63 protein-coding genes, 1 tRNA gene and 1 riboswitch (1 of these 65 cut by a window edge) are annotated in these 53,473 nt (G+C 66.3%); of the genes, 33 read left to right on the forward strand and 31 right to left on the reverse strand.

The genetic code is table 11. The features are described 5' to 3' along the window. Nucleotides 1-88 precede the first annotated feature (88 nt). The 4 genes from EV656_RS14505 to EV656_RS14520 form a co-directional block, all read right to left on the reverse strand. Complete coding sequence (locus tag EV656_RS14505) at nt 89-376, reverse strand: hypothetical protein (protein WP_132605376.1); 288 nt, start codon at nt 374-376, stop codon at nt 89-91. A gap of 10 nt (nt 377-386) precedes the next feature. Then, entirely contained in the window at nt 387-1,313 is a 927-nt protein-coding gene (locus tag EV656_RS14510; RefSeq protein WP_132605378.1) for a hypothetical protein, read from the reverse strand. 419 nt (nt 1,314-1,732) lie between these two features. After that, nucleotides 1,733-2,047, reverse strand: a complete 315-nt coding sequence (locus tag EV656_RS14515; RefSeq protein ID WP_132605380.1) for a hypothetical protein — start codon at nt 2,045-2,047, stop codon at nt 1,733-1,735. 428 nt (nt 2,048-2,475) lie between these two features. Continuing rightward, nucleotides 2,476-3,042 carry a recombinase family protein gene (locus EV656_RS14520; RefSeq protein ID WP_132605382.1) on the reverse strand — a complete coding sequence of 189 codons (567 nt, stop codon included), beginning with the start codon at nt 3,040-3,042 and terminating at the stop codon, nt 2,476-2,478. Nucleotides 3,043-3,459: 417 nt separating this feature from the next. Here EV656_RS14520 and EV656_RS14525 point away from each other — a divergent pair, with 417 nt between their 5' ends. The 3 genes from EV656_RS14525 (at nt 3,460) to EV656_RS14535 (ending at nt 4,728) form a co-directional block, all read left to right on the forward strand. Next, on the forward strand, nt 3,460-3,714 hold the full coding sequence (locus EV656_RS14525; protein ID WP_132605384.1) for a hypothetical protein: 255 nt from the start codon (nt 3,460-3,462) through the stop codon (nt 3,712-3,714). Between the two features lie 75 nt (nt 3,715-3,789). Continuing rightward, a complete protein-coding gene (locus tag EV656_RS14530) occupies nt 3,790-4,077 on the forward strand; it encodes a hypothetical protein (RefSeq protein ID WP_132605386.1) in 288 nt (95 codons plus the stop codon). Nucleotides 4,078-4,452: 375 nt separating this feature from the next. Beyond that, nucleotides 4,453-4,728: a hypothetical protein gene (locus tag EV656_RS14535; RefSeq protein WP_132605388.1), complete on the forward strand. Its 276-nt coding sequence runs from the start codon at nt 4,453-4,455 to the stop codon at nt 4,726-4,728. Nucleotides 4,729-4,996: 268 nt separating this feature from the next. Here the strand turns inward: EV656_RS14535 and EV656_RS14540 are convergent. From EV656_RS14540 to fabA, 5 genes are all read right to left on the reverse strand, one after another. Then, a tRNA-Arg gene (locus EV656_RS14540) sits at nt 4,997-5,073 on the reverse strand. 42 nt (nt 5,074-5,115) lie between these two features. Further along, complete coding sequence (locus EV656_RS14545) at nt 5,116-5,427, reverse strand: ETC complex I subunit (RefSeq protein ID WP_132605390.1); 312 nt, start codon at nt 5,425-5,427, stop codon at nt 5,116-5,118. 80 nt (nt 5,428-5,507) lie between these two features. Next, nucleotides 5,508-6,296: an enoyl-ACP reductase FabI gene (locus EV656_RS14550; RefSeq protein ID WP_132605392.1), complete on the reverse strand. Its 789-nt coding sequence runs from the start codon at nt 6,294-6,296 to the stop codon at nt 5,508-5,510. A 6-nt stretch (nt 6,297-6,302) separates the two neighbouring features. Continuing rightward, nucleotides 6,303-7,532: a beta-ketoacyl-ACP synthase I gene (fabB, locus tag EV656_RS14555; RefSeq protein WP_132605394.1), complete on the reverse strand. Its 1,230-nt coding sequence runs from the start codon at nt 7,530-7,532 to the stop codon at nt 6,303-6,305. Between the two features lie 20 nt (nt 7,533-7,552). Then, nucleotides 7,553-8,062, reverse strand: coding sequence for a bifunctional 3-hydroxydecanoyl-ACP dehydratase/trans-2-decenoyl-ACP isomerase (fabA, locus tag EV656_RS14560; protein ID WP_132605395.1), 510 nt, complete (start codon nt 8,060-8,062; stop codon nt 7,553-7,555). A 175-nt stretch (nt 8,063-8,237) separates the two neighbouring features. Between fabA and irrA the strand changes: the two genes are divergently transcribed. Next, nucleotides 8,238-8,681: an iron response transcriptional regulator IrrA gene (gene irrA, locus EV656_RS14565; RefSeq protein WP_132605397.1), complete on the forward strand. Its 444-nt coding sequence runs from the start codon at nt 8,238-8,240 to the stop codon at nt 8,679-8,681. Between the two features lie 11 nt (nt 8,682-8,692). On the opposite strand, the gene EV656_RS14570 is transcribed toward irrA, so the two are convergent. Next, nucleotides 8,693-9,286: a DUF2238 domain-containing protein gene (locus tag EV656_RS14570; protein WP_132605399.1), complete on the reverse strand. Its 594-nt coding sequence runs from the start codon at nt 9,284-9,286 to the stop codon at nt 8,693-8,695. Between the two features lie 10 nt (nt 9,287-9,296). After that, nucleotides 9,297-10,172, reverse strand: coding sequence for a hypothetical protein (locus EV656_RS14575; protein WP_132605401.1), 876 nt, complete (start codon nt 10,170-10,172; stop codon nt 9,297-9,299). Between the two features lie 130 nt (nt 10,173-10,302). Between EV656_RS14575 and miaB the strand changes: the two genes are divergently transcribed. The 20 genes from miaB (at nt 10,303) to trpB (ending at nt 28,012) form a co-directional block, all read left to right on the forward strand. Next, nucleotides 10,303-11,625: a tRNA (N6-isopentenyl adenosine(37)-C2)-methylthiotransferase MiaB gene (gene miaB, locus EV656_RS14580; RefSeq protein WP_132605403.1), complete on the forward strand. Its 1,323-nt coding sequence runs from the start codon at nt 10,303-10,305 to the stop codon at nt 11,623-11,625. 290 nt (nt 11,626-11,915) lie between these two features. Then, a complete protein-coding gene (locus tag EV656_RS14585; protein ID WP_425057190.1) occupies nt 11,916-12,440 on the forward strand; it encodes an OmpA family protein in 525 nt (174 codons plus the stop codon). Nucleotides 12,441-12,453: 13 nt separating this feature from the next. Continuing rightward, nucleotides 12,454-12,753: a hypothetical protein gene (locus EV656_RS14590; RefSeq protein WP_132605405.1), complete on the forward strand. Its 300-nt coding sequence runs from the start codon at nt 12,454-12,456 to the stop codon at nt 12,751-12,753. 153 nt (nt 12,754-12,906) lie between these two features. Continuing rightward, a complete protein-coding gene (locus EV656_RS14595) occupies nt 12,907-13,923 on the forward strand; it encodes a PhoH family protein (RefSeq protein WP_132605407.1) in 1,017 nt (338 codons plus the stop codon). Between the two features lie 18 nt (nt 13,924-13,941). Further along, nucleotides 13,942-14,457, forward strand: coding sequence for an rRNA maturation RNase YbeY (ybeY, locus tag EV656_RS14600; RefSeq protein WP_132605409.1), 516 nt, complete (start codon nt 13,942-13,944; stop codon nt 14,455-14,457). Between the two features lie 24 nt (nt 14,458-14,481). Further along, the gene (locus tag EV656_RS14605; protein ID WP_132605411.1) at nt 14,482-15,372 is read left to right on the forward strand and encodes a hemolysin family protein; all 891 of its coding nucleotides are present in this window, start codon (nt 14,482-14,484) and stop codon (nt 15,370-15,372) included. Further along, on the forward strand, nt 15,365-16,891 hold the full coding sequence (gene lnt, locus EV656_RS14610) for an apolipoprotein N-acyltransferase (RefSeq protein ID WP_243695713.1): 1,527 nt from the start codon (nt 15,365-15,367) through the stop codon (nt 16,889-16,891). Before EV656_RS14605 ends, lnt begins: the two co-directional genes overlap by 8 nt. Nucleotides 16,892-16,932: 41 nt before the next feature. Continuing rightward, a riboswitch (SAM-SAH riboswitch) is annotated at nt 16,933-16,982 on the forward strand. A 7-nt stretch (nt 16,983-16,989) separates the two neighbouring features. Further along, nucleotides 16,990-18,156, forward strand: coding sequence for a methionine adenosyltransferase (gene metK, locus EV656_RS14615; protein ID WP_132605413.1), 1,167 nt, complete (start codon nt 16,990-16,992; stop codon nt 18,154-18,156). A 162-nt stretch (nt 18,157-18,318) separates the two neighbouring features. Beyond that, entirely contained in the window at nt 18,319-18,768 is a 450-nt protein-coding gene (locus tag EV656_RS14620; protein ID WP_132605415.1) for a DMT family transporter, read from the forward strand. A gap of 40 nt (nt 18,769-18,808) precedes the next feature. Continuing rightward, nucleotides 18,809-19,525, forward strand: coding sequence for a tRNA (guanine(46)-N(7))-methyltransferase TrmB (trmB, locus tag EV656_RS14625; RefSeq protein WP_132605417.1), 717 nt, complete (start codon nt 18,809-18,811; stop codon nt 19,523-19,525). 142 nt (nt 19,526-19,667) lie between these two features. Beyond that, nucleotides 19,668-21,026 (forward strand): 3-phosphoshikimate 1-carboxyvinyltransferase, encoded by a 1,359-nt coding sequence (aroA, locus tag EV656_RS14630; RefSeq protein ID WP_132605418.1) that lies wholly within the window; start codon nt 19,668-19,670, stop codon nt 21,024-21,026. Next, nucleotides 21,017-21,421 (forward strand): GFA family protein, encoded by a 405-nt coding sequence (locus EV656_RS14635; RefSeq protein WP_132605420.1) that lies wholly within the window; start codon nt 21,017-21,019, stop codon nt 21,419-21,421. Before aroA ends, EV656_RS14635 begins: the two co-directional genes overlap by 10 nt. Beyond that, nucleotides 21,418-22,026, forward strand: coding sequence for a (d)CMP kinase (cmk, locus tag EV656_RS14640; RefSeq protein ID WP_132605422.1), 609 nt, complete (start codon nt 21,418-21,420; stop codon nt 22,024-22,026). Before EV656_RS14635 ends, cmk begins: the two co-directional genes overlap by 4 nt. Before the next feature lie 362 nt (nt 22,027-22,388). Then, the gene (locus tag EV656_RS14645) at nt 22,389-22,622 is read left to right on the forward strand and encodes a hypothetical protein (RefSeq protein ID WP_132605424.1); all 234 of its coding nucleotides are present in this window, start codon (nt 22,389-22,391) and stop codon (nt 22,620-22,622) included. 52 nt (nt 22,623-22,674) lie between these two features. Further along, nucleotides 22,675-24,540, forward strand: a complete 1,866-nt coding sequence (gene rpsA, locus EV656_RS14650; protein WP_279432471.1) for a 30S ribosomal protein S1 — start codon at nt 22,675-22,677, stop codon at nt 24,538-24,540. A 281-nt stretch (nt 24,541-24,821) separates the two neighbouring features. Beyond that, nucleotides 24,822-25,100: an integration host factor subunit beta gene (ihfB, locus tag EV656_RS14655; protein ID WP_132605428.1), complete on the forward strand. Its 279-nt coding sequence runs from the start codon at nt 24,822-24,824 to the stop codon at nt 25,098-25,100. A gap of 16 nt (nt 25,101-25,116) precedes the next feature. Next, on the forward strand, nt 25,117-25,482 hold the full coding sequence (locus tag EV656_RS14660) for a LapA family protein (protein ID WP_132605430.1): 366 nt from the start codon (nt 25,117-25,119) through the stop codon (nt 25,480-25,482). Nucleotides 25,483-25,491: 9 nt separating this feature from the next. After that, on the forward strand, nt 25,492-26,160 hold the full coding sequence (locus EV656_RS14665; protein WP_132605432.1) for a phosphoribosylanthranilate isomerase: 669 nt from the start codon (nt 25,492-25,494) through the stop codon (nt 26,158-26,160). Further along, nucleotides 26,145-26,483 (forward strand): hypothetical protein, encoded by a 339-nt coding sequence (locus EV656_RS14670; RefSeq protein WP_132605434.1) that lies wholly within the window; start codon nt 26,145-26,147, stop codon nt 26,481-26,483. Before EV656_RS14665 ends, EV656_RS14670 begins: the two co-directional genes overlap by 16 nt. A gap of 299 nt (nt 26,484-26,782) precedes the next feature. Next, on the forward strand, nt 26,783-28,012 hold the full coding sequence (gene trpB, locus EV656_RS14675) for a tryptophan synthase subunit beta (protein ID WP_132605436.1): 1,230 nt from the start codon (nt 26,783-26,785) through the stop codon (nt 28,010-28,012). A gap of 16 nt (nt 28,013-28,028) precedes the next feature. Here the strand turns inward: trpB and EV656_RS14680 are convergent, their stop codons facing one another. Together EV656_RS14680 and pth are read right to left on the reverse strand one after the other, a co-directional pair. Then, complete coding sequence (locus EV656_RS14680) at nt 28,029-28,394, reverse strand: DUF2237 family protein (protein WP_132605438.1); 366 nt, start codon at nt 28,392-28,394, stop codon at nt 28,029-28,031. 11 nt (nt 28,395-28,405) lie between these two features. Further along, nucleotides 28,406-29,089, reverse strand: a complete 684-nt coding sequence (gene pth, locus EV656_RS14685; protein ID WP_132605440.1) for an aminoacyl-tRNA hydrolase — start codon at nt 29,087-29,089, stop codon at nt 28,406-28,408. Between the two features lie 89 nt (nt 29,090-29,178). Between pth and hmuQ the strand changes: the two genes are divergently transcribed. Beyond that, complete coding sequence (gene hmuQ, locus EV656_RS14690; RefSeq protein WP_132605442.1) at nt 29,179-29,490, forward strand: heme-degrading protein HmuQ; 312 nt, start codon at nt 29,179-29,181, stop codon at nt 29,488-29,490. Between the two features lie 136 nt (nt 29,491-29,626). On the opposite strand, the gene EV656_RS14695 is transcribed toward hmuQ, so the two are convergent. From EV656_RS14695 to EV656_RS14740, 10 genes are all read right to left on the reverse strand, one after another. Then, the gene (locus EV656_RS14695; RefSeq protein WP_132605444.1) at nt 29,627-30,256 is read right to left on the reverse strand and encodes a 50S ribosomal protein L25/general stress protein Ctc; all 630 of its coding nucleotides are present in this window, start codon (nt 30,254-30,256) and stop codon (nt 29,627-29,629) included. A gap of 103 nt (nt 30,257-30,359) precedes the next feature. Beyond that, on the reverse strand, nt 30,360-31,523 hold the full coding sequence (locus EV656_RS14700) for an alpha-hydroxy acid oxidase (RefSeq protein ID WP_132605446.1): 1,164 nt from the start codon (nt 31,521-31,523) through the stop codon (nt 30,360-30,362). A gap of 81 nt (nt 31,524-31,604) precedes the next feature. Further along, entirely contained in the window at nt 31,605-31,838 is a 234-nt protein-coding gene (locus tag EV656_RS14705; RefSeq protein ID WP_132605448.1) for a FeoB-associated Cys-rich membrane protein, read from the reverse strand. Next, entirely contained in the window at nt 31,835-34,318 is a 2,484-nt protein-coding gene (gene feoB / locus EV656_RS14710; RefSeq protein WP_132605450.1) for a ferrous iron transport protein B, read from the reverse strand. The genes EV656_RS14705 and feoB overlap by 4 nt, the downstream gene beginning before the upstream one ends. After that, complete coding sequence (locus EV656_RS14715) at nt 34,311-34,697, reverse strand: FeoA family protein (RefSeq protein WP_200276809.1); 387 nt, start codon at nt 34,695-34,697, stop codon at nt 34,311-34,313. Before EV656_RS14715 ends, feoB begins: the two co-directional genes overlap by 8 nt. Before the next feature lie 85 nt (nt 34,698-34,782). After that, nucleotides 34,783-35,568: a DUF4198 domain-containing protein gene (locus EV656_RS14720; protein ID WP_132605452.1), complete on the reverse strand. Its 786-nt coding sequence runs from the start codon at nt 35,566-35,568 to the stop codon at nt 34,783-34,785. Nucleotides 35,569-35,588: 20 nt separating this feature from the next. Beyond that, nucleotides 35,589-35,909 (reverse strand): hypothetical protein, encoded by a 321-nt coding sequence (locus tag EV656_RS14725; protein ID WP_132605454.1) that lies wholly within the window; start codon nt 35,907-35,909, stop codon nt 35,589-35,591. 243 nt (nt 35,910-36,152) lie between these two features. After that, nucleotides 36,153-37,079, reverse strand: coding sequence for an ornithine carbamoyltransferase (argF, locus tag EV656_RS14730; protein ID WP_132605456.1), 927 nt, complete (start codon nt 37,077-37,079; stop codon nt 36,153-36,155). Next, on the reverse strand, nt 37,076-38,269 hold the full coding sequence (locus tag EV656_RS14735) for an aspartate aminotransferase family protein (protein ID WP_132605458.1): 1,194 nt from the start codon (nt 38,267-38,269) through the stop codon (nt 37,076-37,078). The genes argF and EV656_RS14735 overlap by 4 nt, the downstream gene beginning before the upstream one ends. A 204-nt stretch (nt 38,270-38,473) precedes the next feature. Further along, nucleotides 38,474-39,256, reverse strand: coding sequence for a ZIP family metal transporter (locus EV656_RS14740; RefSeq protein WP_132605502.1), 783 nt, complete (start codon nt 39,254-39,256; stop codon nt 38,474-38,476). Between the two features lie 186 nt (nt 39,257-39,442). Here EV656_RS14740 and fghA point away from each other — a divergent pair, with 186 nt between their 5' ends. From fghA to EV656_RS14760, 4 genes are read left to right on the forward strand one after another with little or no spacing between them, the layout of a single operon-like run. Continuing rightward, complete coding sequence (fghA, locus tag EV656_RS14745; RefSeq protein WP_132605460.1) at nt 39,443-40,273, forward strand: S-formylglutathione hydrolase; 831 nt, start codon at nt 39,443-39,445, stop codon at nt 40,271-40,273. Further along, nucleotides 40,270-40,737, forward strand: coding sequence for a YaiI/YqxD family protein (locus EV656_RS14750; RefSeq protein WP_132605462.1), 468 nt, complete (start codon nt 40,270-40,272; stop codon nt 40,735-40,737). The genes fghA and EV656_RS14750 overlap by 4 nt, the downstream gene beginning before the upstream one ends. A 1-nt stretch (nt 40,738) precedes the next feature. Next, complete coding sequence (locus EV656_RS14755; RefSeq protein ID WP_132605464.1) at nt 40,739-41,365, forward strand: HAD family hydrolase; 627 nt, start codon at nt 40,739-40,741, stop codon at nt 41,363-41,365. Continuing rightward, nucleotides 41,358-42,284 carry an ornithine cyclodeaminase family protein gene (locus EV656_RS14760; protein ID WP_132605466.1) on the forward strand — a complete coding sequence of 309 codons (927 nt, stop codon included), beginning with the start codon at nt 41,358-41,360 and terminating at the stop codon, nt 42,282-42,284. The genes EV656_RS14755 and EV656_RS14760 overlap by 8 nt, the downstream gene beginning before the upstream one ends. A gap of 18 nt (nt 42,285-42,302) precedes the next feature. Here EV656_RS14760 and EV656_RS14765 read toward each other — a convergent pair whose 3' ends face one another. Beyond that, nucleotides 42,303-42,920, reverse strand: a complete 618-nt coding sequence (locus tag EV656_RS14765; RefSeq protein WP_132605468.1) for a TetR/AcrR family transcriptional regulator — start codon at nt 42,918-42,920, stop codon at nt 42,303-42,305. A 166-nt stretch (nt 42,921-43,086) separates the two neighbouring features. On the opposite strand from EV656_RS14765, the gene mbfA reads away from it, so the two are divergent. Continuing rightward, nucleotides 43,087-44,064: an iron exporter MbfA gene (mbfA, locus tag EV656_RS14770; RefSeq protein WP_132605470.1), complete on the forward strand. Its 978-nt coding sequence runs from the start codon at nt 43,087-43,089 to the stop codon at nt 44,062-44,064. An 87-nt stretch (nt 44,065-44,151) separates the two neighbouring features. On the opposite strand, the gene zapE is transcribed toward mbfA, so the two are convergent. After that, nucleotides 44,152-45,231: a cell division protein ZapE gene (zapE, locus tag EV656_RS14775; protein ID WP_132605472.1), complete on the reverse strand. Its 1,080-nt coding sequence runs from the start codon at nt 45,229-45,231 to the stop codon at nt 44,152-44,154. Nucleotides 45,232-45,293: 62 nt separating this feature from the next. Then, nucleotides 45,294-46,016 carry an NYN domain-containing protein gene (locus EV656_RS14780; protein WP_132605474.1) on the reverse strand — a complete coding sequence of 241 codons (723 nt, stop codon included), beginning with the start codon at nt 46,014-46,016 and terminating at the stop codon, nt 45,294-45,296. Between the two features lie 124 nt (nt 46,017-46,140). Here EV656_RS14780 and EV656_RS14785 point away from each other — a divergent pair, with 124 nt between their 5' ends. Continuing rightward, entirely contained in the window at nt 46,141-47,691 is a 1,551-nt protein-coding gene (locus EV656_RS14785) for a Y-family DNA polymerase (RefSeq protein WP_132605476.1), read from the forward strand. A gap of 208 nt (nt 47,692-47,899) precedes the next feature. Beyond that, nucleotides 47,900-48,244: a DUF2794 domain-containing protein gene (locus EV656_RS14790; RefSeq protein ID WP_132605478.1), complete on the forward strand. Its 345-nt coding sequence runs from the start codon at nt 47,900-47,902 to the stop codon at nt 48,242-48,244. Here EV656_RS14790 and EV656_RS14795 read toward each other — a convergent pair. From EV656_RS14795 to EV656_RS14805, 3 genes are all read right to left on the reverse strand, one after another. Next, nucleotides 48,241-49,071 (reverse strand): C40 family peptidase, encoded by an 831-nt coding sequence (locus EV656_RS14795; RefSeq protein ID WP_132605480.1) that lies wholly within the window; start codon nt 49,069-49,071, stop codon nt 48,241-48,243. The genes EV656_RS14790 and EV656_RS14795 overlap by 4 nt on opposite strands. After that, nucleotides 49,068-50,465: a leucyl aminopeptidase family protein gene (locus EV656_RS14800; RefSeq protein ID WP_132605482.1), complete on the reverse strand. Its 1,398-nt coding sequence runs from the start codon at nt 50,463-50,465 to the stop codon at nt 49,068-49,070. The genes EV656_RS14795 and EV656_RS14800 overlap by 4 nt, the downstream gene beginning before the upstream one ends. Before the next feature lie 64 nt (nt 50,466-50,529). After that, nucleotides 50,530-50,910 (reverse strand): hypothetical protein, encoded by a 381-nt coding sequence (locus tag EV656_RS14805; protein WP_132605484.1) that lies wholly within the window; start codon nt 50,908-50,910, stop codon nt 50,530-50,532. 135 nt (nt 50,911-51,045) lie between these two features. Here EV656_RS14805 and EV656_RS14810 point away from each other — a divergent pair, with 135 nt between their 5' ends. After that, nucleotides 51,046-51,696: a carbonic anhydrase gene (locus tag EV656_RS14810; RefSeq protein WP_132605486.1), complete on the forward strand. Its 651-nt coding sequence runs from the start codon at nt 51,046-51,048 to the stop codon at nt 51,694-51,696. A 21-nt stretch (nt 51,697-51,717) separates the two neighbouring features. On the opposite strand, the gene EV656_RS14815 is transcribed toward EV656_RS14810, so the two are convergent. Continuing rightward, nucleotides 51,718-52,536, reverse strand: coding sequence for an SDR family NAD(P)-dependent oxidoreductase (locus EV656_RS14815; RefSeq protein WP_132605488.1), 819 nt, complete (start codon nt 52,534-52,536; stop codon nt 51,718-51,720). Between the two features lie 24 nt (nt 52,537-52,560). Then, nucleotides 52,561-53,473: the 3' portion of a class I SAM-dependent methyltransferase gene (locus tag EV656_RS14820; RefSeq protein WP_132605490.1), read on the reverse strand. It continues 113 nt past the right edge of the window; only the last 913 of its 1,026 coding nucleotides appear in the window; its start codon lies off the right edge, out of view — the gene reads right to left on this strand; it ends in the stop codon at nt 52,561-52,563.

Consider the following 53,473-nt stretch of genomic DNA (forward strand, 5'->3'; position numbering starts at 1 on the left):
AGTTCGGACGGATAGGCGGGGGTGAATCTCTGCTTCGTCATAGGGCTCATCCTTTGAGTGTTTTACTCTCCGGTAAACCCGGGGCGGTTCAGACCGCCTCGGGGTTGTTCTCGAAGCGCATCATCCACAGCCCGTCGCCCTCGCTCAGCAGCCCGCGCAACTGCGCCTCGGTCATCAGGACGTGAAGGCTGCCCGCCCGGTCCAGCGGGACGCGCACACAGTCGCGCCCGTGCTGGTCCACACAAGGGGCCGGGAGGGGTCGCCCGGCCAGACACCAAGTGACGCAGAGGCGTTCCAGAGCGGCGAGGCGCTGGGCTGCGTCCTTGGTGGTCGGGGCGATGGGCTGGAGGTTGTAGAGGCGGTAGGGGTCGCTCATCCCCAGCACCTCACACCCGCACCAGACCCATGCGCACGGCTGCGCCGAACGACACCTCGGGATGACCCGGAACGGTGATGCGCCATTCCTTCGACAGGCGGTCCTGGCGGATCATCTTGCGTTCCGCCGGGGTCATGCCTTCGACCATCTCAAGGAAGCCCTCGGGGTCCGTCTGGGGCATCTTCGCCAGTCGCTCGACAGCGATCCGGCCAAGTTCCTTCATGTGGTCTGCATCGTTCTGGATTGCGGCGTGGCGGGCTTGCCGCAGTTCCTCGTCGGTCAGGGTCTCGCTCAGCGTGGCAATGGAGGCTCCGACCCCGGACAGGGTGGCCTCGGACTGCGCCACATAGCCCGCGTAGACCTTGGCGACCATTTCCTCGGTCACGCCTTCGGGCATCCCCTCAGCGGTGGGGATTTCCCCGTGGTCGGCGGCATCGTGAAGGGCGCGGTCCACGACATGGGAGCCGAGGGCCTGATCCGCGCCTTGCAGGATTTGCCCGGCCTGATCGGCGGCGGCTTGCCATTCCGCCTCTGTCCGGCTTGCGGCCTTGTCCTCGGTGTCGTTCTGGTCGCCCGCCGCGTTCGCTTTCTCAGTCCCCGCGACGGGCTGTTCAAAACCCTGTTCGGGCGTCCAGCCCTGGGGCAGCAGACCACCGGCAATGGCGGCGTCAATCGTGGTCTCCCCGAAGCCGGGGATCATCACATGACCGGGGCGCAGTTGCGAGGGGACATAGGCCGTCCTGGCGCGATAGTCGGTCAGCGACTCGATCTGCCCGCCACGCAGCCTGATCTCGCCTTTCTGGGCGATGATGATGTCGGCCTTCACGGCATTCGGATCGGGCCTGTTGGGGTTCCTCGCCTCAAGCTCTTGTTGCCATTGGGCGAGTTGGTCGGCGCTGGGGGCGTCCGACATGTTCATTTCGATGAAGTCAGCCATGATCTTGGTCTTTCCTCTGGGGTTGTTGATGATGATTGGAGAGAGGGGACGCGGTAGGTGGGGGCACCTCACGCGGCAGCACATGGGACCACTCGGGCACCAAGCCGGGCACCTCGTGCATCCCCGTGTAGGCAGCATGTATTTCACCCATTGGGGGCTGCTGTCCGATGATAGGCCCTAATCCCCCGAAGGTGGTCCGAAGGTGGAGCCCACCTCCCCCGTCCTCCCCTCCCTCCCCTAATCATGGTGTCAGCGCATTGCTGAGCGGATCAAGACCACCGCAGCCACCGGCGTTCACGAGTCCTCAGCAGCCCCGTAGAGGGCCACCAAGGGGTTCCGGCAGGGGCAAGGCGGCGGCGGGCCGCAGGTGGCGCTGTCTGGGCCGCTCAGCCGCGCAGGGCGCTCAGAGTCGCTGTGGCCTACGCCACCTCTGCCGCACCGAGTCCGGCGGAAACCTCCCCGGCGATGCCGTCCACGACCTCCTGCGACAGCACCCCGGCCTCGGCCAGCTTGGCGAGCGCCACAGCCACCGCAAAGCGCGTCTCAGGGCCGTCCAGCGGTGCCCCGGTGCTGACCGCCTCGGCTGCCTGATAGAGGGCGTCAGCGGCGTTCCTGAGCGTTCTCACGGTGTCGCGGGTGTCGGGGTGCCAGTCGCGGTGGTGGCGCTGGGCGTTGGCGTCGAGGATGTCAGCGGCGGCGCAGAGGTGGTCCAGAATGGCGGTAGTGTTGGTCATCGGTGCTGTCCTTTTGGTGCGTTGAACAGGGCCAAGAGGGCAGCGCGGCGAGACCAAGTAAAGCATTGATTTGGTTGCGATACAGGGACCATCTGGGGTCGCGTGAGAGATAGTCCCGACACGGGGAACAAGACCATTGGGAAGGCTGCGTTGAGGCGTTCGGCTCGGAGGCTGGAACGGGGCCGCGAAGGGTGAGCGAATGGTGCCTTTGCGGGGACGATGTGGACAAAGACAGATAGCCAGGCGATGTGGCTTAAATGCAACACATCAGGACCGCAGGGGGCCGGGAGTTGCCCAACAATCTCCCTACCACGCCCCACGGCCCCGCAGAGCCGCCATGAGCGGGGAGCGCGTCCACCTGCGCTCAACCCACCCGGCAGCCTAACCCCCGCTCAGTGACTCGCTCCGGGGCGCTCAGCCGCTACCGCTCAGGCAACCCCATCGGCCTCGTTGAGTATCCGGTAGACGCTCGCCCTACCGATGCCCACGCGCCGCGCGATCTCGGTCCCGCCCACGCCCTCGCGGTGCAGCTTCAAGACCTCATCCGCCTTCGCCCGTGCCGTGGGCTTGCGGCCCTTGTATTTCCCCGCGGCCTTGGCCTTGGCGATGCCCTCCCGCTGGCGCTCTAGCATGATCTCCCGCTCAAACTGAGCGATGCCGCCAAGGACGGTGAGAAGCAGCCGCCCCGTGGGTGTCCCGGTGTCCAGGTTCAGGTCCAGCACCCGCAGCGCCGCGCCGCGTTCGGTCAGGGTGTCGAGGATGTCCAGAAGGTGGGCCACCGACCGGGCCAGCCGGTCCAGCTTGGTAACAACCAGCGTGTCACCCTCGCGGACATAGGCCAGCGCCTCGGCCAGCTTCGCCCGCTCTTTCACGTCCACCGATGAGACCTGTTCCACGAACAGCCGTTCGCACCCGGCAGCCCTCAAGTCCCGCTCCTGCCCCTCCAGGCCCGCTGTCTGGTCCAGCGTCGAGGTGCGCGCATATCCCACAAGCATCGTCTCGCCTCCTGCGTCTCGTAATGTGTCTCACAAGGTCTAAAACGTGATAGGCCGTTGTGTCTCAGAATGTCAAGGCCATTCCATTGGGACAGCTTTCCGGGCAGCCCGAGACGACTCACTAGGGCAAGCCCTGTGAGACAGAAGGAGGCAGCGCGAGCGTGGCGCGAAGGTGGTCCGGTGCGAGTGTCGCGCGGGAGTTCCGGGGGCTGGTGGGTGGGCCTCAGAGACCGGGGGCGCAGTGCTTGGGCGACATGCCCGGCCAGCTACACCGAGAACGCCACCCCCCACGGGGGGACGCGCGGAGCATCAACCGTCGAGTTCGGGGCCTGAGATTTTTCTACGATTTTCGAATGGGCTTTCCAGTGGTGCGCTTGACCGCATAGAAAGCGAAGTCGGCAGAAACGGAGATTGACAGTGTTCTTCACGAAGACGGCAAAGGCCATCGCTTGGTTGATGGTCTTGCTTGGCGGCTCTCACGCAGTTCTCGGCTTCGCAATGGCGATCTTGGGAGATCAAGCAATGGCACCTAGGTATCTTGGGACAGACACCACCGGCGAGGCAATTGACGAGGGCCTAAAGGTGCTCTTGATCGGTGCTGTGGTGGGCATGTTGGCGGAGATCAGCGGTTCCATAGCGGCAATCGCGCCCAGGGATGCAGACGAGGAATAACCTCCAGCCTTGTTATTCCTTCCAGAACGTTTCGGAGTGGAATAAACCGGCGATAGAAAAGTTGAAGGAGCGACGATGTTTTTTACGAGGGTCGGACGGATTGTCGCATGGATTGGAGCCGTTGTGGGCTTCCTCATCGTGATCCAAGGATACGAAATTCAAATAAATCAAACAGCGTCGGTGGCTGCAGATATACTTCCCATAGACACAGCACAAAAAGCGTCTGCACAGGCAAAGGCGTTCATCAGCCAAGGATATGTCGTGCTTTTTTGCGCCCTTGTCATGGGCATCTTGACCGAAATCAGCAGGTCAGTTGCCCGACGCAGCGAAGACCTCTTGCCAGAAGCCGAGGAAAGCCAGTAGTTTCAAGCACACAAATCCACCACGTCCGGCACACACGCCGGGCATCCGGGTTGAAGCGCATGTCGCGCAAAGCGTTGATATAAAGGCGTTTGAGGCCAGTGAGACCACGTTGGGTTTGGTCCCGCCAGCCCTACCGCCGGAGCCAATCACCCTTGATTTTATTGGGGAAATTGGCGTGAAGCCAATCCTACTAACAACCTACTATCGCTTTAGCGTTGGTTGGCAAGGGCGGTTCGGCCCCGCCTTCGCTCACGAAGACGTGACCACATGTCGCCTTACCTACGGCTTGGCGCGCAATCCGTTCTAAGCCGCTGGCGATTGCTTCGCCTGAAGTTCGGGGGCCAATTGAGGTATGTTCCAAAGAAGGGTGTTTTCATGGACGATACTACGCTACGTGGCATTGCGGCGGTTTGTTCGGTTGCAGGATCAGTCCTGCTCGCTTGGCGGGTTACGGGCATACTAAAAGCGTTGGGCGAGGTTGCGACGATGCACGACCGCAACTTCAAGGAGTTAGCTAAGCCAACCGGCGATGTGGTTCTTGCGGGCGGAACTTCAAAGTGGATTGAAAACGCTCAGAAACTCTGGCTGTTGATCTTGGGGTTTGGACTGTCGATTTTAGGCGGTGTCCTCCAATTCATTTCGATCCTTTGATTTAGGCCATCGCAGAAAAAGCCGCCCCCGTAGGGACGGCAGTTGCCCTTGGCACTTAAGGGAAGGATCGTCAGGCGGCGACTGCGTAGGTGCTGCGGCAAACTTCTAGTGTGCGGGCACGATGCGACGCGGTGACGGTGTAGAGCGGCACGGCAATCAAGGCGGTTTCGGTCAGGTCCGCGCCGGAAAATACCGCCTGACCCGGCACGGCCCCGGCCTTAAACGCCCCCCCGACGAAAAAGGGCAGCGTTACCCCATTCAGCGGAAATGGCGGCCCCTGAAGGATTCGAACCCTCGACCTGCCGATTAGAAGTCGGCTGCTCTATCCAGCTGAGCTAAGGGGCCCCTGGGGGCGTTTTGCCTGCCGGGGCCGTGTTGCGCAAGCGTTCAGTGGGTCCAGGCGCCGCGGCGGTTGGTGGCGAAATTCTCGGCATAGCCCGCGGGGCGGACGTTATGCTTGCGCGGGCGGGGGCGCAGCACCACGGCCTCGATCCCGTGGCGGCGGGCATAATCCAGCGCGGCCTCGCGGCTGTCGAATTTCAGACGCACCTGCGTTTGGGTATCCGAAGACCCGGTCCAGCCCATCAGCGGGTCCAGTTCGCGGGCCTCGGCGGGGGCGAATTCCAGCACCCAGTGATGGGTCTTGGCCTGGCCGGACTGCATGGCGGTTTTCGAGGGCTGGTAGATGCGGGCGCGCATGTGGTGGTCTCCTCCCAGGAAATCATCCTGGTTTTTTTTGGGGCCGCGTTGCGGCCGGATCAAGAGCGGTGCCCCGCGCCTCAGATATTCTCGAAGCGCGGCATGCCCAGGACGTGATAGCCACCGTCCACGGTGATGATCTCACCGGTGGTGCAGGCCCCGTGATCCGAGGCCAGGTAGACGGCGGTGCCGCCGATGCATTCCAGCGTCGCGTTCTGGCGCAGCGGCGCGTTGCTTTCGGTGTGGCGAAAGGTCTTGCGCCCGCCACTGATCGCGGCGCCGGCCAGCGTCTTCATCGGGCCGGGCGAAATGGCGTTCACGCGGATCCCCTCGGGGCCCAGGTCAGAGGCCAGATAGCGCACGGTCGATTCCAGCGCCGCCTTGGCCACGCCCATCACGTTGTAGAACGGCGTGACACGGTTCGACCCCTGGTAGGTCAGGGTCAGGATCGTGCCGCCGTTCGGCATCAGCGGTTGCGCGCGGCGGGCCACGTCGATCAGCGAGTAGCAGGAAATCGCCAGGCTGTTCTTGAAATTGTCCCGTGTGGTGTTGATGAAACGGCCGGTCAGCTCGTTCTTGTCGGAATAGGCGATCGCGTGAACGAGGAAATCGAGCGTCCCCCATTCCTGCTCCAGCCGGCCGAACGCCTGTTCCAGCGACGCGTCGTCTGTCACGTCCACATCGACCAAAAGGTTGGACCCCACGCTTTCGGCCAGCGGCTGGACGCGCTTGCCGAAATTTTCGCCCTGATGGGAAAAGGCCAGCTCGGCCCCCTCGTCGGCCAGGGCCTTGGCAATGCCCCAGGCGATCGAGCGGTCGTTGGCGACCCCCATGACAAGGCCGCGCTTTCCTTTCATCAACTCAGGCATGGGACATCATCCGTGATACTTGCTGAGAACGAGGGAGGCATTGGTGCCGCCAAAGCCGAAGCTGTTGGACAGCACGCTGTCGATTTCCACGCCCTCACGCAGTTCGGTAACGATCTCTTCGGGCCGGATTTCGGGGTCGAGTTCGGTGATGTTGGCAGATGCGGCGACAAAGCCTTTCTGCATCATGATAAGCGAATAGATCGCCTCGTGTACGCCGGTGGCGCCCAGGGAATGGCCGGTCAGCGACTTGGTCGAGCCGATCACAGGCGCCTGGCCGTCGCCAAAGACGTTGCGCACGGCCTTCACCTCGGTCACGTCGCCCGCGACGGTCGAGGTGCCGTGGGCGTTGATGTAATCGACCTTGCGCCCCTCGGGCAGGGTGGCCAGCGCCAGCTTCATCGAGCGTTCGCCGCCCTCGCCGGACGGTGCCACCATATCATAGCCGTCGGACGTGGCGCCGTAGCCGGTCACCTCGGCATGGATCTTGGCACCGCGGGCCTTGGCGTGTTCCAGTTCCTCCAGCACGACCGTCCCGCCGCCGCCGGCGATCACGAACCCGTCGCGCGTGGCGTCGAAGGGGCGCGAGGCGGTTTCGGGCGTGTCGTTGTATTTCGACGACATCGCGTTCATCGCATCGAACAGGCAGGACAGGGTCCAGTCCACCTCTTCGCCGCCGCCGGCAAAGACGATGTCCTGCTTGCCCATCTGAATCAGCTCGGTGCCGTTGCCGATACAATGCGCACTGGTCGAACAGGCCGAGGTGATCGAGTAGTTCACCCCCTTGATCTTGAACGGCGTCGCCAGGCAGGCAGAGTTGGTGGACGACATGCAGCGCGTCACCATGAAGGGGCCCATGCGCTTGGGGCTGCCCTTTTCCTTGACGATGCTATGGGCGGTGAAGAAGTTCGAGGTCGACGGCCCGCCCGAGCCCATGATCAGGCCGGTACGCTCGTTCGAGACATCCGCCTCTTCCAGACCGGAATCGGCGATGGCCTGTTCCATCGCGATATAATTGTAGGCCGCGCCCATCCCCATGAAGCGCAGCTGCCGCTTGTCGATGGCCTCGGCCAGGTCGATCTGCGGGATGCCCGCCACCTGGCTGCGAAAGCCATTCTCGGCGTAGACGGGTTCGAACCGGATGCCGGATGTCCCGGCGCGCAGGGAGGCCTCGACCTCGGCGGCGTTGTTGCCGATGGGAGAGACGATGCCGAACCCCGTGATGACGACGCGGCGCATGGGTTCTCCTTTCCTGATGTTCAGCTTTCCGACAGGGCGACCTTCATGTCCTTGACATGATAGATCGTCTCGCCGTCGGCTTCGACCCGGCCATCGGCCACACCCATGGTCAGCCGGCGGGTCTGCACAGCCTTGGTGAAATCGACGTAATAGGTCAGCATCTTGCGGTCGGGGCGGACCATCCCGGTCAGCTTGACCTCACCCACGCCCAGCGCATAGCCGCGCCCCTGCCAGCCGCGCCAGCCCAGGTTGAAGCCGGTCAACTGCCACAGCCCGTCCAGGCCCAGGCAGCCGGGCATGATCGGGTTGCCGGGGAAGTGACAGCCAAAAAACCAAAGATCGGGTTTGATATCGAACTCGGCCACGACGTGGCCTTTGCCATGCGGTCCGCCATCGGCGCTGATCTCGGTGATGCGATCCATCATCAGCATGGGCGGTTCCGGCAGCTGCGCGTTGCCGGGGCCGAACAGTTCGCCCCGCGCGCATTTCAGTAGCTCCTCGCGGTCGAAGCTTGTCGGATAATCACTCATGCAGGCGCAGCCCCTTTCCATCGGCGTTTTTTATCAGCCCCCCGTCTATCACCCAGCCTCGCAGAGTGGCAATAGCGGCTGGAGCCTGCGCCAAATCTGCGCAGTTTGGGGGCCAGGCGCCCGATTGGGTTTAAAATTATTTGAATTCCGAGGGGCGAATCCCCATATATCAAGCATGACACATTTCAACCTTACCCCCGATCAACCCGAGGCGCTCGAGCGCAGCAGTCGCTGGCTGTCCAAGGCCGGTTTGCGCCCGACGCGTCAGCGTGTCAGCCTCGCCGCCCTGCTGATCGGCGACGGCAAGGACCGCCACGTCACGGCCGAAAGTCTTTATGCGGCCTCTTGCGCGAGCGGCGAGAAGGTCTCGCTCGCGACCGTATACAACACCCTGCGCGCCTTCTGCGATGCGGGCCTCATGCAAGAGGTCATGGTCGACGGCACCAAGAGCTATTTCGACACGCGCGTCGACGACCACCCCCATTTCTTCTGGGAAGGCGACGGGAAACTGACTGACGCCCCCTCGAACGAACTGGAAATCGCCCGCCTGCCGAACCCGCCCGCTGGCGCCGAGATTTCCAAGGTGGACGTGGTGATCCGCCTGCGCAGGGCCAGCTAGGTCCAGCCTTTTCAGTTCCGCCGACTCAGGGCGATGATCGTGACCGCGATCATCGCCCCTGTTGCATTGAAGATCAGATCCAGGCCGGTGTTGTAGTAGCCCCCCACATTGGTATCGGGCAGGCCCAGCACGGCAATGAACTCTATGATCTCGTTCACCGCACCCAACCCCATCGCCCCAAGCGCGGGATAGGTCAGCGCCGTCCAACTGCCCCGCGCATCCGGGAAATGGCGCGTCAAAAGGTGCCACAGCAGCCAGGCGGTCACGCCGAACCCGTAGGCATGCACGACCTGGTCGTATTTCAGGATCGTCAATTCGCCGCTGCCCATCAGCGGCCAGACCACCCAGGAATACAGCACCCCTTGCCCCACGGTGACCCCGCCGCCGGCCATATGCGCCAGCCCCCACAGGCTGAGCGCCCAAAGCAGCGGCGCGGGGAATTCCGCCTTGCGCAGCCCGCGCGCCACCAGGCCGATCACCGCCAGCATGGTCAGCACATACCAGATGAATTCCAGGTTGCCGCGCGCGATGAACCAGACCGCAAAGCCCGCCACATAGGCCGCAGTGAACCAGAACACCGCCCATTCCCGACGCTCGATCCTCATCCCGGCCTCCTCAGAACCATTGCCCCGGCTCCATCAGGCCCAGATCCAGCAATTGCTGCGAGGTCCATTCGAACGGGATCGAGTTGTGCCACCTGAAATCGTGGATATCAAAGCGCGAGCCGGCATTCCCCCGCAGCGCCTTTGCCGCACGGAACGAACAGATCGCCGCCGTCAGGTTGTGGTGCCAGGGGCAGGCGTAGGTATTGTATTCCTCGATATTGAACAGGTGCCCGGCCTTCATCTCCAGCCCCGGCTGGGCACGGAACAGCGCGACCCGGTCGATCCGGCGACCCGCCTTTGGTACATGCTCTTCGAATCGCCAGCGCAGCCCGCCGAAGAAATCCAGTTGCCGTTCCTTGGGATGGCCGGTGTCCGGGTCGGGTCGGGCCAGCGCGTAATAGCCTGCCTTGTCGATCATCGCCGTTTCCAGCGACACCGCCTCGGGAAAGCGCGACAGATCCTCGGCATACAGGTCCACCACATAGGCCACCATCGCGTCGCGCCGCTCTTCGGTGTGGAAGGCCAGCATTTCGCCCACGGTGCGGGTCTCGCAGAACGGGTAGAACAGATATTCCGCGTTGTAGCAGTAATAGAACCACAGCCCCGGCGCCGCCGCGATCAGGCGGTTCACCGCCCGGGGCACGGCATTCTCGGCGCGCAGGTCGTAATCAACCCGAAAGACGTTGGTTGCGATCCCCTCGGGCAGGTCCAGCGCCGGCGGGGCAAAGCAGACGATGGCGCTGAACCCCAGTTGCGCATGGTGGCGGATGGTGGTGTCCAGTTCGACCCCGTCCTCGGCCATGATCAGCGCGACCGGCCCCTTGTCCAGCGCCGCGCGCCCGCCTGCCAGGAACGCGTCCAGCCCGCCATAGCGCTGCCCTGACATTCGCCCACTCTCCCGTATCTATCGCCTGCGCAAAGAAGGCTCTGACAATTGGGCGGTGGATGCAAGCGTTGCGGCAGCCGGACGCATTGTGTAGGGACACGGCCCAGACCCCGGACAGCACGGCAGCGCCATGACCCAGCCCAAGAAGCTATATATCAAGACCTATGGCTGTCAGATGAACGTCTATGACAGCGAACGCATGGCCGAGGCCCTGGGCGCGTCGGGCTACGTGCCCACCGACGCCCCCGAAGACGCAGACATGATCCTGCTGAACACCTGCCACATCCGCGAAAAGGCCGCCGAAAAAGTCTATTCCGAACTGGGCCGGCTGAAGGGGCTGAAGGCGGGCAATCCCGACCTCAAGATCGGCGTCGCCGGCTGCGTCGCCCAGGCCGAGGGCGAAGAGATCCTGCGCCGTCAGCCGCTGGTGGACCTGGTCGTCGGCCCGCAAAGCTATCACCGCCTGCCCGAGCTTGAGGCCCGCGCGCGCAGCGGAGCCAAGGCGCTGGACACCGATTTCCCCGAAGAGGACAAGTTTGACCGTCTGGGCGCCCGCCCCAAGGCACAGCGCGGTCCCACCGCCTTTCTGACCGTGCAGGAGGGCTGCGACAAGTTCTGCGCCTTCTGCGTGGTGCCCTATACCCGCGGGGCCGAGGTCAGCCGCCCCGCAGCCCGCATTCTGGACGAGGCCCGCGCACTGGTGGATCGCGGCGTGGCCGAGATCACGCTGCTGGGCCAGAACGTTAACGCCTATCACGGGGTCGGGCCGGATGGCGCCGATTGGGGTCTGGCGCGGCTGATCCGGGAACTGGCCCGGATCGAGGGGCTGGAACGGCTGCGCTACACCACCTCGCATCCCAACGACATGGAGGACGACCTGATCGCCGCCCATGGCGATTGCCCGGAATTGATGCCCTATCTGCACCTGCCGGTTCAGTCGGGCAGCGACCGCATCCTCAAGGCGATGAACCGCAAACACACGGCAGAAGAGTATCTGCGCCTGATCGACCGCATCCGCGCCGCACGGCCCGATATCCTGCTTTCGGGCGACTTAATCGTCGGTTTCCCCGGCGAAACGGACGCGGATTTCGAGGATACGATGTCCCTGGTGCGCACGGTTGGTTACGGCCAGTGCTACTCCTTCAAGTATTCGCCCCGCCCCGGCACCCCCGCCGCCGAGCATGACCAACTGCCCGAGGACGTGAAATCCGAACGGCTGGCCCGGTTGCAGGCCCTGCTGAACGCCCAGCAAGAGGCGGCACAGCAGGCGATGGTCGGCCGCACCGTCGGCGTGCTGTTCGAAAAACCGGGCCGGATGCCCGGCCAGCTGGTCGGCAAGTCGGATCACCTGCAGGCGGTCCACGTGGACGCCCCGGCCGAGCTGGTGGGCCGGATCGCCCCCGTGCGCATCGTCAAGGCCGCACCCAATTCGCTGGGCGGCGAACTGGCCTGACCCGCAGCGGGGCTGTCGCTATCAGGCCACACGTCCAGCGCGAAAGGCCGCCCGCGCGCGGCGCCATGCCGTAGGCGGCCACAATCCCGCATCTGGCAGACTATTGTTTCCCAATTCACCCCAATACGTTGGAAAAGCTTGTTCACAAGACCGGCAGATTTGCTAAGCTTCCGGGTACGCGGTGACCGATAACCGCCTTGGGCATCGGGGGGCCGCGACCAAGGTCTGGGGGCAAAGCTGTGATTTCTAGTAAATTTTTCAGGGTCCGGCGCGCACTTGGGATCGGCCTGCTGGCCGTCGGGGCCGTTGCGCTGATCGCGGCGGAACCGGCCGCGGCGCAACAGCGGGTGATCCAGGGCGAACGCTACGTGCCCACCATCTGGGTCGATCCCGATGGCTGCGAACACTGGGTTATGGATGACGGCTGGGAGGGGTACATGACCCCGCACGTGACCCGGCAAGGCATCCCGGTCTGCCGCCGTGGCAACACCTGCGGCGTAATCAATGCGGATCAGCTGTTCGCCACCGACAGCGCGCATATCACCACCGCCGGCCGGGCGCGGTTGCAGGACTTCTTCCGCACCACCAAGGCGCGGGCCTTCATCATCTCGGGGCACACCGACAGCCGCGCCAGCGACGAATACAACATGGCCCTGTCCACGCGCCGCGCCAACGCCGTGGCCCAGGTGGCCAGGCAGATGGGCGCCCGCATTTCCGACGTGCGCGGCTATGGCGAACGCATGCCGGTCGCCACCAACCGAACCGCGGCGGGCATGCAGCAGAACCGCCGCGTCGAAATCACCTGCCTTCGCTGAGGGAGCGAGCACCATGAACAAGCTCAAGGTCATCGCGATTGCCGCGCTCGCCGCCTCGGTCGCGGGGTGCGTCGACAACAAGGTCGACAAGACGGTGGACCGTTTCGTCGACGCCAAGGATCTCAGCCAGTTGCGCGCGGGCATCTGGGTCGATCCCAACGGCTGCGAACACTGGATCATCGACGACGGGATCGAGGGGTACTTGTCGGCGCGGCTGGACAAGTATGGCAAGCCGGTCTGCTCGGGCATCGCGCCGCCCAATACCGCCATCGGCCCCTACAAATCGGGCACGCGCGTCGGCGACCCGATCTGACGGAATGCGGCGCCACGCGCCCGTGTTTCGACCGCCAGGCCCCGGCCTGGCGGTCATTTTTGTATCAAACCCATGAAACATTACACCGAATGCTTGCGGTATAGCCGGGCCGTTGGCACCATATCTGGGTAATTCTCACAGACGGAGTCGCTCTTGCCCCTCAGCGCGCTGTCCCCTCCGCAAAGCGATGCGGACCAGTCGGAAACCCGCCTGGAATTTGCCGACAACCGCCTTTTGATCGACCTGTGCGGCGAGTTCGACCGCAACCTTGCCCAGATCGAGCACAAGCTGGGGGTGCACATCCTGCGCCGCGGCAATCAGCTGTCCGTCATCGGCGAAGGGCCTGCGCGCGGACAGGCCGCCGATGTTCTGGGGCAACTTTACGCACGGCTTGAAAGCGGCAAAGAGGTCGACGCTGGCGATATCGACGGGGCGATCCGCCTGGGCGATTCCGCCGACGGCACAGGCGCCCGCGACGGCGACCAGCTGGAGATGTTCCAGGGCGGGCGCGTTGAAATCCACACCCGCAAGAAGCTGATCGAACCGCGGACCGAGGCACAGCGCGCCTATGTCCGGTCGCTGTTCGAAAACGAACTGGCCTTTGGCATCGGCCCGGCCGGCACCGGCAAGACCTACCTGGCCGTCGCGGTGGCGGTGAACATGTTCATCGGCGGTCATGTGGACCGGATCATCCTGTCCCGCCCGGCGGTAGAGGCGGGCGAAAGGCTGGGTTTTCTGCCCGGCGACATGAAGGAAAAGGTCGACCCCTACATGCAGCCGCTATATGACGCGCTGCACGATTTCCTGCCGGGCAAGCAATTGGCCAAGCTGATGGAGGAAAAGCGGATCGAGATCGCGCCGCTGGCCTTCATGCGGGGGCGCACGCTGGCCAATGCCTTCGTCGTGCTGGACGAGGCACAGAACGCCACCACGATGCAGATGAAGATGTTCCTGACGCGCCTTGGCGAAGGGTCGCGCATGGTCATCACCGGCGACCGGTCCCAGGTGGACCTGCCGCGCGGCGTGGCCAGCGGGCTGGCCGATGCGGAACGGCTGTTGGGCGATGTCGAGGGCATTTCCTTCAACTACTTCACCGCCAAGGACGTGGTGCGCCACCCGCTGGTGGCCCGGATCATCCAAGCCTATGATGCGGCCGACGCCAACGCCTAGCCGCGAAACGGACCCTTGATGCCCCTTGTCGACACGCTGAGCGAGGATGCCCGCTGGGACGCCCTGGGCCTGCCCGATCTGGCCGAAAGCGCCGCGCGCGCCACGCTGGACCATCTGGGCCTGCCCCCCGAGACCTGCGAGATTGCGCTACTGGCCTGTGACGACGCCCGCATCGCGGACCTGAACGCCGAATTCCGCGACAAGCCCGGCCCCACCAATGTCCTGTCCTGGCCGGCCGAGGAGCTGGCGCCAGACGCAGATGGCGGCGCCCCTATCCAGCCCACGCCCCCGCTGCCCGGCATGGCGCTGGAACTGGGCGACATCGCCATCGCCTATGACACCTGCGCGCGCGAGGCCGCCGAACAGGCCAAGCCATTGGCCGATCACGTCACCCATCTGGTGGTGCATGGCTGCCTGCACCTGTTGGGATATGACCACATCCGGCCGAAAGATGCCGCACGGATGGAGGGGCTGGAGGTCGAAATACTTGCAAAGCTGGGCCTGCCCGACCCATATGGCGAGCACGGGGCATGACCCCAAAGCATCTGGACCGGAGAGATGGGCGACGAAATCGACGGATCGTCTAGCGCCGCGCAGGGCGCGCTTGAGACTGAACAATCCGAAAACCGCGGCCTGCTGGGCCGTCTTGTAGCCGCGATACGGCCTGACCCGGCCCTGTCAGATGCAGAATCTGATGGCAATCCGGGGGGCGATGCCACCCACGGGGCCGGCATACCGCCGGGTATCGTCAACCTGCGCCGCATGCGGATCGAGGACGTGGCCGTCCCCAAGGCCGAGATCGAGGCCGTCCCCCTGGACATCGAAAAGGACGATCTGGTCGCGGTGTTCCGCGAAACGGGCCTGACCCGGCTGCCGGTCTATGACGGGACGCTGGACACCCCGGTGGGGATGATCCACCTCAAGGATTTCGCGCTGCGGCACGGCTTCAACGGCAAGGGCGCGCCCTTCGCGCTGAAGGATATGGTCCGCCCGCTGCTGTACGCGCCCCCCTCGATGCCGCTGGGGGTGCTGCTGCAAAAGATGCAAAGCCAGCGGATGCATATGGCACTGGTGATCGACGAATATGGCGGCGTCGACGGTCTGGTCACGATCGAGGATCTGATCGAACAGGTCGTGGGCGAGATCGAGGACGAGCACGACATCGACGAGGGCAACCTGTGGTCGGTTGAGAAGCCCGGCGTCTACCTGGTACAGGCCCGCGCGCCGCTGGAGGATTTCGAGGCCGAGATCGGCCTGAAGCTGGCCGATGCCGAGGACGAGGAAGAGATCGACACGCTGGGCGGGCTGCTGTTCATGATGATCGGCCGGGTGCCCGTGCGCGGCGAGGTCATCCGCCACCGCGACGGGGTGGAATTCGAGGTCATCGATGCCGACCCGCGCCGGATCAAGCGGCTGCGCGTCACGCTGCCCGATCAGGGCGATGCTTGACCCCATGCAGGCGCGGCTGACCCGTCTGTGGCAGCGGCGCGGCGTGCAGATGGCAACCGCCATTGGCCTGGGCGTAGCGCTGGCCCTTGGGCAGGCGCCCTATGGGCTGTGTCCGCTGGCCCTGGCGGGGCTGACGGGGCTGACCTTTCTGATCTCGCGCGCGGATGGCCCCGGACAGGCGGCCCGGCTGGCCTGGGCCGGGGGGGCGGGGCATTTCGCGCTGGCCCTGTCCTGGATCGTCGAACCCTTCCTTGTCGATATCCGCACCCATGGCTGGATGGCCCCCTTTGCGCTGGCGGGCATGGCCGGGGGGCTGGCGCTGTTCTGGATGGCGGCGGGGGCGTTCGCGGGCTGGGCCGGGCGCGGGCCGCGCGGGCGCGCGCTGGCCTTTGCCCTTGCGCTGGCGGCGGTGGAACTGGCGCGCGGCTATGTTCTGACCGGCTTTCCCTGGGCGCTGGCGGGCCATATCTGGATCGGCACCGCGCCGGTGCAACTGGCCGCGCTGACCGGGCAATACGGGCTGACGCTGGTCACAGCGCTGGCCGTGGCACTGCCCTTTGCCCTGCCCCATGGCCCCGGTCGGATGCTGGGCGCGGGGCTGGGCGCGGCCCTGCTGGGCGGGGTGGCGCTGTGGGGCGCGGCCCGACTGGACACGCCCCTGCCCCCACGACCCGAGGCCCCGCAGATCCGCCTGGTCCAGCCCAACGCGGCGCAGCACCTGAAATGGCGGCGCGACATGGTGCCCGTCTTCTGGGAACGGCTGATCGGTTACACCGCCGCGCCCGGCGTCCCGGTGCCCGACCTGATCGTCTGGCCCGAAACCTCTGTCCCCTACCTGCTGAACCACGCCGACGGCGCGCTGGCCACGATCGCCCTGGCGGCGGACGGGCCGCCGGTCATGCTGGGCATCCAGCGCCGCGACGGGCCGCGCACCCATAACAGCCTGGCCGTCATCGGGGCGGGCGGGCGCGTGACGCAGCTTTACGACAAGCACCATCTGGTGCCCTTTGGCGAATATATCCCGCTGGGCCATATCCTGGGCCGTTTCGGGATCAAGGGGCTGGCCGCGAACGATGTCTATGGCTACGCCCCCGGCCCCGGCCCCCGCGTGCTGAACCTTGGCCCGCATCTTGGCCAAGCCCTGCCGCTGATCTGCTACGAGGCGGTGTTTCCCCAGGATCTGCGCACTGACACCCGGCCGGGCTGGCTGGTGCAGATCACCAACGACGCCTGGTTCGGCACCCGGTCCGGCCCCTACCAGCACCTTGCACTTGCACAATTGCGCGCGGTGGAAACCGGCCTGCCGATGGTGCGCGCGGCCAATACCGGCGTTTCGGCAGTGATCGACCCGATGGGCCGCATCACCCACAGCCTGCCGCTGCACACCGAGGGCGCGCTGACCGCCCCCCTGCCGCCGGCGCTGAGCGCAACACCCTATGCCAGAACCGGCGATTGGCCGATCGCTGCGCTGCTGCTGGCAGCGCTTGCTGGATTCGTCGCACGCCGGGCCCGGAAATAGCGATTGATTCCCGGCTGTGTCGGGCGTAAGCCATTAAACTTGAACCGCTACAACGGCTTCCTGGCGTGGCGGGGATATTCATAACGGAGCACCTTCACATGACCCGCGAAAACTACGTCTTCACCTCCGAATCCGTTTCGGAGGGCCACCCCGACAAGGTCTGCGACCGCATTTCCGACGCGATCCTGGATGCCTTCCTCGCCGAAGAGGCCAACGCCCGCGTCGCCTGCGAGACCTTCGCCACGACCGGCATGGTCGTGATCGGCGGCGAGGTGGGGCTGTCGGACCAGGACAAGCTGAAGAATTACATGGGCCGCATCGCCGAGATCGCCCGCGATTGCATCAAGGATATCGGCTACGAACAGGAACAGTTCCACTGGAACACCTGCCATGTGCTGAACTTCCTGCACGAACAGTCGGCCCATATCGCGCAAGGCGTCGACAAGGACGGCGCCGGCGACCAGGGCATCATGTTCGGCTATGCCACGAACGAAACGCCCGAACTGATGCCCGCGCCGATCCAGTATTCCCACGCGATCCTGCGCCGCCTGACCGAGGCCCGCAAATCCGGCGCCGAACCCACCCTGCGCCCGGACGCAAAATCGCAGCTGACCGTGCGCTACGAACACGGCAAGCCGGTGGCGGTCGACTCCATCGTGCTGTCCACCCAGCACGCCAGCGAAAGCCAGACCTCGGACGACATCCGCCAGATCGTGGAACCCTATATCCGCGAGGTGCTGCCCGACGGCTGGATCCATGACGGGACCGAATGGCACGTCAACCCGACCGGCACCTTCGTGATCGGCGGCCCTGACGGCGATGCGGGTCTGACGGGCCGCAAGATCATCGTGGATACCTATGGCGGCGCGGCCCCCCATGGCGGCGGCGCGTTCTCCGGCAAGGATCCGACCAAGGTGGACCGCTCGGCCGCCTATGCGGCACGGTACCTGGCCAAGAACATCGTTGCGGCCGAACTGGCCGACCGCTGCACGCTGCAACTGTCCTACGCCATCGGCGTGGCCAAGCCGCTGTCGATCTATGTCGACACCTACGGCACCGGCAAGGTTCCCGAAGGGGTGATCGAACAGGCCGTGGCCAAGGTCATGGACCTGACCCCGCGCGGCATCCGCGAACACCTGGCGCTGAATCGCCCGATCTACGCGCGCACCGCCGCCTATGGCCATTTCGGCCGCGCGCCCGAGGCCGATGGCGGCTTCAGCTGGGAACGCACCGACTTGGCCGCCGAGTTGAAGGCCAACGTCTGAACCACGGCGCCGGGCCAGGGCCCGACGCTTGGCGGGGGCGCGTACCTGACGGTGCGCGCCCCCTTTGCCATCCGGCCGCCGGTCTCGCGAACGCACCGGGCGCTTGTGCCCCACCGCCACTCGTTTACCGTTCTACCCCGAGGGAGAACACGGGAGGACGGGATGAGCGGGGAAACCTTGCGCCACGCGGCACTGATGCTGGCGGCCGGGAGCGGCATACCCGTTCTCGCCGCGCTGAACGCGCAGCTTGGCGCACGCATCGGTTCACCGGCGGCGGCAGCGGTCGTGCTGTTCTGCGTCGCCCTGACCGGGGCGGCGGCCACGATGGTTGCGACGGGTGGGGCGGACGGGCTGGCCCGGCTGCCCGGCCAGCCCAAGCACCTGTTCCTTGCCGGGCTTTTGGTGGCCTTCTACGTCCTGTCGATCACCTATGTCGCGCCACGCTTTGGCGTGGGCAACGCGATCTTCGTGGTGCTGTTGGGGCAAATGATCTCGGCCGCGGCGATCGACCAGTTCGGATTGTTCGGTGCGGCCATCCGCCCCCTGACGGCAATGCGGGCCTCGGGGATCGGGTTCATGGTGCTGGGGCTTTTCCTGATCCAGCGCGGCTGAGGGTTGACCGCCGCGCAGACCGGGCCTAAGGCCGCGCCCCATGAGCGACAGCACCGATCAGCCCCGCCGCGCCTGGCGCAATTTCTACGGCCGCCGCCACGGCAAGACCCTGCGCGACAGCCAGCGCGGCTACCTCGACCAGGACCTGGCCCGGCTGTCCCCCGGCCCGGTAGACTGGGACGACAACCCCGACCGCCAACCGCTGGACCTGGACGCCCGCTTCGGCAACGGGCGCGAGATCTGGCTGGAAATCGGCTTTGGCGGCGGGGAACACATGGTGCACCAGGCCAGCCTGAACCCGGATGCGGCGATCATCGGGTGCGAGCCGTTCATCAACGGCGTCGCCATGCTGCTGGGCAAGATCCGCGCGGCGGGGGTGGACAACGTCGCCGTCCACCCGGGCGATGCGCGCGACCTCTTCGACGTGCTGCCCGCGGCCAGCCTGTCGCGGGCCTTCCTGCTCTACCCCGACCCCTGGCCGAAAAAGAAACACCACCGCCGCCGCTTCGTCACGCCCGAACACTTGGACCCGCTGGCCCGCGCGATGAAACCCGGCGCGATCCTGCGGGTGGCCACCGACATCCCCGACTATGTCCGCCAGGCGCTGATAGAGGTGCCGCGCGCCGGCTTCGACTGGCTGGCCGAACGCCCCGCCGACTGGCGCACGCCCTGGGACGACTGGATTTCCACCCGCTACGAACAAAAGGCCCTGCGCGAGGGACGCACGCCCCATTACCTGACCTTCCGCCGCCGATAGGGGCGCACCGTCCCCCTTCTTCTTGGTGAAAATACCCAAATCCCGACCGCGCGACCGGGCACCCCGCAGGGGGCTTGGCGCTGGACCGCAGCCCGCGCATGCGCTACCCCGCCGGTGCAGATGACGTGAAAGGATGCGCCCCATGTCCGTCCATGGCGACCCGATCCCGATGACCGCCCGCCGGGGCGCTGCGCTGAGCGGCACGGCAGAGGTGCCCGGCGACAAATCGATCAGCCACCGCGCGCTGATCCTGGGCGCGCTCAGCGTCGGCGAAACCCGGATCACCGGCCTGCTGGAGGGGCAGGACGTGCTGGATACCGCCCACGCGATGCGCGCCATGGGGGCAGAGGTCACCCATCACGGCCCCGGCGAATGGACGGTCCAAGGTGTGGGCGTGGGCGGCTTTGCCGAGCCTGCGGACGTGATCGATTGCGGCAATTCCGGCACCGGCGTGCGGCTGATCATGGGGGCGATGGCGACCTGCCCGATCACCGCGACCTTTACCGGCGATGCCTCGCTGCGCAAACGTCCGATGGGGCGCGTCACCGACCCGCTGGCGCTGTTCGGGGCACAGGCGGTGGGCCGCGCGGGCGGGCGGCTGCCGATGACGATCGTCGGCGCGGCGCAGCCGGTTCCGGTGCGCTATTCCGTGCCGGTGCCCTCGGCCCAGGTGAAATCAGCGGTGCTGCTGGCCGGCCTGAACGCGCCGGGCGAAACCGTGGTGATCGAGCGCGAGGCGACGCGCGATCATACCGAACGCATGCTGGCCGGTTTCGGCGCCGAAATCCGGGTAGAGGACAGCGACGAAGGCCGCATCATCACCCTGACCGGCCAGCCGGAACTGACCCCGCAAACCATCGCCGTGCCGCGCGATCCCAGCTCTGCCGCCTTCCCGGTCTGCGCCGCCCTGATCGTCGAGGGATCGGACGTACTGGTACCCGGCATCGGGCTGAACCCCACCCGCGCGGGGCTGTTCACCACCCTGCGCGAAATGGGCGCCGGCCTGACCTATGAGAATGAGCGCGAAGAGGGCGGCGAGCCGGTGGCCGACCTGCGCGCCCGCTTCTCGCCCGACATGCGCGGCATAGAGGTTCCGCCCGAGCGCGCGCCCAGCATGATCGACGAATACCCGATCCTGTCGGTCGTCGCGGCCTTTGCCCAGGGGCCGACCGTGATGCGCGGGATCAAGGAATTACGCGTCAAGGAAAGCGACCGCATCGCCGCCATGGCGGACGGACTGACTGCCTGCGGGGCGCGGGTCGAAACCGGTGCGGACTGGATGACCGTGCACGGCATGGGGCCGGGCGGCCTGCCGGGCGGGGCCACCTGCGCCACCCATCTGGATCACCGCATCGCCATGTCGTTCCTGGTTGCGGGGCTGGCCGCACAGGCGCCCGTCACCGTGGACGATGCCGGGCCGATCGCCACGTCTTTCCCGGTGTTCGAACCGCTGATGGAACGGCTGGGCGCGACCTTCGACGGGGCAGAACGGTGCGTGTGACCGGCAGTTGCCTGTGCGGCGCGGTGCGCTACCGCGTGAACGGCCCCCTGCGCCCGGTGATCGCCTGCCATTGCACCCAGTGCCGCAAGACCAGCGGCCACCACGTCGCCGCCACATCCGCCCCGCGCGACAGCGTGGAAATCGCGGGACAGGTGAACTGGTATCGTTCTTCGCCCGCGGCGCGGCGCGGGTTCTGCCCGGTCTGCGGGTCAAACCTGTTCTGGGATGGGCCGGGCACGCATCTGTCCATCTTTGCCGGCACGCTTGATGGCGATCCGGGCGTTCGGCTTGCGGGCCATATCTTTTGCGCCGACAAGGGCGCCTATTACGAAATCGAGGGCCCCCTGCCGCGCGCCGACGGGGCGGACCCGGAACTGACGACGCAGGTGTCATGAGCTTTACGGTTGCCATCGACGGACCCGCCGCAGCGGGCAAGGGCACGATCAGCCGCGCGGTGGCCGCGCATTTCGGCTTTGCCCATCTGGACACGGGCCTTTTGTATCGCGCGGTGGGGGCGCGCATGCTGGACGGGCTGGACCCGGTCGAGGCCGCCCAGACCCTGGACCCGGCCAGCCTGGAACGCGACGACCTGCGCAGCCCGGCCGTTTCCCAGGCCGCCAGCAAGGTGGCCCCGATCCCCGAGGTGCGCGCTGCCCTGCTGGATTTCCAGCGCGCCTTTGCCGCGCGTGCCGGGGGGGCGGTGTTGGACGGGCGCGATATCGGAACGGTGATCTGCCCCGACGCGCCGGTCAAACTGTTCGTGACCGCATCCGACACCGTGCGGGCCGAACGCCGCTACCGCGAATTGGCGGAAAAGGGCGTCGAAACCACGTTCGACGAGGTGCTGGCCGAGATGCAAGAACGCGACCGCCGCGACAGCGAGCGGGCCGCCGCACCGCTGAAACCGGCCAAGGACGCGGTGGTGCTGGATACCTCGCAGATGTCGATCGACGAGGCTGTGGCCGCAGCGGTGGCCGCGATCGAGGAACGGCGCGGCTGACCCCTTGCGGCCCGCTGTTGCCGGAAAACCCCAACGCTGGACCTTTGCCCCGGTGGGGCTGTGCGACTCGCCCGATCCGTGACATCAGGTCGGCGTCCGAAACACGCAACACACAGGAGGCGTGACATGCATATCACCCATCACGCCCCCGTATCGCGTTTCGGCCAATGTGTCGGCTTCCAGGTATCGTGGCGAACTTTTTCGCGGCGATGATCTGCCCGGCCTGACCCGTCAGGCCCCCGCCGTCACCCCTTCCGACCAGCCACCGTCCCGACCGTAAGCGCACGCGCGTTTCCCGTCTGGACTCTCACCATTTCAGCACAGGGCGCAGTGTCTCGGGAACGGGGCCTGTGAAACGAAACATGAACAGCATCGCAGACCGGCGGGCGGGCCGGATCGAACCGCCAATACCCATCGCCATCGTCATCGAACAGCACGGCGCCTGGCGCGTGCTGGGCGTGGCGGTGGCCGCCATTCTGGACGGGCGGGGGCGGCCGGGGGATACCCGGCTTCACCTGCTCAGCAACCATTTGCGGCAGGATATCGGGCTGCCGCCCCTGCCCCAGCGGCGCCGCGGTCCGCCGCCGTGGCTTTAGGCAGGACCCCGCCCGGGCCGCGCCGGGCGGGTCTTCCCCCTTGCGGGAAAAGGTGAAACGCTATATAGCAGCGCCCGTCGACAAGGCGCCAAGACCGAACAACGAAGACGAGCAGGGGTCGGAAATATCCTCCGGCCCTCTTTGTTTTACGGCACCGCCCGCACAGACCAACCCAAGACCGGCGGAGACAACCGCCCGGCCAGACAAAGCGTTAGTAAAGGAAACCAGAGACCACATGGCTCAGAACGCATCCATGGAGGAATTCGAAGCCCTCCTGAACGAAAGCTTCGAAATCGACACGCCTGCCGAGGGCAGCGTCGTCAAAGGCCGCGTCATCGCCGTAGAGGCGGGCCAGGCCATCATCGATGTCGGCTACAAGATGGAAGGCCGCGTCGATCTGAAAGAATTCGCCAACCCGGGTGAACCCGCCGAAATCGCCGTCGGCGACGAGGTCGAGGTCTTCCTCGACCGGGTCGAGAACGCCCGCGGAGAGGCCGTCATCAGCCGTGAAAAGGCCCGCCGCGAAGAGGCCTGGGACCGCCTGGAAAAAGCCTATGCCGAGGAACAGCGCGTCGAAGGCGCGATCTTCGGTCGCGTCAAGGGCGGCTTCACCGTCGATCTGGGCGGCGCCGTTGCGTTCCTGCCCGGGTCTCAGGTGGACGTGCGCCCCGTGCGCGATGCCGGCCCGCTGATGGGTCTGAAACAGCCCTTCCAGATCCTCAAGATGGACCGCCGCCGCGGCAATATCGTGGTCTCGCGCCGCGCCATCCTGGAAGAGTCCCGCGCCGAGCAGCGCGCCGAGATCATCGCCAAGCTGACCGAAGGCGACGCCGTGGACGGTGTGGTCAAGAACATCACCGAATACGGTGCGTTCGTGGATCTGGGCGGTGTGGACGGCCTGCTGCACGTCACCGACATGGCCTGGCGCCGCGTCAACCACCCGTCCGAGATCCTGTCGATCGGCGAGACCGTCAAGGTTCAGGTCATCAAGATCAACAAGGAAACCCACCGTATCAGCCTGGGCATGAAACAGCTGCAGGACGATCCGTGGGATGCGGTCGAGGCCAAGTTCCCGATGGGCACCGTGCACAAGGGCCGCGTGACCAACATCACCGACTACGGCGCCTTCGTGGAGCTGGAACCGGGCGTCGAGGGCCTGGTTCACGTCAGCGAAATGTCCTGGACCAAGAAGAACGTCCATCCCGGCAAGATCGTGTCCACCTCGCAAGAGGTCGATGTCATGGTGCTGGAAATCGACACCGCCAAGCGCCGCGTGTCGCTGGGCCTGAAACAGACCATGCGCAACCCGTGGGAAGTCTTCGCCGAGACCCACCCCGCCGGGACCGAGGTCGAGGGCGAGGTCAAGAACATCACCGAGTTCGGTCTGTTCATCGGCCTGGACAACGACATCGACGGCATGGTGCACCTGTCGGACCTGTCCTGGGATCAGCGCGGCGAAGACGCGATCCAAGACTACCGCAAGGGCGACATGGTCAAGGCCGTGGTCACCGAGGTGGATGTCGACAAAGAACGCATCTCGCTGTCGGTCAAGGCCCTGGGCGGCGATCCGTTCGCTGAGGCCGTGGGCGGCGTCAAACGTGGCTCGATCATCACCGTCACCGTGACGGCGATCGAGGAAGGCGGGATCGAAGTGGAATACGAGGGCATGAAGTCCTTTATCCGCCGCTCCGACCTGTCGCGTGACCGCGCCGAACAGCGCCCCGAGCGTTTCCAAGTGGGCGATCACATCGACGTTCGCGTGACCAACATCGACAACAAGTCCCGCCGTCTGGGCCTGTCGATCAAGGCCCGCGAAATCGCCGAAGAGAAAGAGGCCGTCGAACAGTATGGCAGCTCGGACTCGGGCGCCTCGCTGGGCGACATCCTGGGCGCCGCGCTGAAGGGCGACGACGACTAAGGCAGCCTTTCCCGGCCTGCCAACGAACGGCCCCGCCGCAAAGCGGGGCCGTTTCGCGTCTGTCGAATCAACTTCGACAACGACAGCGCGACCGGGCAAGGCGTGACGAACGATTCCCCCGGTCAAGCCTGAAAATGCGCGCTGAAACGGCGCAGGTTGCCATCCTCCGCCACGTTCTTTCTGGGTTTTCAAGGCTTTCTGTTTCGTCACAGGGCAAAACGGGACTATAGTCCCGCACAATTCGCCGGGGCATAACTGGGTTAGAACAGGGACAGGGCGACATGATTCGATCCGAGTTGATCCAAAAGATTGCCGAAGAGCACCAGCTCCAGCTCAACCAGGCCGAGAGTGTGGTGAACACCATCTTCGAAGAGATCATCGACGCCATGGCACATGGCGACCGGGTGGAACTGCGCGGCTTTGGCGCCTTCTCGGTCAAGAAGCGGGACGCGCGCACCGGGCGGAACCCGCGGACCGGCGAATCCGTCGAGGTCGAGGAAAAGCACGTTCCCTTCTTCAAGACTGGCAAGCTCCTGCGGGACCGCCTGAACGGAAAATAAAAGAGATACATCCAAAATGCGCTACATCCGCCTTCTCTTCCTGCTCGCCCTCGCGATCTGTCTGGTCGTCGTCGCCATCGCCAACGGCACGCCGGTGACGCTGACCCTGCTGCCCGAAGAGCTTGCCACCTTTACGGGTGTTTCCCAGTCCGTCGAACTGCCGCTTTATGCCGTGGGCTTCGGTGGCGTGCTGACCGGGCTGCTGATCGGCTTTTTCTGGGAATGGGCGCGCGAGGGCAAATATCGGGCCACCGCCTCGCGGCAAAAGCGTGAAATGGCGCGGATGCAGCGCGAGCTGGACAAGCTGAAGGCCGAGCAGCACCGCAACGAGGGCCGGGACGAGGTTCTGGCCCTGCTTGAAAAGGGCGGGTCGGCCAAGTAAGGCCGCGCCATGTCCGCTGACATCCGTATCAAGATCTGCGGCCTGCAAACGCCGGCCGTAGTCGCCTGCGCCGCACAACTGGGCGTAGCCTATATCGGGCTGGTCTTTTTCCCGAAATCGCCCCGCCACCTGGGGATAGAGGCCGCGCGCGCCCTGGCGCTGGACGCCCCGCCGGGCCTGGCCAAGGTGGCGCTGACCGTGAACGCGGACGATGCGCAGTTGCAGGCGATGCTGGACCGCGTCCCGATCGACATGTTGCAACTGCACGGCACCGAACCGCCCGAGCGCGTCGCAGAGATCCGCGCCCGCTTTGGCCTGCCAGTGATGAAGGCCGTGGGCGTCGCCGATGCCGACGATCTGCCCGCGCTGGACACCTATGCAAAGGTCGCCGACCAGTTGCTGGTCGATGCCAAACCGCCGAAAGGGGCCGATCTGCCCGGCGGCAACGGGCTGGCCTTTGATTGGCGGCTGATCGCGAACCGTCGCTGGGCGGTGCCCTGGATGCTGGCCGGGGGGCTGACGCCGGAAAACGTAGCCCAGGCCATCGCGCTGACCGGCGCGCGACAGGTCGATGTGTCCTCTGGCGTCGAATCGGCGCCCGGGGTCAAGGATGAGGCAAGGATGGCCCGTTTCGTGGCCGCCGCACGGGGAGAGTCCGAAACATGCGCACCCTGCTGACCCTGATCGTTCTGGTTGTCGGGCTGGCCCTGGCCGCCGCCTTTACCAAGCCGACAGAGCCCGATTTCACCGCCCAACTGGAAACCTGGCTGATGGCGCAGATCGACGCCGCCGAGATCGACAGCGAAACCGACCCGGCCCGCGCCGCGCTGTTGGCCGCGTGCAAGCTGGGCCGCAGCCAATGCGTGCAGGTGCTGCGCGCGATGATCGAAGTGGAGTACGAGGACCGCGTCCTGTATTCGCGGGCCACGGTGACCACCGGTCGCCAGGATCCGGCCATCTGCTACGGCCTGTTCACAAAGATCGTCTGCACGCGCCCCTGACCCCTTGCCGATACAGTTGGAGGCGGCTAGGCGCGTCCAAGCCACCGGAGTTTTTCAATGGCCTTTGTGCGACATATCCAGAGAGATGATCGCGAGATCCGTTCGATTCATCCAACTCAGCTTGACTGTAAATACATCGTCCAAGACAAGGATGGACGGAAAGTCCTCCAACTGAATACCTACGGCTCTGAGGATCGTGACATCCCAGGAAAACTAAGCCAAACCCTGCAGTTCAGTGAAGGCTCCGCGAAAGAACTATACGAAATCCTAAAGCGGGAATTTGGATTCTAGGGGGCACCATGGCCAACGATCTGTTCAACTCCTTCATGACCGGCCCGGACGACAAGGGCCGCTTCGGCGATTTTGGCGGGCGTTTCGTGTCGGAAACGCTGATGCCGCTGATCCTGGAGCTTGAGGCGCAATACGAACACGCCAAGACCGACCAAAGCTTCTGGGACGAGATGCACCACCTGTGGACGCACTACGTCGGCCGTCCCTCGCCCCTCTACTTCGCGGAACGGATGACCGAGCGTCTGGGCGGGGCCAAGATCTATCTGAAACGTGACGAGCTGAACCACACCGGCGCGCACAAGATCAACAACGTGCTGGGCCAGTTGCTGCTGGCCCGCCGCATGGGCAAGACGCGGATCATCGCCGAAACCGGCGCCGGTCAGCACGGCGTCGCCACCGCCACGGTTTGCGCGAAATTCGGCATGAAATGCGTGGTCTACATGGGTGCCCATGATGTCGAACGGCAGAAACCCAACGTCTTCCGCATGCGCCTGCTGGGCGCCGAGGTGGTGCCGGTCACCTCTGGCCGCGGCACGCTGAAGGACGCGATGAACGACGCGCTGCGCGATTGGGTGACCAATGTGCGCGACACCTTCTACTGCATCGGCACGGTGGCGGGGCCGCACCCCTACCCGGCCATGGTCCGCGATTTCCAGTCGATCATCGGCAAGGAAGCCCGTGAACAGATGATGGCCGCCGAGGGACGCCTGCCCGACACGCTGATCGCCGCCATCGGGGGCGGATCGAACGCGATGGGCCTGTTCTATCCCTTCCTCGACGACAAGGACGTCCGCATCATCGGGGTAGAGGCCGGCGGCCACGGCGTGGACATGAAGATGGAACATTGCGCCAGCCTGACCGGCGGGCGCCCCGGCGTGCTGCACGGCAACCGCACCTACCTGTTGCAGGACGAGGACGGGCAGATCCTTGAGGGGCACTCGATCTCGGCCGGGCTGGATTATCCCGGCATCGGCCCGGAACACGCCTGGCTGCACGACACCGGCCGCGCCGAATACGTTGCGATCACCGATGCCGAGGCGCTGGAGGCGTTCCAGTTCTCCTGCGCGACCGAGGGCATCATTCCCGCGCTGGAACCCAGCCACGCCCTGGCCCATGTGATGAAGATCGCGCCCGAGTTGCCCGCAGATCACATCCTCTGCATGAATATGTGCGGCCGTGGCGACAAGGATATCTTTGCCGTGGCGCGTCACCTGGGCGAGGAGATGGAGGGCGAATAACGCCCTCCCTGACCGCTTACAGCGCGTAACGCTCCAGAATCTCCAACGGCACGATCCGGCAGGCGGCCTGGTGCGTGGCCGCCAGATCCACCTGCGGCGCGCAGCCCTCGTCATGGGCCTGCAGGAACCGCGCCGCGCACAGGCACCAGCGATCCCCCGGCTTCAGCCCCGCGAAACCGTATTCTGGGCGCGGGGTGGACAGGTCGTTGCCGACATAGGCCGAATAGGCCAGGAATTCCGCCGTCATCACCGCGCAGACGGTATGGCTGCCCGCATCTTCCGGCCCGGTGTCGCAGCAACCGTTGCGATAGAATCCGGTCATCGGCGCGGTGGAACAGGGTTTCAGTGGTTCCCCGTGAACGTTCAGCGACGGGACAGGCATAGGCACTCCTCCTACCGGAATCGGTCGACCAGCTTTTCCAGGGGCGTTCGGGTGTCCTGCTGCGGCTCCTCGGCCCTGGCGGGTTTCGCGGGGGCCTCGGCCTTGGCCGCGCCGCCGGAACTGCGCGGCGGCGCCACCCGCAATCCCACCGCGTTGGAAAACCCAGCGGCGTCGCCCTCGGCCAGGGGCACCGCCCCGTCGGAAATCCCGCGCATCAGATCGTCCAGCCAATCGCGGTCGGCCTTTGCGAAATCGCTCAGCACATAGCCGGACACCCGATCCTTGTGGCCGGGATGCCCGATCCCCAGCCGCACCCGGCCATAGTCGGCCCCCAGATGCGCATGGATCGACCGCAGGCCGTTATGACCCGCATGCCCGCCGCCCTGCTTCACCCGGCATTTGCCCGGCGCAAGGTCCAGCTCGTCGTGGAACACCACCACATCGCCCGCCTCCAGCTTGAAGAACTGCACCGCCGCGGCCACGCAATCCCCGGATCGGTTCATGTAGGTCTCGGGCTTCAACAGCACCACTTTTTCGCGGCCCAGCCGCCCCTCGGCCATCTGGCCCTGAAACTTGGCCCGCCACGGCGTGAATCCGTGATCGGCGGCAATCCGATCCACCGCCATGAAACCGATATTGTGCCGGTTGCCCGCGTATTTCGCGCCGGGATTGCCCAGCCCCACGAAGAGACGCATTCGTGATGTCCTCGCGCTTGCAGTTTGCGCCTTGATGCCCTGAACTGCCCCGAAAAACCAGTCTTGCACCACAAAAGGAAGGGATCGCGATGTACCTGACAATGAACCGGTTCAAGGTGGCCCCCGGCCACGAAGAGGCGTTCGAGGCGATGTGGAAGAACCGCGACAGCCACCTGGAAACGGTGCCCGGCTTCGTCTCTTTCCATCTTCTCAAGGGGCCGGAAAAAGACGGCTACACGCTCTACGCCTCGCATACCTTCTGGGAAAGCGAGGCCGCCTTTACCGCCTGGACCAAATCAGAGGCCTTCCGCGCCGCCCACAAAGAGGCCAAGGGCGCCTCGGACATGTATCTGGACGCCCCCGAACTGGAACTGTTCGACTCGGTCCAGTCGATGGGTTGAGGGCACACCGCCCCCTTCTTCTTGGCAAAAATACTCATGGCCCCACGCGTGGGGCCGGGCGCCAGCTGGGGGCAAGGGCGCATAAAAAACGGGGCCCCGCAGGGCCCCGTTCGGATCGGCACGCGATGGGCGGGGATTACTCCTCGCCGCCCTCTTCGCCTTCGTCCTCTTCTCCGTCATCCGAGGCACGCAGCCCCGACGGGGCCGAGATGTTGGCGATCACGAAATCGCGGTCGGTAATCATCGGACGGGTGCCCTGGGGCAGATCGACATCCGAGATGTGCACGATGTCGTTGATGTCCAGGCCGGACACGTCGACGGTGATCTTTTCCGGGATATCGCCGGCGGTCACCTTCAGTTCCACCTCGGGGCGGACCACGGTCAGCACGCCGCCACGCTTCAGGCCCGGCGACTGTTCTTCGCCCACGAATTCCACGGGGATGAACAGGTTGATCCGCGAGGTGCGGCGCAGGCGCATCAGGTCGACGTGGATCGGCAGATCCTTGACCACGTCACGCTGCACGCCGCGGCAGATCACGCGCACGTCCTCTTGGCCCTCGACCTTGAGGTTGAACAGCGTGGACAGGAACCGACCGGCCTTCAGGCGCTTGATCAGTTCGTTGTATTTCAGGTCGATCGGCAGCGGATCGGCGCCGCCACCATAAACGATGCCCGGAACGAGATTGTCGCGGCGCGACTGACGAGCGGCCCCCTTGCCTGTCCCCGTCCGTTCCGTGGCGTGAAGATCAGGGATCTCACCAGCCATGTTTCGGTCTCCTAGATTAAAGGGCATCCTCCAAGGGTGTATGCCCGGATGAAGCCGTGCCCTTAACCGAGACTCGCCACGATGGAAAGGGCAAAAGGGCCGCTCAGGCCCATTTGCCCTCGAAATCCTCGGGCACCAGCAGGATGTCGCGGGTCAGCCCCTCGATGGACTTGCGCCCGCACAGCGCCATGGTGGTGTCCAGCTCCTTGTGGATGACCTCCAGCGCGCGGGTCACGCCCGCCTCTCCCATGGCGCCCAGCCCATAGATGTAGGCGCGGCCGATATAGGTGCCCTTGGCCCCCAGGGCCAGCGCCTTCAGCACGTCCTGGCCCGACCGGATGCCACTGTCGAAATGCACCTCGATCTGGTCGCCCACGGCCCGCACGATAGAGGGCAGTGCCCGGATCGCCGACAGCGCGCCATCCAGTTGCCGCCCGCCATGGTTGGACACGACGATCGCATCGGCGCCCACGTCCAGCGCGCGGCGGGCGTCCTCGGCATCCAGAATGCCCTTGAGGATCAGCTTGCCGCCCCATTGTTCCTTCAGCTTCCTGACCTTTTCCCAGTCCAGGCTGGGGTCGAACTGTTCCGCCGTCCAGGTCATCAGGCTGGAGGCATCGGTCACCCCCTTGGCGTGGCCGATGATATTGCCGAAGAAGCGGCGTTTCGTGCCCAACATGCCCAGGCCCCAGCCCCATTTGGTCGCCAGGTTGGCCATCGTGGGCAGGGTCAGTTTCGGCGGGGCGGACAGGCCGTTTTTCAGATCCCTGTGCCGCTGGCCCAGGATCTGCAAATCCAGCGTCAGCACCAGCGCGGAACAATTCGCATCCTTGGCCCGCTGGATGATGTTGGCGACGTATTCCTCGTCGCGCATCACGTAAAGCTGGAACCAGAAGGGTTTTGTCGTGTGCGCGGCGACATCCTCGATCGAACAGATCGACATGGTGGACAGGGTAAAGGGCACCCCGAATTTTTCCGCCGCGCGCGCGGCCTTGATCTCGCCATCGGCGGCGTTCATCCCGGTCAGCCCCACGGGGGCCAGCGCCACGGGCATTGCTACGTCCTGCCCGATCATCCGCGACGCGGTGGACCGCCCCTCCATATCCACGGCAACGCGCTGGCGCAGGCGGATATCGGCGAAATCGGTGGTGTTCTCGCGAAAGGTCTGCTGCGTCCAGCTGCCGGTTTCGCAGTAGTCGTAGAACATCCGGGGCACGCGGCGCTGGTACAGGCGGCGCAGATCTTCGATTTCGGTGATAACGGGCATGGGGCAGGCTCCTGCGAGTGGTAAAGGGGAATTACCAATCGCAGCAAGCGGCCGCAACGCCCATTCCCGCGCGCGCCCGGATCATTTGCCGTCGGTCGCGTCCGTCTTCAGGAAATCGTAATCCACCACCTGGCAGGTATTCCCGCTGGCACAGCCGCCGCAACTGGAACAGGCGGGGGCCGCGCCCCGGCGCCGGCGCAGCATGCCGCGAAACAGAAAGGCCAGCGCCAGCCCAACGGCCAGGGCGATCAGGCCGATTTCATACCCGGCCAGGCTGGTTTCCGCCGCCAGATCGATCTGCGGGGTCTCGGTCATGGGCTTTCCTCCCTTGCCGCCTGCCCGGGCAGCCGTAGCCAGGGCTTGGGCAACGCCACCACCAGCAGCGCCCCCAGCCCCAGCAGGTAGATCGCGGTCATCGTTTGCAGCCCCGTCAGGTGCAGCGCACTACCCGCCGTGAATACCGCGCTGGCCACGCCCAGCCCCAGGGCCGTCGGGAAGATGATGGAAAAGGCCATCCAGCGATAGCTGTCAGTCTGCACGCGCACCATGATCACGGTGGCCAGGCAGGGCGGGTAAAGCGCAAAGAACAGCATCAGCGCGACAGCCGACAGCGCGGTGCGCCCCTCGGCGGCCTGCTCGGTGCCCATGCGTTCCTCCAGCGTCTGGTTCTGCCCGTCATCCTGATCGAACAGCACGCCCAGCGTCGCGACCGAACTTTCCCGCGCCGCGAAAGAGGCCAGAAGCGCGACGTTGATCTTCCAGTCGAAATCCGCGAACTGCGTCACCGGCTCCAGGCTGCGGCCGATCATGCCCAGGAAACTGGACTCGATCTTGTCCGAGCGCATCTCGCGGCGCAGGGTCGTGCGGGTGCTGGCCAGCGTCCGCAGGGCGCGCGCCGCGGCCTTGTCATCGGCCTCGCGCGAGCGGAGCATGAAGGGCGCGAACGCGGGGTGGCGTTCGGCAATGCGTTCGTCGATAGCCTCGGCCGCCGCCCGCCCGCCCGCGTTCAAACGCGCGGACTTGTAGCCGGTGTAGACATTGACCAGATCGATCAGCGCCGCCTGGTCGGGCACGGCGGCACGGTGCGGGTTGCCCGCCAGATCGTCATAGAACTGCGTGATCGCCGCCTCTGCCCGATCCTGATAGGCAATCTGACGCTCGGCCGGCACGCCGGGGAATTGCAGCAGCACGTAGATTACCACGGCGATCGCGACGACCACGGTGCCCACCTTCTTGATATACAGCCATGTCCGGTCAAAGGCGCGCTGCGCCACGCCGCGCAGGGTCGGCAGGTGGTAGTTGGGCAACTCCATCACGAAGGGGGCGGTTTCATGCCCGCGCAGCACCGATGTCGTCAGCAGCTTGGCCACCAGCAACGCCGCAATCACCGTGATCGTGGACAGGTAGAACAGCATCAGCCCCTTGGCATCGGGGAAGTAGATGTTGATCAGCAGGGTATAAAGCGGGATCTTGGCCATGCAGTTCATGAACGGCACGGTCAGGATCGTGGCCATTCGCGCCCGGTGATCGGGAATACCCTTGGTCGCCATCACGCCGGGCACCGCACAGCCGCCCGCGAACACCCCGGCCAGGATAAAGGGCAGCGTGGACTGCCCGTGCAGCCCGAACCTGTTCAGAATGCGATCCAGAATGAAGGCGATCCGCGCCATATAGCCCGAATCCTCCAGGATCGCGATCAGCGCGAACAGGATCAGGAAGATCGGCACATAGTTCAGCAGCGTGTTGGCGGAATCCACCATCCACAGCCCCAGCGACCGAATTTGCGGGTCCACCAGGAACCCCGCATCGGGCAGCACCCCCGCAGCCAGATTGCGAAAGCCCGCCAGGATCGGCCAGGTGACCTTGGTCAGTTCATAGCCCTGAACGATGGACAGCTGGTAGATCGCCCAGACCGTCGCCATCAGAAAGACCGGCGCCAGCCAGCGGTTCAGCAGAAAGCGGTCGATCCGTTCCGAGATCGGCACATGGTCTGCCTTGGTATTGGTGATGCAGGTCGCAACGATGTCGGCGGCCAGCCCGTCGCGGGCACGGGCGATGCGGTCTGCGGCACTTTCCTGTCCGGGCGCGGCGGCCCGCAGGCGGTGCGCCCGGTCCAGGATCGGATGGGGGTTGTCCAGCCGTTCGGTCAGCAGCCGCTCGGCCTCGCTGTCATCCTCCAGCAGCTTGACCGCCAGCCACCGGGCCGAGACATCCCGCAGCGCCGGTTCGTCGGCCAGCAGCGCCTGCAAGTCCTCAACGGCCGGTTCCAGCGGCCCGTAATTCAGCGTGGCAGGCTGGGTGTGGCGGGCCTGTGCGATCGCATCGCGCAGAATCTCGCCGCCCTGCCCCTTGCGGCCGATGACGGGGATGATCGGGACGCACAACCGGCGTTCCAGTGCCGCCAGGTCGATCTCCAGCCCGCGCGACTCGGCCACGTCCATCATGTTCAGCGCGACGATGACCGGCACGCCCATTTCCAGCAGCTGAAAGGTCAGCGGCAAGCCCCGGCGCAGGTTCGAGGCGTCCAGCACGTTGACGACGACATCGGGCCCATCGTCCAGCAGGAATTCGCGCGCGACGCGTTCCTCGGGCGAATAAGAGGTCAGCGAATAGCAGCCGGGCAGGTCCACCACTTCGACTGTCTGGCCCGCATGGGTGTAGCGGCCCGATTTCTTGTCGACGGTGACCCCGGGATAGTTGGCGATGTGCTGCGTCAGCCCAGTCAGCAGATTGAACAGCGTGGATTTGCCTGCGTTCTGTTGCCCGGCAAGCGCGACAAGGCGGCGGTCAGACATCTTCGACCTCGATCTGCGCGGCCTCGCGGCGCCGCAGAACGATGAAGCTGTCGCCCACCTGCAATTCGATCGGGTCGTTCAGCGGCGCGTTGCGCACCACCTTGACCTCGCGGTCGGGGCGAATGCCCAGATCCAGCAGGCGCTGGCGGACCGCGCCGCACCCCATCAGGCGGCGGATGCGGCAGGTCGTGCCGGGCGCACAATCGTTCAGGCTGTCGCCCACCGGGCAGACCGCGCACAGCCCCATTCCCATGCCGTGGCCCTGCCCGGACCCCTGACCAAGGCGCCCGCCACCGCCCGAACCACGACAGGCACCCTGCCCGCCCTGACCCGCGCCGCGCTTGCCCCAGCCTTTGCGCCCGAAAAATCCACGTCCCATGCGTGCCGTCCCATCCTGCTGATGCAGGCTGCCGCCTGGCGGCAGCCCCATGTGTTTCCTGTCGCGCGATCCCTCAGGACTGGCGCTATTTCAACTCGTATGCCTTGATCCAGATCACCGCATCCTGGCTGAGTTCCTTGCCCTGGTGTTCGGTTTCGGGGCCGGAGCCGAGGGCGGCGAAGCCCCAGTGGCCGGCGCGCGGGATGCCGAAGGTGAACACGCCGTTTTCATCGGTGATCGCCACCAGCGCGCCACCCGGCATCGCGCCCACGCTGGCCGCGCCCGCGGCGTTGGTGTCCATGTCGGGTTCGGCCGCGATGTATTCGATCTCGATCTCGGCGCCGGGCACCGGTTCCCCCTCGGACAGCAGCTGCGCCGAGAAGGTGGAGCCCGCGATCACGTTGTTCGGCTTGTTCAGCGGCACGAATTCCGTGGGCAGGCCGGCCGGTTCGTTCCACCCCGTGGGCACCCCGCCCTTGTTGAAGAAGACCTTGGTGATCTGCTGGATATAGATGTCCTCGGACCCCTCGTAATAGGGCGCGGGCGTCAGCGCGACGATATAGTCGCCGTTGCGTTTCACCGGCAGCGTGGCCTGATAGGCGGCGGCCGTGTTGTCCGCCCCGGCAAAGGTGATCGGCGACAGCGACCCGGTCAGGTCGATCCTGTCGCCCTTGAACAGGGCGAACAGATCCTCGGGCGTGCCCATGTCCATGGCGTGCCCGTTTTCCATCGGGTGCCAAAAGATCAGCTTCAGCGGCACGTCGCCGGGCCGCTCGATGTTCGGGTCGGGGCTGTAGACCAGCTGGAAATGGGCAAAGGCGGGCGCGGCGGTCAGCGCCGCCAGGGCGGCAGAGGCGAAAAGGCGTTTCATCATGGTCATCCTCGGATGGGTCAGTAGATCTCGTCGGCGGGCACTTCGATGGTGTGCCCCTCGCCGGCGTCGAACAGCACGCTGAAGGCGCCCGCAGGCTTGTCGAAGGTGAACTCGCTGTTCTCGTCCATCTTGGCGTCGATCAGGATGTTGCCGTCGCCATCCCGCACCGCCATGCGCACCCCCGCCGCAGAAGAGCCATCCGAAAAGCCCCCCTCGCACAGAACCGTGCCGTCCCCGTTGTCATAGCACGCGCAAAGCGGCGTATGCGCCTGCGCAAGACCCCCAAAAGAAATAAGAGCCGCGGCAAGCGAAAGGGTGGATATCGTCGAAATGCGCATGGTGTCCTCGTTGTTCTCGCGGCACCGGCAGGCGCCGCGCTATGCGACCAGCGATACCCCTGGCGGCGGGCTTGGGGCGGTGATGGGGTCAGGCAACTATAACCAAGTAATACTGTCAAGAATGCCAACCGCGGCATTCTGTCAAGACCGAAAAAGAAATACGCGGCGCCCAGGATTTGGGCGCCGCGCCGCAGCATAGTCCGAAAGCAGAGCGGAGATGACGCAGATCGCGCGCCCGGTGGCCTACACCCCCAGGCAGTAGCGCATGACCGCCTTTTGTGCGTGCAGGCGGTTTTCGGCCTCGTCGAACACGACCGAGGCGGGGCCGTCCATCACCGCGTTGGTGACCTCTTCCTCGCGGTGGGCGGGCAGGCAGTGCATGAACAGCGCATCCGGTTTCGCCGCGGCCATCAGCCGGTCGTTCACCTGGTAGGGGCGCAACTGGTTGTGCCGCCGCTCGCGTGCCGACTGGGGATCGTGCATTGAGATCCAGGTATCGGTGACGATCAGGTCCGCCCCCTCGACCGCACGCATCGGGTCGCGCTCGATTTCCGCCTTCACGCCGGCGGCGCGGGCCTCTTCCAGGAAGCCTGCCTCGGGGTCCAGCGTCGGCGGGCCGGTAAAGGTGAAGTCGAACCCGAACCGACCCGCCGCATGGATGAAGGAGGCACAGACATTGTTGCCGTCGCCCGACCAGACCACCTTGCGCCCCGCGATCGGGCCGCGATGTTCCTCATAGGTCAGGATGTCGGCCATGATCTGGCAGGGGTGGCTGCGGTTGGTCAGCCCATTGATGACCGGCACGCTGGCGTATTCCGCCATTTCCAGCAGCGTGGCCTCTTCGAACGTGCGGATCATGATCAGGTCGACATAGCGCGACAGCACGCGGGCGGTGTCGGCGATGGTCTCGCCATGGCCCAACTGCATGTCGTTGCCCGACAGCACCATGGTCTGCCCGCCCATCTGGCGCACGCCCACGTCAAAGCTGACCCGCGTCCGGGTCGAGGGTTTTTCGAAGATCAGCGCCACCATCCGCCCGGCCAGGGGCTGATCGTCGTCGGGCGCCCCCCGGGGGCGGCTGTTGCGGGCCTCTTTCATGGCGCGGGCCTGGTCGATCATGGCCCGCAGGTCAGCGGTATCGGTGGCGTTGATGTCCAGGAAATGGGTCATTGCGTGGCCTCCTTTCCGGCCAGCGCCGCGGCGGCGGCATCGAGCCGGGACAGGGCCTCGGCGATTTCGTCATCGGTGATCGTCAGGGGCGGCAACAGACGCACCACGTTGTCGGCGGCAGGCACCGTCAGCAGGTGCCGGGCATAGCCCGCCTGCACCACGTCCGTATTCGTCACCTTGCATTTCAGACCCAGCATCAGGCCCATGCCGCGCACCTCTTCGAAGATGTCGGGATGGCTGGCGACCAACCCCTCCAGACGCTGGCGCAGCAGGCCGGCCTTGCGGTTCACCTCGTCCAGGAAATCGGGCTGGGCGACGATGTCCAGCACCGTCTTGCCGACCGCACAGGCCAGCGGGTTGCCGCCATAGGTGGACCCGTGGGTGCCCGCGGTCATGCCGCTGGCGGCCTGTTCCGTGGCCAGCACCGCGCCCAGCGGAAAGCCGCCGCCGATGCCCTTGGCCACCATCATGATGTCGGGCGCCGCGCCTGCGGCCCATTCATGGGCGAACAGCCGTCCGGTCCGGCCCATGCCGCACTGCACCTCGTCATAGATCAACAGCGAGCCGGTCTGATCGCACAATTCGCGCAGCCCTTGCAGGCAGGGGGCGGGCAACGGGCGAATGCCGCCCTCGCCCTGTACGGGTTCGACCAGGATGGCGGCGACGTTTTCGTCGATGGCGTTCTGCAGAACCGACCCGTGCACGCCAAAGGGCAGATGGATGAACCCCGGCAACAGCGGGCCAAAGCCGTGGGTCATCTTTTCCGATCCAGCCGCGGCGATCCCGGCCGAGGACCGGCCATGGAATGCGCCCGAGAAGGTGACGATGTTCACCCGGTCCGGCTGGCCCCGGTCGTGCCAGTACTTGCGGGCCATCTTGACCGCCAGTTCACAGGATTCCGTGCCCGAATTGGTGAAGAACACCGTATCGGCAAAGGTCTTTTCCACCAGCGCGTCGGCCAGGGCCACCTGTTCGGGGATCTGGTAGAGGTTGGACAGGTGCCACAACCGGCCCGCCTGCGCGGTCAGTGCCGCCACCAGCGCAGGATGGGCATGCCCCAGGGCATTGACGGCGATCCCCGCCCCGAAATCCAGGTATCGGGTGCCGTCCGCCGCGATCAGCCAGGTGCCTTCGCCCCGCTCAAAGGCAAGCGGCGCGCGGTTATAGGTCGGCAGGACAGAGGGGATCATCGGTGAAAACCTCAAAAGTGGAAGCCAAAGGGGTGCCCCAGCCAAGGGGCCAAGTCAATGTCGGGAAAGAGAGGCGCGTTGGCGCACGCGCGGGCGGCCGATCCTGGGGATCAGCGGCGGCGTCGGCGGGCGACGATATGAAACGCGATGTTCATGGCCGTGGCTTTAGCGGGGCCGGGCCGGTCTGTCCAGTGCGCCGATGCCTCAGCCCAGGGTGACATCCAGCACCATCATCAGGATCAGCCCCGCCGTCAGCCCGGCCGTGGCGCGGTTCTGGTGGCCGTGGCGGTGGGTTTCGGGGATGATCTCGTGGCTGATGATGTAGATCATCGCCCCCGCAGCAAAGGCCAGCCCCCAGGGCAACAGGTGCACCGACACCGACACGGCGCCCGCCCCGATCAGCCCGCCCACCGGCTCGATCAGGCCGGTGGCCAGCGCGATGGCAAAGGCGCGCAGGCGCGAATAGCCCTGCCCGCGCAAGGCCACGGCCACGGCCAGCCCCTCGGGCGCGTTCTGCAGACCGATGCCGGTTGCCAGCGACAGCCCGTTGGCGACGTTGCCGCCGCCGAACCCCACGCCGACGGCCATGCCCTCAGGGAAATTGTGGATGGTGATGGCAATGACAAAAAGCCAGATCTTGGCCAGCGCGGCGGCCTCTGCGCCCTCGCGGCCCTCGATGAAATGTTCGTGCGGCAGCGCCTCGTTCATCGCGGCCACGGCCAGCGCGCCCAGGGCGATCCCCGCCCCTGACAATAACGCGGCCAGCACCACGCTGCCGTAAAGATCCTGCGCCGCATCGATCCCCGGCAGGATCAGCGAAAAGAACGAGGCCGACAGCATCACCCCCGCAGCGAAACCCAGCATCGTGTCATTGGCCTGGCGCGACACGCTGCGCCCGACCAGCACCGGCAGCGCGCCGACCCCGGTCATCAGACCAGCGGCGAGCGAGGCAAGAAGCCCGAGGAGGAGAACGCTCATAGGCTGCACCCTGCGATGCGCGGCCGACATGTACGGACGCGCGGACGGGTTCAGCCTGCCGCACGGGCCGGTCCGTATGCAATGCGACCGCCGCGCCCAGCGGAACGCGGCACCGCCGGCGATGCCCCGCCACCACGGCCCTTGCCCGCGCGCGGCCCCCGCGTTACGCCCAAGGCAGGCCAGATGGAGGGTACCATGGAAGCGATTTCGGAAAGCCGGTGTTTCGGCGGGGTGCAGGGGGTTTACAAGCATGCCTCGGATGCCTGCGGCTGCGACATGACCTTTGGCCTGTTCCTGCCCGCCGAGGCAGAGGACGGCCCGGTGCCTGTGCTGTGGTACCTCTCGGGCCTGATGTGCACCCACGCCGAGGCGATGGAAAAGACGGGCGCCCAGCAATGGGCCGCCGAACAGGGGATCGCGCTGGTCTTTCCCGACACCTCGCCGCGCGGCGAGGGCGTGGCGGACGATCCGGCCTATAATCTGGGATCGGGCGCCGGGTTCTACGTCAACGCCACGCAAGCGCCCTGGGCGCAGAACTACCAGATGTGGGATTACGTGGCCGAGGAACTGCCGCGCCTGCTGGTCAACAACGCCGCCATCGACGAGAACCGGCAGGCGATCATGGGCCATTCCATGGGCGGGCACGGCGCGCTGACCATCGCCATGGCCTATCCGGGGCGTTTCACATCCGTTTCCGCACTGGCGCCGGTCAGCCATCCCAGCACCTCTGACTGGGCGAAAAAGCCGATCCACGCCTATCTGGGCGAGGGCAACGTGGACTGGACGCGCCACGACGCCTGCCTGTCGCTGCGCGCCAACGGGTTCAACGGGCCGATGCTGATCGACCAGGGCACGGCGGACCCCTTCATTGATGCGCTGATGCCCGAGGCGCTGGCCGCCGCGATCATCGAAACCCGGCACCAGGGCACGGTGCGGATGCAGCCGGGATACGACCACAGCTATTTCTTCATCTCCACCTTCATGGAGGATCACGTCGCCTTCCACGCCGAGGCGCTTTACGCGTGAGCCGGGTTCTGGTCGATGCCGACGCCTGCCCGGTCAAGGCAGAGGTGCTGCGCGTGGCCGAACGCCACGGGGCGCAGGTGATCTATGTGGCCAACGGCGGCCTGCGCCCGGTCCAGCACCCGCTGGTGCAGATGATCTATGTCGCCGAGGGCCCGGACGAGGCCGACAAATGGATCGCCGAGGCCGCCGGGCCGGGCGACGTGGTGGTCACGGCCGATGTGCCGCTGGCCGCGAAAGGCGTGGCCGCGGGCGCGGCGGTGCTGAACCACAATGGCGACGCCTTCACCCAGGCCAACATGGGTGAAAAACTGGCCACCCGCGACCTGATGGCCGACCTGCGCGCCGCCGACCCGTTCCGGCAAGGCGGCGGCAAGGGGTTTTCCAAGGCCGACCGCGCGCGCTTTCTGGATGCGCTGGAACGGGCGTTGCGGGCGGCACGGAACGCCGCGAAAGATGGGGCCTGACATGACAGCGGATGCAGTGGTTTTCGACATCGGCCGGGTGCTGATCGACTGGCAGCCCGAGGAATTCTATGACCGCGCCCTGGGCCCCGACCGGCGGCGCACGCTGTTCGACGCGGTGGACCTTTACACCATGAACGCCCATGTCGATCGCGGCGCCGATCTGCACGACGCGGTCGAGGCGCTGGCCGCCGCCCATCCCGGTTGGGCCGCCGAAATCCGGCTGTGGCGCGACAGCTGGCTGGACATGGCGCAGCCCGAAATCCCCGGCTCGGTCCGCCTGCTGCGGGCGCTGAAGGCGCGCGGCGTACCGGTCTATGCGCTGACGAATTTCGGCATCCAGACCTTCGAGATCGCCCGCGCCGCCTATCCCTTCCTGGATCTGTTCGACGCGCGCTTTGTCTCTGGCCACCTGCGGGTGATGAAACCCGAGGCGGAAATCTACGCGATCCTGGAGGCCGAGACCGGCCACGCGCCGGAACGGTTGATCTTTACCGACGACAATGCCGACAATGTGGCCGCCGCCGCAGCGCGCGGCTGGCAGGCGCATCTGTTCACCGGGCCCGACGGCTGGGCCGCACAACTGGTGCGCGCCGGGCTATTGACGGAACAGGAGGCCGCCCATGGCTGAAATCATCGGGTACGACGAGGGCGAGGCGCGCATGACATGGCCGGGCCTCTGCACCGCGCTGGAGGTCGGGCATACCCTGCCCCGCGCGCAGATCACCGACAGTTTTCTCTATCGCGGCGCCGATACGCTGTTGTCGCGCGCGGCCTGGATCGACGGGCTGGGGCTGGCGGTGAAATCGGCAACGATCTTTCCCGGCAACGCAGCACGCGACCTGCCCAGCGTGAATGGCGGGGTCAGCCTGTATTCCGACAGCGACGGCACGCTGTCCGCGATCATCGACTTTCACCTTGTGACCAAGTGGAAAACCGCGGGCGACAGCCTGCTGGCCGCGACCAAACTGGCCCGCAAGGACAGCCGCGACATCCTGATCGTGGGCGCGGGCAGCGTGGCGCGATCCCTGCATGCGGCTTATTCCAGCGCCTTTCCCGATGCACGTTTCACCGTCTGGAACCGCTCGCGCGCCGGGGCGGAACGGCTGGCCGCCGCCTGTCCGGGCGTCACCATCGCCGACGACCTGGAAACCGCCGTGCGCAGCGCCGATATCGTCACATCCGCCACCATGGCAACGGAACCGCTGATCCGGGGCGACTGGCTGCAACCGGGCCAGCATGTGGACCTGATCGGCGCCTTCCGCCCCGACATGCGCGAGGCCGACGATACAGCGTTGCAGCGGGCGCGCGTCTTCGTCGACAGCCGGGACACGACCCTGGATCATATTGGCGAGTTGAAGATCCCGCTGCAAAGCGGCGCGATCAGCCGCGACACGGTGCTGGCCGATTACTACGACCTGCAAGGCGGGGCCTTTGCCCGCCGCACGGATGACGAGATCACGCTGTTCAAGAATGGCGGCGGCGCGCATCTGGACCTGATGACCAGCCGTTACATCCTGGATGCCTGGCAGACGCGCCCCGCCTCTTGATCGCGGGGGGGGCGGCCTTCAGGCCCGGTAGCGGGCCAGGAACATGTCCACCGCCCCGTCGATCACGCGGGTCATCTCGGCCTCGGCAAAGCTGTGGCCGCCGCCGAACATCGTGCGGGTATAAAGGTCCACCTTGCACAGCTCTGCGAACTGGTCGGCGGCAAGTTCCAGATCGTCGATGGCCAACTCGCCGCGGGCGCGGGCCTCGGCCAGGTGCCCGACGATTTCCTGCCGCAAGCGGAGCGGCCCGGATTCGTAGAAGGCCGCGCCCAGGTCGGGGAAACGGTCGGCCTCTGCCACGCAGATACGGAACACCGCCTGGTTGAACGGCGCCAGGAACGAGGCCAGCATGTGCCGCGCGGCCTGTCGCAGGACGGTGTCGATGGGCGCGGAAAAGTCGATCTCGCTCAGCGCCTCGCCGGTCTGGCGGTCGCATTCCAGGCGGAACACCTCCATGAACAGCAGGCGCTTGTCCGGGAAATAGCTGTAAAGCGTGGCCTTGGACACGCCGGCGGCGCGGGCGATCTCGTCCACGCTGGCCCCTTCGAAGCCGTCGCGCAAAAACACCTCGCGCGCGCCTTCCAGCACCTGGTCGAACTTGCGACCCCGTTTGATCCTGTCGCTGGGTGCGTTCATCGGTGCCTCTCTGCTCCCCCGCAGTCTAAACCCGCCGGTTCACTTTTCGCAAGCCGGGCGCGGCGATTGGCGGACTGGCCTGTTTTCGCGGTTGCGGCATGATCGGGCTTGCACACGGTGCCAGCCACCTTATTTTAGAATTATTCTAACAAACCGGAGCCTGCCCATGATTCCCGGTCTGAGCCAACGCCGCCGATTTTCCGACCTGTCCGAACAGGAAGTCCTTGCACTCGCCATTTCCTCGGAAGAGGACGACGCGCGCATCTATCGCAGCTATGCGGAACAGCTGCGCGCCGATTACCCCGACAGTGCCCGCATCTTCGAGGACATGGCCCGCGAAGAGGACGGCCACCGCCAGCGCCTGATCGAAAAGCACCGCGAACGGTTCGGCGATGTGATCCCGCTGATCCGGCGCGAACATGTGTCGGGCTATTACGCCCGCCGCCCGGTCTGGCTGGTGCAGAACCTCGGGATCGAACGCATCCGCGAAGAGGCCGAGATGATGGAACGCGACGCCCATCATTTCTACCTGAAAGCCGCGCAAAAGACGCAGGATGCCGCCACGCGCAAAATGCTGGGCGACCTGGCCGCTGCCGAGGCCGGGCATTCCGCCTCTGCCGAGCGGCTGACCGAACGCCACCTGGACGAGGACAGCAAGGAGGCTGAGGAACGCACCGCCCACCGGCAATTCGTGCTGACCTGGGTGCAGCCGGGACTGGCGGGGCTGATGGACGGGTCGGTATCCACCCTGGCGCCGATCTTTGCCACCGCCTTTGCCACGCAGGACACCTGGACGACCTTCCTGGTCGGTCTGGCCGCGTCGGTCGGCGCGGGGATTTCCATGGGCTTTACCGAGGCCGCGTCCGATGACGGCGAAATCTCGGGCCGCGGCTCGCCCATCAAGCGCGGCATCGCCTCGGGGGTGATGACAACGCTCGGCGGCCTGGGTCACGCGCTGCCCTACCTCATCCCGCATTTCTGGACGGCCACGATCATCGCAATGATCGTTGTGTTCGTGGAACTGTGGGCCATCGCCTGGATCCAGAAGAAATATATGGAAACGCCATTCTTCCGCGCGGCCTTCCAGGTGGTGCTGGGGGGGGCGCTGGTATTTGGCGCAGGGGTACTGATCGGATCGGCCTAGGCTGCCGCAAGGGGTTTCGCCGCGCCTGCGCGCGGCGACCCGCCGGGGTATTTGGACCAAGAAGAAGGGGGCGGAGGCGCGTTGTCCCTAGCTGCGGCCCCAGTCGGTGGCCTGCATTTCGCGCAGACGGCTGGCGGTGCGTTCGAATTCGAACACGCCCGCGCCCTCTAGATACAGCATTTCGGGGGCGGCTGCGGCCGAGGCGATCAGGCGCACGCGGGCCTCGTAGAGGGCATCGATCAGGGTGACGAAGCGGCGGGCCTCGTTGTAGTTTTCGCTCGACAGCATGGGGATGTCTTCCAGCAGCAGCACGCGCACGGCCTGGGCGATGGCCAGGTAATCGGCCGGCCCCAGCGGTTTGGCGCAGAAATCCCAGAAGGTGGCGCGGCCCACGCCATTGTGGAACTGCGGGATTTCGACATCGCGCCCCTGCACCTGCAGGATCAGCGGCGCGCCCGCCCCTTCGGTGAAATCGGCCCAGATCGCGGCCATGGCCTCGCGCGCAAGGCGGTCGGCGGGGGTGAAGTAAATATCCGCCCCACTCAGCCGGTTCTGCCGGTAATCGGTGGGCGAGGCCAGGTGCATGACCTCCAGCCGGTCCTTGATCAGCGCGATGAAGGGCAGGAAGCGGTCCCGTTGCAACCCGTCCTTGTACAGGTCGTCGGGCACCCGGTTCGAGGTGGTCACGACGCTGACCCCGGCGGCGAAGAGCAGCTCGAACAGGCGGCCCACGATCATCGCGTCGGTAATGTCGGTGATCTGCATTTCGTCCAGGCACAGCAGGCGCAGCCCGTCGGCCATCTGTGCCGCGACCGGGCGCAGGGCATCATCCGCCCCGTCGGCGCGCGCGGCATGCAGCCCGGCATGGACCTCTTGCATGAAGGCGTGGAAATGGACGCGCCGCTTGCCCTCGATCCCGGTGTGTTCCATGAAAAAGTCCATCAGCATGGACTTGCCGCGCCCCACGCCGCCCCACAGGTACAGCCCGCGCACAGGTTCGGGCGGGGGGGCCTTGCGGAAAAGCCGTTTCCTGGGCGGGGGCGGGGCGTTTTCCAGCGCGCTGCGGATGCGTTCCAGGGGCGCCAGCGCAGCGATCTGGGCCGGGTCGGGCCGCAAGTCCCCCGCGGCCACCCGTGCATCGTAAAGGTTGCGCAGCGTCTTGCCCATGAAAGGGTTCTAGGATGCTGCGCCGCAGAAGGAAAGAGGGGCGCGGGCGGGGGGGGGCGCCCCTAATCCACCCGCCGGATGTGCAACTGGTTGCCGATATTCTTGGTCTCGAAGCGTTTCAGCTCGCGCACCAGGTCGGACAGCTTGCGCTTGCCGTAGGTGCGGGTATCGAAATCGGGGTTGTCGGCGGTGATATACTGGCCGATCTGACCCAAGGCGTACCAGTCGTCGCCTTCCTGTTCGATCTTGTCCATGGCCCGCAGGATCAGTTCGATCGCCTCGCGCGGGGCGCGTTTGCCGGCCGGGGCGGGTTCGGCGCTGTCGCGTTTGACGGGGGCCGGATCCTCGACGATGTTCTCGATCAGAATGAAGCGGTTGCACACGTTGCGCAGGGCGACCGGCGTCTTGGATTCGCCGATACCGATCACGTCCAGCCCCTGTTCGCGGATGCGGCTGGCCAGACGGGTAAAATCGCTGTCCGAGGAAATCAGCACGAAGCCGTCGAAGCGGCCCGAATGCAGGATGTCCATCGCATCGATCACCAGCCCGATATCGCTGGCGTTCTTGCCCTTGGTATTGGCGGTTTCCTGGTGCGCGACCAGGCCCAGTTCCAGCACCTTGCCGGCCCAGGGTTTCAGCCGGTCCGACGACCAGTCGCCATAGACCCGGCGCAGCGCCGGTTCGCCATAGGCGGTGATCTCTTTCAGGATCGCCTCGGCATAGCGGGCGGGGATGTTGTCGGCGTCGATCAGGACGGCCAAGAGCGGCGGCTTGGGATCGGGCATGTCGGTCCTTCGGATTGGGATGCGGCACCTTCGCCCAGAGCGGCGGCAGGGGCAATGGGGCGGACTCGACTCTGTGCCGGGCGGGGGTTAATTTTGGAACATTAAGGGAACATTTGCCATTGCCATGCCCGCCCGCCGCATCCTGTCCCTGTGGTTTCCCCGGCTCGCCACCGAGCGCGCCTTGCGCAAGATGCGCACCCTGCCCGCCGACCCGCTGGCCGTGGTGGCGGATCGGGGCGGCGCGCAGGTCATCGCGTCCCTGACGGTTCAGGCCGAGGCCGCGGGCCTGCACCGAGGCCAGCCCCTGCGCGATGCGATGGCGATCTGTCCCGATCTGCTGACCCGGCCCGCCGATCCGGGGGGCGAGGCTGCCTTTCTGGCCGGATTGGCCCGCTGGGCGGACAGGTTTTCGCCCTGGGTCGCGACCGAGGGGGATGCCGCGCTGGTGCTGGACATCACCGGCTGTGCCCACCTGTTCGGCGGAGAGGAGGGGATGATCGCCGCCGCGCAGGCCGATTGCACGGCCCTGGGGCTGAGCCTGCACGCAGGGCTGGCCGATACGCGCGGCGCGGCCTGGGCCCTGGCGCGCTTTGCCGGGCGGACGGCGCGGCATCACCGATCCGGGACCACCGCCGCCCCCTGCATCGCACCACCGGGCCAGACGCGTGCGGCCCTGGCCCCCCTGCCCCTGGCCGCGCTGCGGCTGGACGCGGACACCGTGGCCGCCCTGGCCCGACTGGGGGTGCGGCGGATAGAGGATCTGCTGGGCATGCCGCGCGCGCCGCTGGCCCGCCGGTTCGGGCAAGGGGTGGTGCTGCGGCTGGATCAGGCCCTGGGCGCGGTGCCCGAGCCGGTCTCGCCCACCCGCCCCGCGCCGCGTTTCGCCGTGCGGCTGTCCCTGCCCGACCCGATCGGGCTGGAGGACGACATCCTGGCCGGGATCGACCGCCTGCTGCCCGTGCTGTGCGACCGGCTGCGGGCGGCGGGACAGGGCGCGCGGCGGCTGCGGTTGCAGGCCTTTCGCTGCGATCATGGGGTAGAGCAGGTGGAAATCGGCCTGGCCCGCGCCGGCGACAGCCCCGCGCGGATACGGCCCCTGCTGGCGCTGAAACTGGCCGGGATCGATGCCGGTCCCGGCCTCGACCGTCTGCGGCTGGAGGCCCATGTGACCGAGCCGCTGCCCCCCCGCCAGCAGCCGGGCCACGCCGCGCCCCCGCACGGGGCGGCGGACGGCGACACCGCGCTGGACGACCTGATCGGCCGGATCGGCGCACGCGTGGGGCTGGAGGCCGTGACGCGCCTGGCCCCGGCCGACAGCCATATTCCCGAAAAGGCGTACCGGGTGCTGTCCGCCGCCTGGTCGGCCCCGGTGACCGACTGGCCCGCCCGCGGGCGCACCCGCCCGCTGATCCTGTTCGCGCCGGAACTGGTCAACGCCCCCGACCGGCCCGGCCCACCCGCACGGTTTCGCTGGCGGCGGCGCGACTTTGTCACCGCCAGCGCCACGGGGCCGGAACGGATCGCGCCGGAATGGTGGCTGGACGATCCGGCCTGGCGGTCGGGGCCGCGGGATTACTGGCGGGTGGAAACGACGAACGGTGCGCGGCTGTGGCTGTATTACGCCCACGGGGGCGAGATGTCCTCTGGCTGGTTTTGCCAGGGGCAATTCGGCTGACCATGGGGGCGTTCCGCGAAAAGGGCCCGGTGCCGCGCGCTGGGTGGGGGCTGTTGAACCGCGACACCGGGCAGGCTCTTCGCTACGGGGTCAGGATCGCGGGAAAAGGCGACAACGCCATGCCGGGCGGGGGAAATTCCGGTGGAAAAATCGCGGCAAAATCCGGGCAGGTCTTGATTTGCGCGGGCAGGGGCGGCACCGTTGCCGGATGAACGTCGTGACGCCTCCGCCGTTTTCCGGCCCAGCCGCCCCCGACAGGGTTGCCTTCGACCGGGTAGAGATGGGCGTGATCCTGACCGTTTACGGCCGCATGGTCGCCGCGGGCGAGTGGCGCGATTACGGCATTTCCTGCCTGCGCGAGGTTGCGGTTTTCGCGGTCTTCCGGCGCACGGCGGAACACCCCCTGTACCGGATCGAGAAACGGCCCAAGCTGCGCCAGCGACAGGGCATGTATGCTGTCATCGGCATGGACGGTCAGGTTCTGAAACGCGGGCACGACCTGAAAACCGTGCTGCGCGTGCTGGAGAAAAAGCTGATCCGCCCGGTCGATTAGGGCCGTTTATGCGCGGTCACCGGGCCGTCGCCCTGCGCCTCGATCCGGGCGATGGCATCTTCGATCCGTTCATAGGCCACGGACATGGTATGCGCGTTGGCGTGGATCATCACGTCCCGTTCCACCACCAGCGCGACATGCCCCTTCCAGAACAGCAGGTCGCCCCGTTCGGGCGGCGTGCCCGGGGGCAGAACCCGGCCCAGGTCGCGCGCCTGTTGGTCGCTGTCGCCGGGGCAGGGCCGGTGGCAGGCCAGATGCGCCATCTGGACCAGCGCGGAACAATCCAGCCCCCAGATCGCGTTGCCGCCCCACAGGTAGGGCGCGCCGAACAGCATCTGCGCCACGGTCACCGGATCGGCAAAGGGCGCATTGGCAGGCCGCAGATGCGGTTTGGGCACGAACCAGCCCTGCGCGGTTTCGAAAAACGCGCCAGAGGCCGACACCACCCGCAGCCGCGTGCCAAAGGACAGCGCCCAAATCTCGGGCCGCTTCAGGTCGGGGGCGGAATAGGCGTGGCTGGCGGGCACGGCGACAATATGGGTCGGCTCGGGCACATCGGCGGCCAGCGCATCGGCGGGGATATAGCCCACATAACCGTCGCGTGCGGCGCGGCCAAAGGCGTGGCCGTCGTGGATGTCCAGAACCTCGAACCCCTCGCCCAGCACAAGCTGGCGGTCGCGCGCGCCGCCCGGCAGGGCCAGCAGGTCCACCAGCGGGCGGGTCACGCGGTGCAGGACCGGCGCGACATAACGCTGGGCCGCCACCTGACCGCGCAAGGTTTCGGCCGCGACGCGCCCATTGCCAAAGGTTTCGCGCCGGTCGGTCACAGCCCCAGCACCTGCGGCAGCGCGCCCAGCAGCGCCCGCGCCCCCTGCCCCACGCCGCCCTTGGGCCGGGCGGGGGCATCCGCGGGTTGCCAACCGTAGATGTCGAAATGGGCATACCGCGCGCCGCCGGCAAAGCGGCGCAGGAACAGCGCGGCAGTGATCGACCCCGCGAACCCGCCCGCAGGCGCGTTATCCAGATCGGCGATCCCCGGTTCGATCATCTTTTCATAGGGCGCGTGGAACGGCATTCGCCAGACCGGATCGGCCCCCGCCGCACCGCCCGCCGCGATTTCATCGGCCAGCCCGCCGTCATCGGTGTAGAACGGCGCGATATCGGGGCCGACGGCCACCCGCGCCGCGCCCGTCAGCGTAGCCATCGAGATCAGCAAATCGCTGTCCGCCTCTGCCGCCAGGGCCAGCGCGTCGGCCAGCACCAGCCGCCCCTCTGCATCGGTGTTGTTCACCTCGACCGTCAGGCCGTTGCGGGCGGTCAGGATGTCCTGCGGGCGGAAAGAGGTGGACGCGACGCTGTTTTCCACCGCCGGGATCAGCACGCGCAACCGCAGCGGCAGGTTCAGCGCCATGATCGTTTCGGCCAGGCCCAGAACGGTCGCCGCGCCGCCCATGTCCTTTTTCATCAGGCCCATGGAGGCGCCCGGCTTGATGTTCAGACCGCCGGTGTCGAAACACACGCCCTTGCCCACCAGCGTCAGGCGAGGGCCGGCATCGCCCCAGGTCATCTCCAGCAGGCGGGGGGCCTGCGGCCCGGCGCGCCCCACCGCGTGGATCAGCGGAAAGTTCTGCGCAAGCAGGTCGTCGCCGCGAACCGCGCTGGCGGTGGCCCCGTGGCGCGCTGCCAGGGCAAAAACCGCATCCTCCAGCGCCTCGGGGCCCATGTCCGCGGCGGGGGTGTTGATCAGATCGCGGGTCAGGAATTCGCCCGCTGCCAACGCCTCGACCCGTGTGGCATTCACGCCCGCGGGCGCCACGAAACCCGCCTGCACCGGCGCCTGCGCGCGGTAGCGGTCGAACCTGTAGGTGGACAGCAGCAGGCCCAGGGCCTCGGCCTCCAGCGCGGGGCCGGTCAGGGGGCTGTCCAGCCGGTAGGTGCCTTGCGGCAGGCGCGCGGCAGCACCGGCCAGGTGGAACCGGCCCCGCGCCTGCGCCGCAGCATCGCCCAGCCCGGCCACGGCCCCGGCAAGCCCGCCCCCGTCGCCCGGCAGCAGGGCCAACTCGCCCAAGCCTGCGGCAAAACCCGTGCTGCGCAGCCATGCGCCCTGCTCTGCCGGGCGCGCCGCCAGAAACGCCTCCAGCCCATCCTCTGGCACCGCGAAAAGCGGCAGCGCATCGGCATCGTTGGCGGCGAAACGGGGGGTTTGGGGCGTCATCGGCATCGGTCCTTGGCTGGTGTCGCGTCTGCCGCCAACGTAATCGCCCCCGCGCCGCCCGCAAGCGCGATCAGCCCGAACGGTGCTGAAGCTCCGCCGCGATCCGCTGCGAACGCCGGGCAATTCGGATCAGCCGAGCCTGTGTCGCCGCCAGCGCCACCGCATCCCCCGAGGCCGCCGCCCGCACCACGCCGCGCGCCGCATCGCCCAGGCTGAGCAGACCCAGCGCATCGCCCAGCGCCGCGATCTGCCCGGCAAAGTCGATGCAATCCGCCGCCCGGCCGTGCCCCACCGCCAGGGCCAATGCCTCTAGCAGGCCCTCAAGCCGGACCAGCGACAGCGACAGCAGGTCCGCGGCGCGGGCCTCTCCAAGATCCAGGAACATGTCCGCCAGCCGTTCGCTATCCAGCCTCAGCGGTTCGTCCTGCCGCATCGTGACAATCACGCTCACTCGAAACCCTCCACGCACCCCCGGGGCAGAGTCGCGCGGCAAGCGTCAAGAAAGTCTTGCCCCGTGGGTACGAAATCACTCGAATTCCATGAAAACCGACAGTATTCACGTTTGTCGGAAAAACAGGAGAGACGGATGCCGCCCATCACCCCCCTGCCGCAGTACCTGGCGCAACGCTACCACGGCTGGCGCGCCATGTCCTATGCCGAGAACAAGGCCTGGTACCGGCGCCTGGCCGAAGAGGGGCAGCGCCCGCGGGCCATGGTGATTTCCTGCTGCGATTCGCGCATTCACGTCACCTCGATCTTTGGCGCCGATGAGGGCGAGTTCTTCATTCACCGCAACATCGCCAATGTGGTGCCGCCCTATGCGCCGGACGGCGACCACCATGGCACCTCTGCGGCGGTGGAATACGCGGTCACCGTGTTGCGGGTCGCCAACCTGGTTGTTCTGGGCCATTCCCAATGCGGCGGCGTGAAGGGCTGCCATGACATGTGCGCGGGCAACGCCCCGCATCTGGAAGAGAAAACCAGTTTCGTCGGGCGCTGGCTGGACATCCTACGCCCCACCTACGAGCGCAACGCCGACATCGCGGATGAGGCCGAGCGCCTGCGCGCGATGGAGAAAGAGGCGGTGCTGGTATCGCTGGAAAACCTGATGACCTTCCCCTTCGTGCGCGAGGCGGTCGAGGCCGAAACGCTGACCCTGCACGGGCTGTGGAACGATATCGGCGCGGGCATCATAGAAAGCTACGACCCGGAAAAGGACAGCTTTCAGCCGGTGTGATCTCAGGGCGGCCTGGCGCCGCTAGTGCGCCGGGGCGTTGACCGGGTCCAGCAGCGTGCGCCCGCCATCGATCGTCATGATCTGCCCGGTCAGGAACTGCGCCCCGTCCGAGGCCAGGAACTGCACGGCCTCGGCGACCTCGCCGGGTTTGGCGATGCGGCCCAGCGGGGTATGGTCCTTGATGTCCGACCGATAGGCGGCGTTGTCCTTCAGGGTTTCCTGCAAACTGGCCGACAGCACCGAACCGAAAGCCACGGCGTTCACCCGGATGCGATGCGGGGCCAGCGCCACCGCCATCGAGCGGGTCAGCTGGTCCAGCGCGGCGGTACTGACCGAGTAGCCCAGCAACGCCGGGTGGGTGCGGCGCGCGGCGATCGAGGACAGGTTGATGATCGTGCCAGCGGCCGTGGGGGCGGTGACGCTTTCTGGGCTTTCATCCTCTTCAGCCTGGCGGATCATCCGTTTCGCGACGCATTGGCTCAGCCGCAGGCTGGTCATCAGGTTCTGCTGCAACAACTCCTCGACCGCATCCCCGTCAGGGTCCAGCGGGTCCGAGGGCTGCATCTGCCGGCTGGCATTCACCAGAATGTCGATCCGGTCGAAGGCGTCGATCGTGGCCGACAGCAGGTTGGCGATGGTCAGCCGCTCGCGCAGGTCGCCGGCAAAGAACCGCCGGTTGTCCTCGGGTTCGGCGCCCAGTTCCTCGACCAGGCGGGCCTCGTCGATATCGGCGAACATGACGTTGGCCCCGGCCTGGGCGAAATGGCAGGCGATGGCACGGCCCACGCCATTGGCCGCGCCGGTGACGATGGCGGTCTTGCCAGCAATCGAGAAGGACATCGGATCACTCCTGTTAGGTGGCGATCAGCCCGGGCGGCCCGCCCCCGGACCACGGACGCCACGGCGCGGATGCGACGCGCGCAGAACCTTGAAACCGGGATCACCCCCGATTTCTTCTACCTTGGTGAACAGCCGGTCAAGGTCACGCTCATAGGGCAGGTGACGATTGGCAACGACATAGGCCACCCCATGAGGGGCCAGCAGCCCCGCCGCAGACATCAGAAACGCCTGCCCCAGGGCGGGATCGGCGGCCCGCGCGGTATGGAAGGGCGGGTTCGTCAGCACAATGTCGAACCGTGTCTCTGACCGGAACGCCGTTGCGTCAGCCCAATGAAAGCTTGCGCGCGGGTCTGAAACATTGGCGCGCGCGCAGTCCAGCGCGGCATGATCTGCCTCGACCAGGTGCATTTCCTTGATGCCGGGATGGGCGGCCAGCGCCTCGCCCGCCAGATAGCCCCAGCCCGCCCCCAGATCGGCGACGCGCCCCTTCAGCTTGGGCGGCAGCGCCGCCAGCAGCAGCGCAGAGCCGCGATCGACATCATCGGCGGAAAACACCCCCGGCGCGGTGCGATAGCGCCCGTCGATCAGCGCGCCCGGCCCCGGCACCCAATCGGCGAACGCGGCGGGATCGCCCTGCATCGCGAAGGTCTTTCCATGGGCCTTGGCAAAGGCTTCGCTCAGCTCTGCCCCGGTCTTGCGGGCGGCGCGCAACAGGCTGTCCACGCCGTCGGTCTTGGCCCCGTCGACGATAACAGGCCCCCCGCCGGTCAGGCGCAGCGCCTGTTCCACGCGGGCACGCGCCACCGCCTTGGCCCGCGGCACGAATACCAGCGCGGCGGCGAAATCGCCCTGGGCGGCGATATCCACTTGCCAGCCGCGCGCCGCCCAGGCCGCGTGATCGGGGGCAAAGCCCTGCACGATCTGCACGCGTTCTTTG

The sequence above is a fragment of the Rhodovulum adriaticum genome, from assembly GCF_004345735.1.
GTDB lineage: Bacteria > Pseudomonadota > Alphaproteobacteria > Rhodobacterales > Rhodobacteraceae > Rhodovulum > Rhodovulum adriaticum.

Bases quoted from the DNA above. Each gene is read 5' to 3' on its own strand.
- EV656_RS14505 (WP_132605376.1), bottom strand. From the start codon at position 376: ATGAGCGACCCCTACCGCCTCTACAACCTCCAGCCCATCGCCCCGACC.
- EV656_RS14510 (WP_132605378.1), bottom strand. From the start codon at position 1,313: ATGGCTGACTTCATCGAAATGAACATGTCGGACGCCCCCAGCGCCGAC.
- EV656_RS14515 (WP_132605380.1), bottom strand. From the start codon at position 2,047: ATGACCAACACTACCGCCATTCTGGACCACCTCTGCGCCGCCGCTGAC.
- EV656_RS14520 (WP_132605382.1), bottom strand. From the start codon at position 3,042: ATGCTTGTGGGATATGCGCGCACCTCGACGCTGGACCAGACAGCGGGC.
- EV656_RS14530 (WP_132605386.1), top strand. From the start codon at position 3,790: ATGTTTTTTACGAGGGTCGGACGGATTGTCGCATGGATTGGAGCCGTT.
- EV656_RS14535 (WP_132605388.1), top strand. From the start codon at position 4,453: ATGGACGATACTACGCTACGTGGCATTGCGGCGGTTTGTTCGGTTGCA.
- EV656_RS14545 (WP_132605390.1), bottom strand. From the start codon at position 5,427: ATGCGCGCCCGCATCTACCAGCCCTCGAAAACCGCCATGCAGTCCGGC.
- EV656_RS14550 (WP_132605392.1), bottom strand. From the start codon at position 6,296: ATGCCTGAGTTGATGAAAGGAAAGCGCGGCCTTGTCATGGGGGTCGCC.
- fabB (WP_132605394.1), bottom strand. From the start codon at position 7,532: ATGCGCCGCGTCGTCATCACGGGGTTCGGCATCGTCTCTCCCATCGGC.
- fabA (WP_132605395.1), bottom strand. From the start codon at position 8,062: ATGAGTGATTATCCGACAAGCTTCGACCGCGAGGAGCTACTGAAATGC.
- irrA (WP_132605397.1), top strand. From the start codon at position 8,238: ATGACACATTTCAACCTTACCCCCGATCAACCCGAGGCGCTCGAGCGC.
- EV656_RS14570 (WP_132605399.1), bottom strand. From the start codon at position 9,286: ATGAGGATCGAGCGTCGGGAATGGGCGGTGTTCTGGTTCACTGCGGCC.
- EV656_RS14575 (WP_132605401.1), bottom strand. From the start codon at position 10,172: ATGTCAGGGCAGCGCTATGGCGGGCTGGACGCGTTCCTGGCAGGCGGG.
- miaB (WP_132605403.1), top strand. From the start codon at position 10,303: ATGACCCAGCCCAAGAAGCTATATATCAAGACCTATGGCTGTCAGATG.
- EV656_RS14590 (WP_132605405.1), top strand. From the start codon at position 12,454: ATGAACAAGCTCAAGGTCATCGCGATTGCCGCGCTCGCCGCCTCGGTC.
- ybeY (WP_132605409.1), top strand. From the start codon at position 13,942: ATGCCCCTTGTCGACACGCTGAGCGAGGATGCCCGCTGGGACGCCCTG.
- EV656_RS14605 (WP_132605411.1), top strand. From the start codon at position 14,482: ATGGGCGACGAAATCGACGGATCGTCTAGCGCCGCGCAGGGCGCGCTT.
- lnt (WP_243695713.1), top strand. From the start codon at position 15,365: ATGCTTGACCCCATGCAGGCGCGGCTGACCCGTCTGTGGCAGCGGCGC.
- metK (WP_132605413.1), top strand. From the start codon at position 16,990: ATGACCCGCGAAAACTACGTCTTCACCTCCGAATCCGTTTCGGAGGGC.
- EV656_RS14620 (WP_132605415.1), top strand. From the start codon at position 18,319: ATGAGCGGGGAAACCTTGCGCCACGCGGCACTGATGCTGGCGGCCGGG.
- trmB (WP_132605417.1), top strand. From the start codon at position 18,809: ATGAGCGACAGCACCGATCAGCCCCGCCGCGCCTGGCGCAATTTCTAC.
- aroA (WP_132605418.1), top strand. From the start codon at position 19,668: ATGTCCGTCCATGGCGACCCGATCCCGATGACCGCCCGCCGGGGCGCT.
- cmk (WP_132605422.1), top strand. From the start codon at position 21,418: ATGAGCTTTACGGTTGCCATCGACGGACCCGCCGCAGCGGGCAAGGGC.
- EV656_RS14645 (WP_132605424.1), top strand. From the start codon at position 22,389: ATGAACAGCATCGCAGACCGGCGGGCGGGCCGGATCGAACCGCCAATA.
- ihfB (WP_132605428.1), top strand. From the start codon at position 24,822: ATGATTCGATCCGAGTTGATCCAAAAGATTGCCGAAGAGCACCAGCTC.
- EV656_RS14660 (WP_132605430.1), top strand. From the start codon at position 25,117: ATGCGCTACATCCGCCTTCTCTTCCTGCTCGCCCTCGCGATCTGTCTG.
- EV656_RS14665 (WP_132605432.1), top strand. From the start codon at position 25,492: ATGTCCGCTGACATCCGTATCAAGATCTGCGGCCTGCAAACGCCGGCC.
- EV656_RS14670 (WP_132605434.1), top strand. From the start codon at position 26,145: ATGCGCACCCTGCTGACCCTGATCGTTCTGGTTGTCGGGCTGGCCCTG.
- trpB (WP_132605436.1), top strand. From the start codon at position 26,783: ATGGCCAACGATCTGTTCAACTCCTTCATGACCGGCCCGGACGACAAG.
- EV656_RS14680 (WP_132605438.1), bottom strand. From the start codon at position 28,394: ATGCCTGTCCCGTCGCTGAACGTTCACGGGGAACCACTGAAACCCTGT.
- pth (WP_132605440.1), bottom strand. From the start codon at position 29,089: ATGCGTCTCTTCGTGGGGCTGGGCAATCCCGGCGCGAAATACGCGGGC.
- hmuQ (WP_132605442.1), top strand. From the start codon at position 29,179: ATGTACCTGACAATGAACCGGTTCAAGGTGGCCCCCGGCCACGAAGAG.
- EV656_RS14695 (WP_132605444.1), bottom strand. From the start codon at position 30,256: ATGGCTGGTGAGATCCCTGATCTTCACGCCACGGAACGGACGGGGACA.
- EV656_RS14700 (WP_132605446.1), bottom strand. From the start codon at position 31,523: ATGCCCGTTATCACCGAAATCGAAGATCTGCGCCGCCTGTACCAGCGC.
- EV656_RS14705 (WP_132605448.1), bottom strand. From the start codon at position 31,838: ATGACCGAGACCCCGCAGATCGATCTGGCGGCGGAAACCAGCCTGGCC.
- feoB (WP_132605450.1), bottom strand. From the start codon at position 34,318: ATGTCTGACCGCCGCCTTGTCGCGCTTGCCGGGCAACAGAACGCAGGC.
- EV656_RS14715 (WP_200276809.1), bottom strand. From the start codon at position 34,697: ATGGGACGTGGATTTTTCGGGCGCAAAGGCTGGGGCAAGCGCGGCGCG.
- EV656_RS14720 (WP_132605452.1), bottom strand. From the start codon at position 35,568: ATGAAACGCCTTTTCGCCTCTGCCGCCCTGGCGGCGCTGACCGCCGCG.
- EV656_RS14725 (WP_132605454.1), bottom strand. From the start codon at position 35,909: ATGCGCATTTCGACGATATCCACCCTTTCGCTTGCCGCGGCTCTTATT.
- argF (WP_132605456.1), bottom strand. From the start codon at position 37,079: ATGACCCATTTCCTGGACATCAACGCCACCGATACCGCTGACCTGCGG.
- EV656_RS14735 (WP_132605458.1), bottom strand. From the start codon at position 38,269: ATGATCCCCTCTGTCCTGCCGACCTATAACCGCGCGCCGCTTGCCTTT.
- fghA (WP_132605460.1), top strand. From the start codon at position 39,443: ATGGAAGCGATTTCGGAAAGCCGGTGTTTCGGCGGGGTGCAGGGGGTT.
- EV656_RS14755 (WP_132605464.1), top strand. From the start codon at position 40,739: ATGACAGCGGATGCAGTGGTTTTCGACATCGGCCGGGTGCTGATCGAC.
- EV656_RS14760 (WP_132605466.1), top strand. From the start codon at position 41,358: ATGGCTGAAATCATCGGGTACGACGAGGGCGAGGCGCGCATGACATGG.
- EV656_RS14765 (WP_132605468.1), bottom strand. From the start codon at position 42,920: ATGAACGCACCCAGCGACAGGATCAAACGGGGTCGCAAGTTCGACCAG.
- mbfA (WP_132605470.1), top strand. From the start codon at position 43,087: ATGATTCCCGGTCTGAGCCAACGCCGCCGATTTTCCGACCTGTCCGAA.
- zapE (WP_132605472.1), bottom strand. From the start codon at position 45,231: ATGGGCAAGACGCTGCGCAACCTTTACGATGCACGGGTGGCCGCGGGG.
- EV656_RS14780 (WP_132605474.1), bottom strand. From the start codon at position 46,016: ATGCCCGATCCCAAGCCGCCGCTCTTGGCCGTCCTGATCGACGCCGAC.
- EV656_RS14785 (WP_132605476.1), top strand. From the start codon at position 46,141: ATGCCCGCCCGCCGCATCCTGTCCCTGTGGTTTCCCCGGCTCGCCACC.
- EV656_RS14790 (WP_132605478.1), top strand. From the start codon at position 47,900: ATGAACGTCGTGACGCCTCCGCCGTTTTCCGGCCCAGCCGCCCCCGAC.
- EV656_RS14800 (WP_132605482.1), bottom strand. From the start codon at position 50,465: ATGCCGATGACGCCCCAAACCCCCCGTTTCGCCGCCAACGATGCCGAT.
- EV656_RS14810 (WP_132605486.1), top strand. From the start codon at position 51,046: ATGCCGCCCATCACCCCCCTGCCGCAGTACCTGGCGCAACGCTACCAC.
- EV656_RS14815 (WP_132605488.1), bottom strand. From the start codon at position 52,536: ATGTCCTTCTCGATTGCTGGCAAGACCGCCATCGTCACCGGCGCGGCC.